A 56,984-nucleotide genomic window follows, 5' to 3' on the forward strand; every position below is an offset into this window, starting at 1 on the left:
CGAGCCAAATTAAAGCACTTCTTGTGATGAAATCATGTCCCTGATTGTACAAAAAACAGTTACGGGACACACCCTAGTATTAACAGCAAGGCTGCCAGCCTTGCTTTACTATAATTAGGTTGCAAGTTAGTTCGCAATTTCAAATGTCACATCGATATTGCCCGTATGCCTGAAAATCCCCACGCCTGAATGGATACGTCCAACCTTCTGAAGATTACTGATTTGTTCACCGTTTTGTTCATACATAATGACAAAGCTATGCCGTGGTGCCCAGTAGACGATATCGCCTACTTCATAGCTGCTGGTTTGCGTTTCGTTGGCCGGCAGGGCGTCAGGGAACCGGTAACACATTTCACGTCCATATAAATCCTCCATAGGCAGTGTCATCGGAAAACGAGAAACCAATGCCCGGGTGGTGGCATTGTCATAAAACGTTGCTGTCACCACCTGGTCACCTGCGGTGATCTTGACTCGGATACTTTCAGCCTCGGCCCCGACAGATGAGAATGACACAGCCGTCAGGGAAGCCAGAGCAAGCATGACTGGTTTGAACATAAAGCGCTCCGTTTTTATATTTTTAGGAATAACGGCACTGCAGCAGTGCCGTTCAAATAATGCGTTATTTATCCGTTTTCAGATTGGTGTTAAAGAATGACACTAGCTTGTCCCAGGGGATCAGTTCAGTACGGTCGTACAGGTCGATACGGTTGGCCCCTTTAATCTCCACAAGCTCTTTCGGCTCTGCCGCCATTTCGTAAGCGGTATCGGTATAGGTGCGGGATGGAGCCGCAGCACCCACGACAAAGAGTATTGGGCGTGGTGAGATGGACTCGATATCAATAAACGGATGGAAATTCATAAATCTAGCGTAGGTTGCTGGCGTGGTCCGGCGATCGTTGGATGCAACTTTACCGCGCTCCGTCTGATAAAAGTCATTCGACTCTTTACCTTCGATAAACACCGGGTCGTTTTGCCCTGGGCCGTAGACCGGCTGACCAGTTTCAAAGGTTTTGTAGCGCTGTTCGGCAGCGGTTGCCAGATCTTTGTTTCTCATTTCTACCGTTCGTTCATGGTCAAGTCCGGTACGGAAATATTCTCCCATATCGTACATGCTGACGGTGGCGAGTGCCTTGATGCGCGGGTCAACTTTTGTTGCTGCGATGGCAAAGCCGCCACTACCGCAGATACCAATCACACCTATTTTTTCACGATCCACAAAAGCGCGGGTTCCGAGGAAATCAACGGCTGCGCTGAAGTTTTCTGCATAAACATCAGGCAGTACGGCCCCACGCGGCGAGCCTGCACTTTCACCCCAGAAAGACTGGTCGAAAGAGAGAGCGACAAAACCCGCCTCCGCCATTTTCGTTGCATAGAGATTCGCGGCCTGCTGCCTTACTGCGGCAAAAGGATGACCTACAATCAGAGCATCATATTTTTTACCGGCTTCCATGTTCCTCGGGGTAAATAGCGTACCGGTCACCTCCATACCGTAAATATTTTTGAATTTAACGGTCTGTGAATTTACTTTATCACTTTGATAGAAGTTGTCTGCCCCGTGGGACATGTCCGCAGCGACCGCTACGGTTGTTCCCATGCCCAGAGTCACGCCCAATATTACCAGCGCGGCTAACGTTTTTAATTTTCCTTTGGCATGTAATTTCATTGTACCTCCTGAATTAATCAACAGTGTTAATACAAATGGAGTGAAACATCCGAAGATAAATTGATCTCCGAACAAGAGAGCCTTTTCAGGCCAGTTTTCGTTTAGCCGATGCAGAGCGTTGAAACAGCAGGTATGCAACAGCCGCTGTAGAGAGCACAGTCAGCGCACCGGTCAGGAATATGGCGTTCAACCCCAGATGTCCGCCTACCCAGCCAAGAGCGGGGCTGCCGATCGCCATCGCCACATCGAGGAATGCCGTGTAGATACCCATGACCATCCCCCGGTTCTGAGGGCTTGAGCTATTGATGGCTTCGATACCAAGTCCCGGATAGACCAGCGAGTAGCCAAAGCCAGCAAATGCAGCACCGACAGACGCAACCAGTGAAGTACTGGCAAGCCAAATCAGGAACATGCCGGTGGCCTGGACGAGGACAAAAATCAGTGCAATGCGCGCACCGCCAAAGCGGTCCGGCAGATGGCCTGCAACCGTTCTGGCAGTAATCAGCGCAACCCCAAAGGTTGTAAATGCCATCCAGACTGGCTGCCAGTGCATGGCACTGTAATAAAGCGAGCTGAAGGCCAGAATGGTGCAGTAGCCCGTGCTGGCAAGCGCAGCTCCCAATCCGGGTAACCAGACCGCCTGCATGACTGCTCCGAAGGAGGCGCGAGCGGCGTGCGGGTGAGGCTGCACAGCGGGCATTATTGAGAGATATAGCAGAACCAGCAGGGGTAGCAGCAACGTCAGCAGCGCGATCGACTCAAAGCCAAACGCGTCAAACAGCAGCGTGCCTACCGGTCCGCCGAGCGCCATCGCGGCAAACATCGCTGTACCCACCCAAGCAATGACCTTGCCAGAGTGTTCTTTGTCCACCAGGGCCAGCCCCCAAGCCACGGCACCCGTAATAATGAAACTTTCTGCACCGCCAAGGATCGCGCGCCCGGCAAGCAGGACGGCTACCGACAGTACCGGTATACTGACCAGCCAGAGCGACAACTGATATAACAGCCCTGATATGGCAGCGGCGATGAGTCCGACCACCACCCCTTTTTTGGCCCCGCACCTGTCGGAATAGCTCCCGGACCACACGCGGGAAATAAGCGATGCTGCAAACTGCGCTCCGGCGACCAGGCCTACAATAAACGTCCCAAATCCCAGATCATTTTTGACATGCAGCGGCAGCACAGGAAGTGCCACACCAATAATGATAAAGCCGATCAGTACTGCTGCCATTACTGGCATCAGCGTTGCGACGACGAAGATGCCGGACGCACCTTGAGAATGTTTAACAGGCATATAAATCAGCCCCTTACCTTTTAATAAATATAATATCGATTGCGGGTTTGTTTCTTTTGGGCACGATTAAGCCCGCAGGAAATTCAGTTCAGAATTTCCTGTGTTCAGATTTACTATTAGTGAATGCTGCCCTTCTTATTCGAAGGTAGTAATAACAGTTCCGATATAAAGGTGCGTTACGTTCTTTTAATAAACCTGCACGGTCGGTCGGAAAAGGATTTCATTAACGTCCACGTCGTCAGGCTGGCTAATTGCAAACGCCACTACCCGCGCAAACGCATCTGCCGAGATCGCATTTTCATAGGTCTTCGACATACCTTTGGCGGCATCCTCATCGGTAATAGTCCCGGTCAGCTCAGTATCTACCGCGCCGGGCGACACAATGGTCGTGCGAATATTCCAGGACTTCACTTCCTGGCGCAGCCCTTCTGAAATAGCCCGGACAGCCCATTTCGTGCCTGCGTAAACGGCACCACCAGGGCCAACCTTGTGTCCGGCCACTGACGATACGTTGATAAACTGACCGGACTTCTGTGCTTTCATATACGGAAGCGCAGCCGCAATACCATAGAGCACACCCTTAATGTTGACGTCGATCATACGGTCCCATTCATCCACCTTCAGTTTGTCGAGCATGGAGCTCGGCATTAAACCGGCGTTATTAATGATGACGTCAATGCGGCCGTATAACTCTACAGCCCGGTCAACGAGGGCCTGAACCTGGGAGCGGTCCGTCACGTCGGTGCGCAGTATGGCTCTGGCATCCAGCCCCAGCTCATCGGAAAGATTCTCCAGTCTATCCATACGGCGGGCACCCAGGACAACTTTCGCCCCCAGTTTTGACAGGTGTCGAGCCGTTTTAGCACCCAGTCCGCTGCTGGCTCCTGTAATAACGACGACTTTGTTTTCGATACCCTGAGACATATTTTCTTCCTGTAAAGAGTGGTTACTTCGACTCACGTTGCTCAAACACCGTTTTGAAAACCGGCGCGGCGGAGAAGGCGTTAGGCCAGCCGGAGTAGTAGGCAAGATGGTTCAGTACGCCCGAGGCCTGCTGCCGGGTCAGTCCGTTGTCCATTGCCCGGTTAAGGTGTGCCGGAATTTGCTGGACCTGGCCGTTGGCAATAAGTGCAGACAGGGTCACCAGACTTCTGTCCCGCGGCGCAAGTCCAGGGCGCAGCCACAGCCCCCGGAAAAGCACATCAGTGGTGTCACGGACAAGCCCCGGCACCGCGCTACCGATGCTCTGTTCCACACGAGCGGCACGGCCTGCTTCTGCTTTTTCGTCGATCGGCAGCAACGCTTCCTCTGCGTGAGTAAGCTGTCCAGCGTCAATTCCCTTTTGCAGGAATATCTCTTTCGTTACCGCTGCAGCCGCGATGGAGTTGCCCCAGCCGGCATAGAACGCCAGATGCGTGATAGCCTCAGAAAGCTCGGCAGGCGTGACTCCGTTTTTCAGCGCCAGCTCCAGTTGTTCCGGTAAAAGTACGGTCTGGTTGCGTGCAATAACCGCAGAAACGGTAACGAGACTGCGATCGCGTGGCGACAGATCGTTTCGTTTCCACAGGTCACCTGCCAGCCTGGTACTGGCGTAGCGCTCAAGAGCGGGAGAAACCGCCTGCATATCAGTGGCTGATAGTGGACCTCTTTGCGACCCCGTTTCTGCGATGGCCCCCCCCACCCCCAGAGAAAGCGCCAGCGTGAATACCGTTGATGTTTTCATCTTACCTCCCACGTTACTGATACTGCTTGTCAGAAACGGGCTCCTGCCAGTCCACATTCTTACCGTCCATCATGTAGGTCATGGCCAGGTGGCTCATGGGAGACGTTGCCGTAGCGCCATGCCAGTGGCGGACCGAGGCAGGGATCCAGACAACATCACCCGGTGCAATATCCTGACGCACCTTGCCTTCTTCCTGGACCCAGCCCTTGCCTGCCGTGACGATCAGCAGTTGCCCTGCAGGGTGAGTATGCCAAGCTGTACGCGCCCCCGGGGTGAAATCCACCAGACCCAGATTGGCGCGCGTGGACTCGTTAGGCGGCAATAACGGGCTGATAACCGCATAGCCTGAAAAGTTATCCGCCTTGCCAACTACAGCAGGGGTTTGGCCGTTACGGCGAATTTCAATACTTTCGGCAGAAACCTGGGCTGTCCCCAGTATGGATATGGCTGCTGCTGCAATAATCGCTTTCATTCTTAACCTCGATGGTTACTGTCGGCTAAACGGCGTGCCTGCTTACGTCAAATCCACAACAAAACGGTAGCGGACGTCTTTTGCTTTGATACGCGCAAAAGCGCGGTCTATCTGATCGGGTTTTATCAACTCAATATCGGCGACGATTTTGCGGTGTGCACAGAAGTCGATGAACTCCTGAGTTTCTGCCATGCCCCCCATCAGCGAAGCTGAAACCTGCCGACGCTGCAGCCACAGTCCGGAACCGCGAACGTCTTCTATAGGTTCGCGGGCACCAACGATGACGTAGGTACCATCCAGACGAAGCATATTGGTAATCGGATGAGTAGGGACATTCGTCGGTATCGTTGATATAAGGAAATCGAACTGGTTCGCATAAGGTTTCAGGGCATCAGGATCGGTCCAGACAATCGCCTCCCGGGCTCCCATTTTCTTTGCGTCCGCGATTTTTGCTGGCGTGGTGGTAAACACCGTAACATCAGCCCTGCGCGCGACGGCCAGCTTAACGGCCAGGTGACCCAGCCCGCCCATGCCAATCACCCCAACCCGCTGTCCGGCCTCAACAGACCAGTGCTGCAGAGGGGAAAAGGTGGTGATACCCGCACACATCAGTGGGGCTGCAGCAGCAAGGTTCATTCCTGGTGGAATGCGAACGGTGAAGCGCTCCGGGATCACCACGCGCTGCGAAAAACCCCCGTAGTTATAGCCACCCGAAATTTTGTCCGGCGAGTTAAAATTCAGTGTCCAGCCCTTCACACAATACTGCTCCAGATCGTTCATGCAGTTCTCGCATTCGCCGCAGGAATCAATCATGGCACCGGCGATATCACCCGGGCGGAATTTCGTCACGGCGCTTCCAATGGCGGCGACCCGGCCAATAATTTCATGTCCCGGTACACAGGGATAATTCGTGGCCGGATAAGGCGGTCCCCATTCCTGCCTGGCGATATGAATATCTGAATGACAGATAGCACAGTACATAATGTCGATAAGGACATCGTTCGGACGAAGGGCTCGACGGGGAATTTCCAGTGGGACAAAAGGGCCGCTCGGATTCTGGTTACCCCAGGCGCGGACACGCCAGGGACCGTTACCCGGCTGAGCAGCCGATTCCTGTGCCTGTACCTTTCCCGGCATTACCGCCAGCGTCGATGCTGCAGCAAGCCCGGCTCCGGCCATCAGAACCCTTCTGCGGGTCGGGGACGCTGGAGCGTCTGATTGAATATCATCTTCACATTTTCCGCACATCACTAACCTCCGTTATTTATCTGCCTTCTTGTTTTTTAGATTATTTGCGCACCCACAATCCGGTTTATGGCACCGGGAATGCTGACTCTTTTATTGTGTTTCTGTTGACAGAGCTGATTGATTAATGAACGAAACAGAGTATATCTGAGGACTTATTGAGTGATTAGAGGGTAATATGAGATTGAAATTATAAGGAGAGCTTCTTAATGTCTGATCAAAATCTGAATGATCTTGCGGCCTTTATGGTAGTTGCTAAGGAGCAAAACTTTACGCGCGCGGCAAAAAGACTGGGCGTTTCACAATCCGCACTAAGCCAGACAGTTCGCGGGCTGGAGGCTCAGCTTGGACTCAGGTTGCTCAACCGAACCACTCGACGGGTCGTACCCACAGAGGCCGGAGAGCGCTTAATGGCCTCCGTCGGGCCTCAGCTTGAAGATATTCAGCGTCAATTAATGGTGCTGAGTGAACTCCGCGATAAACCGGCGGGTACAATACGACTTACTGCAACGGAATATGCAGCAGAGTCAGTGCTCTGGCCAGCTGTGGCAAGGCTCGTCAAAAAGTACCCTGATATTAAGGTCGAAATTCTTACGGATTATGGCCTGACGGATATCGTAAAAGATCGTCTCGATGCCGGCGTTCGCCCCGGCGAAACCATTGCCAAAGACATGATTGCCGTTCGTATTGCCCCAGATATGCGAATGGCGGTGGCAGGTTCTCCTGAATACTTCAGTAACAGACCAGTTCCAGTTACTCCGCAGGAGCTTACCGAGCACAGTTGTATAAATCTACGCCTTTCCGGGCATGGAGGACTCTATGCGTGGGAATTTGAAAAAGACGGACGAGAGCTGCATGTGCGGGTTGACGGTCACCTGGTCTTCAACACGGGAAGCATGATATTAAGGGCTGCACTTGAAGGCCTGGGGCTGGCATATCTGCCAGAAGGCCAGCTTGAACCTTATATAGCAGCCGGAAAGCTTGTTCGCATTCTGGAAGAATGGTGTGAACCTTACTCTGGATATCATCTCTATTACCCAAGTCATCGTCAGCCAACCCCGGCATTTAGCTTATTGGTTGATGAGCTGCGTTATTCAACCCGTAAACAGTTTTAGAACGATATCTCACCGAATACGGATTAAATGTTTCAACTGACAAATAAACGTCCGTTTTACACGGACCAGACTTACGCGCAGACAAATGTCCGCTGTGAGCGGAACGCTGTTTGACACATTGCCAGATGCAGAGCTGTTTAAATCACTTCTGGGCATGGGGCCGTGCATGGGCCCACGTATGCTTGCTGCACCTGGAGATAACCGTGACCGTTTTAATAGTGCAGAAGAAATTCAAAACTTCGCCGGCATTGCGCCAGTAACCGAGCGAAGCGGTCAAAAACCCTGGGTACACTGGCGATGGCAATGCGCCAAGTTCGTCCGTCAGACATTCGTGGAATGGGCTGCGAAGACGGTTAACTCATCATATTGGTCTAGACTGTATTATCAGAGCCTCAGAAAGAAGGGTAAATCTCACCAGTCTGCGATCCGGGTGTAGTCCCCCCGGTTTCCAAGAGCCACGTGAGGGAAAGTTGGGTCAAGTTTCGGAAAACACCAACATATGTTGAACTCGCTTCACCGATTGATAAAACTACCGCATCAGGCCCTGGCGTAGTTCAGCGAATTACAGAGCTGGAATCATCGTCAAACAAAAAATCCCCCCTACTTCGTCTGCGGCAACGACGTAAAAAAGGAAGGAACATAATCCGCATTCTTTGCTGATCAAACCCATGCCTCAGACGAAGGTATCAGCTCATCGCTATAGAGAGCTGAGCCATGTCAACTACGCATTTAATAAGGCGGCTGTTCGTAAGTAGCTTGCTGGTTACTACCATCTTGATCAACGGTTGCGCCACAACTTCCGTTCCAGAAACCATATCTCACACCACCGCGGTCATCCCGCTCACTGAGCACGCTACGCCGGATTTCATTCCCGTTGTACGTTACGGACGCTATAGCCGCGTACCTTCTGCAGGAGTTGGGGTAGTTCGGGCAGGCGCAGGAAGGGATTGTGAACGACAGGTAACGCGGGGACAGCGACCACATCCAGATCAGATGCTGCGTTAGTTTCCAGTCCCTCCACCTTCACCAACGCAAAACGGAACAATTGATTGAGCCAGGTACGCACCTTCTCCGCAATGGTGAATGCTTTACGCTGTTCGATTTTGGAGACCACGTCCAACAGGTCGACGCGACGAATATCATAGATAGACATCCTGCCCAAACCTGGAAGCACATCCTTACCAAAGATACGCAGGATTTGTGAGAGCGTGCTGTTACGCCCTTCCTTGAGTTCCAATCGCCGATACTCGACCCATTGGAAAAATATAGCCTTGAACGTATGTTCATCAGCCAGACGCACAGCCTGGCGTCTTTGTTTCCGGTCAAGATTAGGATTGATGCCTTTGGCCAGCAGCGCACGCGCCTGATCACGGAGCGCTCGCGCTTCGCGTAAGCTGACCTCTGGATAGATGCCCAGAGACATGCGTTTTTGTTTACCTGCCCAACAGTAGCGAAAGTGCCAAGAGCGACCACCCTGGCTGGCTACTGCGAGAGAGAGGCCATCAATGTCGCCAAGTGTATAGGCTTTGCCTGTTGGCTTGGCGAACGGCCATATCTGATAGTGCCATAGTTCCAGCCTCTAACATGAAAAGTTAGGACTAGATTCTCGCCCCGTGGCTCGCTCCGACCCAGCAACAATGCGGAACCTCACACACCCGTATTTATGGACTAAAAAACCCCGGATGTAGCTGGATTTCAGTGGACTGCTCTGGAACGAAAAAAGGACCCCAAGGTCCTATTTTCAATTATCTACAGACTTCGCTAGAACGCTGTAGATCATAATTTGGAGCGGGAAACGAGACTCGAACTCGCGACCCCGACCTTGGCAAGGTCGTGCTCTACCAACTGAGCTATTCCCGCATCTTTCAGAACACTTTGTTTATTAAGTAATTTCAATAAACTGTGTTGCTGTCGATGCGGTGCATTCTACTTACCTGACGCACCGAGTCAATAAAATTATCACCTCACCTGAATCGTTTGCTGTTTTTTAAGGCGAGACGATCAATGTTCCAGCAAATCGCGCCAGGCCGCGCTCAAATACTGGAACATCGACCAGAAGGTTAACACGGCAGCCACATACAGCGCCGCCACGCCGGCAGCCTCTACCATCCGTTCTGGTCGCCACAACAAACCGACCAAAGACACCATTTGCGCGGTGGTTTTAATCTTGCCTATCCAAGATACCGCCACGCTGCTACGTTTACCCAGCTCAGCCATCCATTCGCGCAATGCAGAAATGATGATCTCACGCGCAATCATCGTTGCGGCAGGCAACGTAATCCACCAAGAGTGGTAATGCTCGGATACCAGCACCAGAGCAACAGCTACCATGACTTTATCGGCAACAGGATCCAGAAAAGCGCCGAAACGAGTGGTTTGTTTCCATCGCCGGGCAAGAAAGCCATCAAACCAGTCGGTTACCGCGGCAAAGACGAATATGCCGGCACATACCATCGGCGCCCAGCTAAACGGCAGATAAAATGCCAATACAAAAAATGGAATTAGCACAACACGAAACAGGGTAAGCCACGTTGGTATATTAAATCGCATAGCGTCTGGGTAACTGTCTGGCCCGAAAGATAATAGGGTTATGTTGCTACATTGCCTCTAGTGTTTCAATGCATGAAAGATTTTTTCTGCCAACGAATGCGAAATTCCCGGTACTTGGGCGATATCTTCGATACTGGCATTCATCAGCGGCTGTAGCCCTCCCATGTATTTCAACAACATCTGGCGCCGTTTCGGCCCCACCCCTTCAATAGTCTCCAGTGAACTGGTGCTTTTGACTTTGGCACGCTGTTTACGGTGACCACTGATAGCATGGTTATGGGAATCATCGCGAATATGTTGAATCACATGTAATGCGGGTGAATCAGCAGGCAAAGCGACACCCTCGCCCGTCGCTTCAAAAAACAACGTTTCCAGGCCGGCTTTGCGATCACTGCCTTTCGCAACGCCCAACAGCAAAGGCCGATTCTTATCCCAGGATACCTGCAACGACGCAAAAACCTCTTTGGCCTGCGCCAATTGGCCTTTACCGCCATCAATCACGATGACATCTGGAATCTTGCTTTCATCAATCGACTTGCCATAGCGGCGCCTAAGTACTTGGTTCATAGCCGCGTAGTCATCACCTGGCGTGATACCGGTAATGTTGTAGCGGCGGTACTCTGAACGCAGCGGCCCATCAGCATTAAAAACAACGCAGGAAGCAACCGTCTGCTCACCCATGGTATGACTGATATCGAAACATTCCATCCGGTTGATTTTTTCAATCTCAAGCACGGACGCCAGTGCCGTCAAACGTTGCTGAACCGTTGATTGTTGAGACAATTTCGTTGCCAATGCCGTATGAGCATTGGTGCGCGCGAGTTTAAGATAGCGTGCGCGGTCACCACGTGGGCGGGTTTGAATCTGAATCTTTCGGCCCGCCTGTTCGCTCAGGGATTCCGCCAGCAGTTGATACTCCGGTAGCGAAAAATCCAGCAGGATGTCCGATGGCAGGGTACGGGAAGCACTACCCTGCAAATAGAACTGACCGACAAATGTCTGCACCACTTCCGCCAGCTCCGTCCCGCCAGGCACTTTGGGAAAATAGCTACGGCTACCCAAAACCTGTCCTTGACGAATAAAGAGCACGTGTACACATGCCATCCCCGCATCGAATGCCACACCGATCACGTCAAGATCATCACCATCGCCAGAGACAAATTGTTTTTCGGTCACGCGACGAACAGCCTGAATCTGATCACGGATACGGGCGGCGTCTTCAAACTTCAGAGCATGGCTTGCCGCCTCCATTCGCTCGACCAATCGAGTCAACACTTGCTGATCCTTGCCTGATAGAAAAAGGCGCACATATTCGACCTGTTGCTGATAATCTTCCTCGCTCACCAAGCCGCTAACGCATGGCCCCAAACAACGGCCAATCTGATATTGCAGACATGGACGCGAACGATTGCGATAAACGCTATTTTCGCATTGTCGGATGGGGAATAACTTCTGCAGCAGCATCAACGTTTCACGAACGGCATTACCGTTCGGAAACGGGCCAAAGTATTCGCCTTTGGCATGTTTAGCGCCGCGATGAACCGATAACCGAGGATGCGTATCTCCACTAAGGAAAATCAGCGGGTAGGATTTGTCGTCACGCAGCAGCACGTTGTAACGCGGCTGATAACGTTTGATATAGTTGTGCTCAAGCAACAAGGCTTCGGTTTCAGTATGCGTGATTGTTACATCGATCTGCCGAATACTTTTCACCAAAGCCTCTGTTTTACGGCTGGCAACATGGGCACGAAAATAACTGGAAAGGCGTTTCTTCAGATCCTTAGCTTTACCGACGTAGATAACCGTGTCACTGGCATCGTACATACGGTAAACCCCAGGCTGACTGGTTACGGTCTTCAGAAAAGCCTGGGCATCAAAACGTTCAGTCACTACTAATCAATGTCTCCGCATTAAAGAGCCCATGTCGAATAGCCAGATGCGTTAACTCCACATCACCATTAATGTTCAGTTTACTGAACATTCTATACCGATAACTGTTGACCGTTTTGGGGCTAAGGTTGAGTTGATCAGAGATCTCCGTCACCTTCTGCCCTTTAGTGATCATGAGCATAATTTGTAGTTCGCGCTCAGAAAGACACTCCAATGGCGTTTCTGTTTGCGGCTCTAACTGACTCAGCGCCATTTGCTGGGCGATATCCGATGCAATATAACGCTTGCCGGCATGCACAGAACGAATGGCACAGATCACTTCTTCTGGCGTCGCCCCCTTGCTAAGGTACCCCGCCGCCCCAGCCTGCATCACTTTAGCAGGTAATGGGTTTTCAGTGTGAATAGTTAGCATTATAACTTTAATTTCAGGGGAAAATCGTACAATTTTGCGCGTTGCCTCCAGACCGCCGATTCCTGGCATATTCATATCCATCAGCACAACGTCCACACCGTTACTGTTATTACGGCACCATCTGACCGCATCTTCACCGCACTGCGCCTCACCAACAACTTTGAGGCCTTTGATATCGTCAAGAATGCGCCGTATCCCTGCTCGCACCAGCTCATGGTCATCAACAAGAAAAACGCTAATCAAAGAACAATTCTCCAAAAAGAGTAACACTTACAGACGAGTTTGTTGCAGGTGGTACTATCGTGGTTTAGAAAAAATGAATACATTTTTTAATTAAAAATGTATTTTTTTATTCTACCATGTGGTATTATTCTCTAAGTTCCTGAATGATACTGATTGCGTATCGAACTCGGAACTCACTTCCATCACAGTATTCACATTTCCAACCTGGTTTTTTTAGAGAAAGAGACGGCACAACCGTCTAAAATCATTAAAATATAAATATAATCAATAGATTATCAAGTTTTTTAAACGTAAGCAATCAGGTACGCATCAGCTTTTTTTTCATCATTGTAACGGTATCGTCACTTCGCTGCACCGCCTGTTTACTACAAATAATACACCTGCCCTAAAATATCCATATAAAAGTTGCAATGTTTCTAATCAAACGCATTTAAAAGCCAAAAAACACGTTAACAATATATGGGCAAAATGTGGCACAAACAGATACAAAAAATACAACTTAATGGTCAAACAGGATTATTTTCCTCACCAGACGTATTGTCACCTATGGTATAATCCGGGCCAATTTTTGTTATGTCGTTGGCGAGTGTACGATATCAAACCATTTCCAGGGACCACCACGTCAACGCCCGTTCGCAACAGGAGACTCCATGAATAACAATGACTTCCCTACGGCCTCGACGCCTGAAACGCTGGCACATGAAGTTAGCTGCCTGAAGGTACTGATGACATTGATGTTAAAATCTATCGGTCAAGCTGATGCAGGCAAGGTTATCATCAGTATGGAAAAACACGCAGCCCAACTGGAAGACCCAACTCAGGCAGAAATTTTCGATACAACGATTAAGCAGATCAAAACCGTCTATCGCCGCTAATCATACACCATCGGGCAGAACCATAATCCGTAATTGTCCGATGGGTATCCTCTCAATTCGAATAATAAACAAACAAAAAGAAGAAAGAATACGTAGAAGTTGACAGAGTCATTCATATTTCGTCAACAAAACAGGCTATATCCGATAATCGCTCTGATTGATTAAATATAATTTTAATATGAACTTTTCTGAATAAATAAAAAAACGGAAAGTAATTATCTGGATAATAAAACCGGACAGATGTTTTTTCAGAAACAAAATAAACATGAGGACAAATGAAGGTGTTGGTGGGTCGTATAGGGCTCGAACCTATGACCAATTGATTAAGAGTCAACTGCTCTACCAACTGAGCTAACGACCCAACGGGGACGGATTATTCTCTTCTTATCGCCGTCTGTCAAATGGTTCATCTTATTTTTTTACTCAGCCAAGGCTCAGAGAACACATTGTAACCTATCACTATTTTACGCCTCCACTCCGACGCCAGACTTCTATTGACCGATTTTTAGACGCAAATTCATCATCCTCTGAAGACTAACCTGACAAGCAGGAAATACGTTCTCAGCTCATCATCGGTTAAATACCGTGTTACTATTAATCTCGCTGATTTCTTATATATCATGGGTGATTCGCACTCCCCTCACAGACAGACATAATCCGGAAATAACATTACATGACAGAACAAACGCATCACGCCCCGGATACAGCCGGGCATAGCGACCTGCGGCGCAACCTGACCAACCGTCATATTCAGTTGATCGCCATCGGAGGCGCCATTGGCACCGGCCTGTTCATGGGGTCGGGAAAAACCATCAGTCTTGCTGGCCCATCGATTATCTTTGTTTATATGATCATCGGATTCATGCTGTTTTTTGTTATGCGTGCGATGGGCGAGTTGTTGCTTTCCGACCTCAATTACAAATCGTTCAGCGACTTTGCCGCCGACCTGCTGGGGCCATGGGCAGGCTTTTTTACTGGCTGGACATACTGGTTTTGTTGGGTAGTCACAGGGATTGCCGATGTTGTCGCCATCAGCGCCTACGCACAATTCTGGTTGCCAGACTTGTCGCAGTGGCTCAGTTCTTTATTGTGCGTTCTACTGCTTCTGACCTTAAATCTGGCCACCGTTAAACTATTTGGCGAAATGGAATTTTGGTTTGCCATGATCAAGATTATCGCCATTGTTGCACTCATTGTGATTGGTGCCGGGTTGGTCATCATGAATTTTACATCACCTTCCGGAGCCGCGGCATCCGTGACCAATCTATGGCAAGACGGCGGATTCTTTCCCAAAGGGCTCAGCGGCTTTTTTGCTGGTTTTCAAATTGCTGTATTTGCATTTGTCGGTATTGAACTGGTTGGCACCACCGCAGCTGAGACCAAAAATCCAACTGTCGTTTTGCCGCGAGCCATCAACGCTATTCCGATACGTATCATCATGTTTTACGTGTTTGCACTGATGATGATTATGTCGGTAACGCCATGGAGCCATATCGCAGCAGACCGCAGCCCATTTGTTGAGATGTTTGTCCTGGTGGGGTTGCCGGCTGCCGCCAGCGTCATTAATTTCGTCGTGTTGACATCGGCAGCATCTTCCGCCAACAGCGGCGTATTCTCTACCAGTCGTATGCTGTTTGGGCTCGCCAGACAAGGCGACGCACCAAAACGTTTTGGCCAGCTATCAAAACGCGCCGTGCCGTCAGCCGGGCTGTTCTTTTCCTGCCTGTGCCTACTCTCCGGTGTTGTATTGATCTACCTCATTCCTAACGTCATGACCGTTTTTACCCTGGTCACTACCGTGTCGGCCATCCTGTTCATGTTCGTATGGAGTATCATTCTGTGTTCTTATCTGGTGTACCGTAAACAGCGCCCACAGTTGCACCAAAGCTCGTCATACAAAATGCCATGCGGCATTATCATGAGCTGGGTCTGTCTGGCTTTTTTTGCTTTTGTACTGGTCTTGCTGACATTGCAGCCTGATACGCTGCAAGCATTGATTGTCACACCGGTGTGGTTTGTAATTCTGGCGATAGCCTACCAGGTAATTCGCCGTCGCAGAGCACTCGCTCAGGTCCAGGCGTAACGTCACAACGCAAAAGCAGATGTAACACCTGCTTTTGCGTCGCGTTAAGTTCAATACGGTCAGCTACACCTGACGATATAGCTGACCGTATCCGATTAGACACTGACTGTTTGTCGTACACCATTCACTGCGTGCTTAGCCTGCTCACATTGATTCAAAATAGTTTGCGCATGTGAATACAGAATCTTGCCCGCTTCAGTCGGCGTCACGCCACGACGACTACGGACCAGCAGTTGCTTCTCCATTTCGCTTTCAAGCGTAGCAACTTGCTGGCTCAGCGCTGGTTGCGCGATATGCAACATTTCAGCGGCCTGGGTCAGGCTGCCAATATCAACGATTTTCACAAAGTATTTGAGCCGTCTCAGATTCATGTGTACCTCCCGAATAGTTACAGTTAAGTAGTAGCAAGAAGCGCGCCAGATCATTTCATTATTATCAAAAAAAGTGCGTAACTCGTTTAACCTGCTTAAAAATAAGTAAAAGCAATGGCGGAGGCGATGACAGTAACAATACTAATCTTCTGACCATGACCCGTTACACACCTGAACAATGGCCCATTAGCACCAAAATAGTGCAACTCCTGCTATCTGAAAGTGCAACCTTGGCCATATGCAGCGGATGGACAGACGAGAAAAACACCGACTACCACAATAATTTCAATAATTTGATTATAAGTTCAGCAAACAGTTATCCTCAGCGTTATCATGCTTTGACAAGCACTCAGGCTACCGCTATCATCCACACCAATTAGCGATTCCTCTGTAGTTCAGTCGGTAGAACGGCGGACTGTTAATCCGTATGTCACTGGTTCGAGTCCAGTCAGAGGAGCCAAATTTATCAAGGGGTTGCGTATGCAGCCCTTTGCATTTCAGAATACGTTCAGAAAACCATTTCAGAATACCCCTTTTGCCATACTGCATAAAAATCAGGATTAACTCTCTCACAGAAAAGCATCACTCCGTCCATATGCTCTATTTTGGATTGATATCGATGAAAACAAAAAAAACCGCCTGAGCGGTTAGTCGAAATACTTATTCAGTTGCTTATTTAATGCTCTGTTAAACAGCTCTTTTGATACAGTCATGAGGGTACCCATACTGGCATCTTTGAAACTTGCTTTTAACGTAGCCCAAACCTCTCTATTTCTTAATGCATCGATAAAATCATGGCCTGCTGCGGTAAGACGCAAAGGCAAAACAGACCAAGAAACAAACCCATCAGCTGACTCGACTACGCCAAAACCTGCCCGTCCATCACTCTGACAAATTAGGCCTTTATCATCCAATAGGCGCATGTGAAAAAGAAATGCGGCAGTGCCGTATGAAAATCCTTTCTCCGCGAGTTCCTGGATGTTGGTTTGCGGTCCGTCAGCATTCTCAAATGCTTCTAATAAACCTTTGAGATAATCATGATCTATTCTCATTTCTACCCTCTTTTTTGGCTATATAGGGATAAGATAGCCTCATTACAGCCATTCAGCGAATACCTGCTGTAATGATGCCTTGATCTGATTGGACAAGACCCGTTGCTGAAACTCGCCCCAGTCTGGTTTTGCCATGTTTGCTACGCCGTTATAACCATTAAAAAAGCCACCGGTGAGGTGGCCTTTGTTATGGCAATAAAAACCGCCAACAACACCATGCGTGATTGGTGGGCTATTTTTTATTAAGCGCGGACTGTATGGCGTCAGCCAAAGAATTGATTCCGGCGGCGATCTCTCTCAAATCAACCCCTGTTCTAACTCCGGCGTATGCGGTTGGTGCGCTGGCAGAGGCTTTCGCAATCTCTAGCGCCGCCTGGACGGCCAATAACCTTTGGTTTAATTCAATCGCCTCTTCCGGGGTTTTAGCTGCGGAATCGAAGTAAGTCTCTAACATTGCAACCTCCTTTTAGTATGGGTTTTTAGGTTACGCTTGGGGTTGACCCGAATAAAGCATTTTCCAATCACTCACTTTGCCACTGCGCCTTGCGCCTGTAGCTCACGGATATATTCTTGCAGGTAAACCAGCTTCTCCTGATCTTCCTTTATTCCAGCTCGGATACCGAGAATGTTTCGTCCAGCAACCGGAGAGAGTCGGACGCCGGCTGCATTGCCCAGGCCGCCGGCGCTGCGTACTGCTCTCGCTGATTGCTCACATGTTGCGAGAGCGGCAGTGGCGAACTGCACCCGGCGGTGACCAGTACTAACATCAAACAGCAACTTCTCATTTTTGGTTTTTTCATCGTTCAATTCCTGCTGGTGCTTTTCATCCAGCGCTGCGATTTTGGTCTGAAAATCATGTTCGCGCTGTCGCGCTGCCTCGCTGTCTTGCGCAGCCTGGTCAGAAATGGCTTTCAGTGTTTCGGCGTGCTGGATGTTCAGCGTTGCAATGTCCGCGTCATAACTCGTTGATGTGAGCCACCAGCAAAGAGTGGCGCCAGCGATCGCACCAACCGCCAGCGCCAGTCCTGCTATTTTCCAGTCAAACATAATTCACGCTCCACTTCCCGCCGGTTCGTAAGTCCTTTCCACTCCCGGCCGCCGGCCTTATTCCAGCGCAGCAATTCGTCACAGGCTTCCGACGTATCGCCGGCATTGAGCCGGCGTAGCATTGTCGAGCGCGTCAGCGCACCGGTCCCGACGTTATACGCAAAACTTGCCAGCGCAGCCCGGCGAGTATCCGGCATAGCGACTGTAACCACCTCGTCAATCGTGGCAAGCACCGGCTCCAAGTCTGAGCGCAGCAGCGCCTGGCACTCGGATTCCGTGTACGTTTTTCGCGGGATGATATCCGGGCCGGTATGCCCGTAGCAGACCGTCAGCACGCCAACAACGTCACGGTACGGCGTATAGCGAACGCCCTCGAATTGCTGGACAAGCGCTACGGCAATCGCCATTGCGCCCCCAGTGGCCGCAGTAATGAGCCTATTTTTAATCTTGCTCATGCTGTCCACCCGCTGCGTGACCGAGTATCTCAACTGCCGATGGCGTGGCGGACCTGCCGTTCTGCGACGCAACCCAATCACCGATTATCCTGTTTCGCTCTATTTCAGCGGCCGCCAGCGCCGCGTTTTTACGTGCGTTCGACAGGTACGTGAGCACGGTAATAACCGCGGTAAACAGCGCGCCCGCGGCGAAGATAACGTCCTGAAATGACAGGGTAGATAAGAGCCCCGTCATCCAGCCCCAAAAGTACGACCAAAAACCACCATTGTTAGAATTCACTCATTTCTCCCTTAACCCAGCTTGTACCAGGTCCACCCGGGCGCAACGCTGTACGTCAACGCGATAGTGTCCATCGGGTGAAGTATTACGGTTCCTCCAGTCATTCCTTGCGCGGCACCATTTCTGCTGATCGCACTGACGTTACCCGCCCATACGATCACGACGACATCGCGCCCGGTTATGTTTGTCACTGTCGCCCCAGATGCAGGCACTGCTGGTGTGGTAATACCCAACTGGTCGCTCTGGAACTTAATTCCTGCACCGTTAGCCGGGTCTAATAAGCCGGAGGTTTGAGATACATTCGGGTTGATGATCAGGAATCGATTCGTTGCGCCAACTGGGGCCTGAGCCAGGTACTGAGTCCACAGGCTAAACTGGCACCCGATAAATGCGTGTCCGCCCGAATTGACGGATCCGTTGTACAGCGCAATGTTGATGTTTTCGAAATCGCAACCAATGAAATTATTTGCAAAGGACACGCCGTTAAGGAAGGACACGCCGTAGCTCGCATTACCAAAGCTACAGGCTATGTACGAAGTAAACCCGGCTTGTTCAACAACCAGCGCGCGTCCGACGTTAGTACCCGCGCCGTCTGCGTAACAGTTAGCTCGCACGTTGATCAGGGAGCACTGAACGCCGTACGCCAGACGCAGGGCCACAACATCGTTGCCACCGGTTCCGCTGTTAAGGAACGCCAAATCTTGTAGGCGCGCGACGTTCAGCGGATCCACGTAACTGGTATTGCCAACCTGACACAGCGTGCCCGTATGCGACGATCGGACGCTCATCCCTTCCCACACCAGATCAAACCAGTCAGCGGATGACTTGATAATTAGCTGCGTGACTCCAGTTGCGGCGTTTGGAAAACGCAGCTCAGTACGGCCCACACCGGCGCCGTAGATTTTGATGCCTGTGGCATCCATGTTTAACGTGACAGGGCTGGCGAAATTGTAAATGTGGGGAAGAAACTTGATCGGCCTGCCGCTGGTCAGCGAAGCAGTGAGCACGCGCTGAATGGCGTTGTCATACGTTGTTTCTCCAGACAGCAGATAATCATCAATGACAAGATCGGCGTGATTGTTAATTGTTGATATGCTGCTGTTAATTGCGCTGACGCTACTTTCAATCCCGTCAATATCCGTCTGGACTGTGCCGCCCACGCTGCCAATCATGCCCGCGCCGCCGGAGTTAGCCAGTTGGATTAGCACATCGGCAGCAGATCCTGACACCGGCACCATGACGGTAGGATTACCCTCACCATCAAATGCGGGAATTTTATTGGCGCGCAGCGCAGCAACAGGCAACGCCGGGATATTGGTGTCTGTAACACGGAACGTTTTGCTGGCACTGGCGAACTCCTGATCCAGTGTCCATTTTTTGGTGGCTGCGTCCTGATCGTTAACCGGGTCTGGCAGGTTGGCAATACGGTACCCGTTGGCGTTATAAGGGCCACCGAATAACGGCCGGGTCAGCGCAACGCCCAGCGTTACCAGCGCCTGCTTTATCGCCATCCAAATCCGGTCAAAGTCGAGGTTGACGGTATCAGCCAGCAAGTCCCCGTTATCCTGATAATCCGTCGTTCTGGTCGGTTCGATTACGCGCTCAAGCATGACCACAACGCCGGCCGCCGGGGGCGTCAGAAACGTGACATTCCCCCCATTGACGTTACCGATATCTGAAACAGAAAACCCTGTGGGGATAGCCGAGCCGTTCAGTGATACAGACAGATCGCCCGCATCAATCAGATAAAATTCATACGGGAAGACGGTCGTTGCACCGTTCGCGGTGTAAACGTTATAGGGGGTTTGTTCAGGAACTGCCATGCCTCAGCCTTAATAGTCGGTATCGACCATATGATCGCCATCAGATGGTTGCCAATTCTCCCGGCTGGTGGCGTTCGGTTTCCCGACCAATTTCCCGATGCGCACCGGGGTTTGACTGATAGCGCCAGCGCCGGAATCAATAAAGTCGTCCGGCTGGTCTGCAATGGCGGGGTTAAAGTCCCGCATCTGTTCGTACATTGGGCCGTCAAGTACATCGCTATGCGCCCACAGGAAACGTGAATCCAACGGAGCCTCAAACGCTTCAAGGATGCGTTTTTGCTTGTTGGTAATCGTGAATTCTTCTTGCACACCACACCCGGTACCTTTCAGCGCCTGACGCAACAACTTACCGGCGAAGCTGCCGGGACCGTTCACCTCAACCACCACGCGGGGGATCTGGTACCGGAGCACCAGCGCCTTGATTTGCATCACCTGCCCGCCGGTGATTTTGTCGTTGTCGTCAAACTCGGCCAGTTCGCCCGTCAGCTCCTGGCAGACCTGCCAGTAAAGATGCCCGCGCGCGTCGGTCAGCATGAGAGAAAACGCGCTGGCATCGGCCTTTACTTTCCCCGTTGCCACATCCCACCACGCCACCGCCCCAACAATCTGCAGGTTGCCCAGCCACATTGAACACCCGCCGTTCGCATAGCGGATTTCCGGATGTACGGCGTACTCACGGATGCGATCGGGGTCAAGGCGCACATCACCGACCGGCTTACTGTGCAGCTGGTACTGGCTATCCCACTCGTTAAGCGTCCGGGTTTCCCGCCGGCGTTTCAGCATCTCCTCACGCGTGAAACGCTCCGGCCATTCGCAGCCTGCGTAACAGTCAATCGTCACGTCCGGCGCTTCGGCGAACTCGATACCGTCGTCAGTCAGCCGGTAATCAACCCCCTCTTTCAGCAGGCGCGCGCCAATGTGAATGCCAGCGAACACAAATTCCGGGCGGAATTGCAGGTGATGCCGCTTTTGAGTTTTTTCGTCTTTCTTTTTTTCAATACGGTATTCATGACGAAACAGCTTAATGGTCAGGCAGTCAGCCCCCATCTTCTCCACTTCGTCGTACAGGCTGTCATGGGTATGTGGTGTGCCGATATAAAGCTTGCGCCCGCCGGGTACCAGGATGTGCGTTTGTTCCCCAAGTCGGTACCGGAGTTTTTCACGGGCATCCGGTGTCTGGATGTTTCGCGGCACCTCCACGTCATCGTTCTGGCACTCGTCGGCACGGGCGGATGTCACGTTGGACAGAATGCCCTTGGCGTACATGCTGGCGTTGCGAAAGTCGATAGCGCCGTTTACCCACCACTGCTCAACGGTACCCTGTCCGTCGGGCAGCATACCGCGCGTCAACGGATGATTACGCAGCACGTTCTGCGTATCGCGGCTGGTTTTATACGCCGTGCCGTCGGATTCGGACTGGTGCAGGACTCGATAGGTATGGTCCCGATAATACCGCCAGGCGTTATACACGGCGAGGATAGTGGACTTGCCGAAACCGCGAAAGCAGCGGAGCACCGCCAGATCGCCGCGATGCTCCAGCCAGTTAACGGCGCGATAGTGACAGTCGGGAACCTTCCACCCCACGCGCTCCGCCCATATGATGAAGAAGGCGACAAAGGAGATCATTTGTTCCCGTTCTGCATACGCTCAATGATTTTTGCCGCTTCCCGCTCAGCCGCCGCAATCTGCTTACCCAGCTCGAAATCCCCTTCATTGGGATCACTCTCTTTGGGCGTGCCGCCGCGGGTATGCAACCCGATCAGAGTGTGGACTTTCGTTAGCAGGGTCAACGTGGCCGCCGCGTTTTTCTTGAACCAGTAACGATCGCCGCGTTCGTCTTTCGTGTGCTCAGAAATGGACTTGCCGGCGCCAGGCCAGTGATCGGGATCAGCCTCAACCAGCACGGTATCAGTTAACTTATCGCTCAGTTCGGTAAGGCGGGTTTTGTAATCGTCGTGCATAAAAATAGCCCCTTGTTTATCCTGGGGCTATGATGCGATTGGTTAATGTTCGGTTTCCTGACTACTTATTACCACTGGGCAAATGATGAAAAAAATAATCCTTATTGCATTACCAATTCTTATCACGTCTGGATGCGTGACATTTAAGCAAATGGATGAAGGGCTAAGCAGCTTAGTAGGAAAAAACAAAGATGTCGCTTTTAATGTTTTGGGGTATCCATCAAAGGAACAGTCCTTTGACAAAACAAAGGTGTACACATGGAATAGGGCTACATCTGAAACCATTTTGCTATCATCACCCCAAACCACTTACGGTACCGTTGGGGCAACAACTTTCAACAGCACGACAACACAGTTAAGCGCTGTTCCGGTTCAATATGCATGTACAATTCAGTTAGCAACGGATGAGGCAGGAACCATCAAGCAGTATCAATACGATGGAAATATGGGTGGATGCGAACCATACATCCACCGATTAAACGCATATTTTAAACGCTAGCGATCGCCTGCTGCCTTGCCCAGGTTTGGCGCCCTGCGTGGTGCCACCTGGCCGGGTTCCCACCAACTGGTGGTATTAAACTCACGGCTAGCCCTGTCTCTGACCCGATCGTTATAGCCCGGGTTGGCCATCTCCTGCAACTGCTGCAGAATCAAGTGATTCGTGATCGCTTTTGTATACCACAGGTTTGCAAACGGTGTAATCATTCTCAGCGTTTTCAGTGCATCAGCGCCGAAAGTGGTTTCTTTGCCTTCCACCGCCTTCTGTGGGTTTGTGAATGCCAGTTTCATCAGTTGCTCAGCAAACGACAGCACCGGTCCGCCAAGCGTGGCGGCAATTGACGCCCCGTATTGCGTGTGGTCCTGAAATATAAAATCCCCGTAAATGCCGAATGACCCGCCTTTCAGTAAAGCCTGTAACCAGGTCGCCGGCTTTGTCATATCACGAGGATCGTTACCGTTCAGAAGCTCATTCATCTGAATGGCAAACATCCCAGCTATCGTGGTACCGGCAATATAGGAAGCCAGAAATTTAACGGCGGGAACAGTATCCAAATCGCGTGAACGATTTACCATCGCGCGAAAGCCAGCAACCGGCGTCGTTTTAAATAGCATGAACGACTTAACCAGTTCACCCGCATCATTTCTGGCATAGGTATCAATTCCGGTAGCCGTTGTAATAGCGGTGGTCATTTCACCGTGCGTAATACCCAGCAGTTTCTGTGCCGCCTCGGCACGCGCGTTGCGCACCATGCGCGCAATGGTCTGCTCAACCTCCGCATCAAAGGCTTGCTGTAAATTATTGCGCCTGGTGTCTGTCATATCACCCAGATTGACAAGCGCGTCCGCCGCGCCGCGCCTCACATCGCCGATCTTATCAGCTAACACGGTCTGGATAACATCATCCGGGACGGCGTAGATTGCATCCGGCGTCATTCCTTTATGCCCGGCCGGGGTCATGGGGCGCAGTTCGGCGGCGGCCATGATGGCCCAGTCCTCACTACTCCAACCCTTGTTTGCCAGTATCGCCTTATCACCAGCTTTCAGTTCATCCAACGTGCGATACTTACGCGTCAGTTCGCCGATATTTTTGTACATCAGCAAACCAAAAGAAGCCTTATTCGCCCTGTCCATTGCCACCAGCCCAGACCATTTCAACGTTTTTTCAGCAAACCAGCCGGTTATCCCGCGGCTTAAATCAAATCCCCCCATCTTGGATATGACGGCGGCGTGAGAATCCACCAGCAACCCCAGTTCAGCGTTAGCTCGTTTCGCGTCGCCGTTAAACAGATTTCGAATCGTGTTCGCAGACAGGTGCATACCATCACGGCTAAACCCCAGCGCCTGCGCATTGGCACGCATTACGGCCTGATCGGCTGCGGCAGTAAAAACGGATGTGCCCAACATGGCTGAAGTCATCAGGTTTCGCAGGCCGCCAACAGCAGAGGAAAATACACTGGAAGACGCGGCCCCATTAAGTCCCGCCATAGCGTTAAACATACGCGTGACGGTATCACGCTCCTGATTCATAACGTCAACGCCGCGCCCACCGGTCACCGATTTCTGATATACCTGATCCAGCAGCAGGCGGAAGTTATTGGCGGCATCCGGACCGAAAGCCTTCACCACACCAAGATCACGCGATGCAGACTGCAGATGTGACATCATGACCCCGACCACTGGCTGCTGAGTATATTTGTCCATGTAGCGAAAGTGAGTTTCAGCATCCCTGAACGCCATAACCCGATGCTGACTTCCCCGATTCTTGATGCCGCCAGTACCAGCGAAAGCCCCCGGCTCGATTTTATTGGCGCCGTCGGTGGCTTTGGTCAGGTAGATCGCTTCCAATGCTTCGCGGTACTGCGCATCACTCATCGGCGAGCCGTCCGGATTTACAAACTGGCTGCGATCCTGCGTGTTATACACATCATCAACCCAGGCTCTGCGCGCCCAATCAAGCGGCGGCTGGCGACCCGACATGGCAGCAATGGTGCGCTCACGCACCGGCAGTGTTTTCAGCCATTCATCACGACCCGCCCCCCGGATTAGTTCAGCGTCATCGACGTACGGCAGATGCCAGTCATCCCGCGTTCCGATGTCAAACCCGTTATCATTCATTTCCTGTCTGGCGCGCTCGGTGACACCCCGCCAGATATCGGCTATTTTTTGCGCCGCTGGGTTTCCGGTGTCCTCGCCGTACAGCTCTTTCAATATCTGTAATTGCCCTGACTTCACAGCTGCATGATCAAACGGAAGGTAATTTCGAAGACGCTGCTCACCCAGGGCTTGCGACTGGTAAAAAAATTTGCGTACCTCTTCGCCTGCCGATGTCATTTCCGCGGCTAGTTGACGCGACCAGTCCTGATACGCGCCCGTTGATAGCTCTTCTGCTGACACGACGTCAAAATCCTTTCCATCACGAACACGGCGCCCCGCAAAAATAAACTGCGACAGGTTTATCGGCGTTTGCTCTGCATCGGGAACATTGCGGGCCAGGGTGTCCCGCACGTTCTGAATCGCGATAGCATTTTGCGCCAGCCGCTGGCGCTTTTTGAACACTTCATGCACGACCTGCTGAGCGGCATATTCTGCCGCCTGTCGGTATGTCTCCGCGTCTGGAATACCCGTTTTTCCATCACGGTAATTTCTCCGGCTGATAACACGAACCGCATCCTTAATGCGATCCTCTATGTTCTTTATTTCGTCCGACTTCGGTACACGGCCCAGCGTGTTGGCAATAGCATCAATACAGACTTGTTTCATCCAGGGTTCCTCAGGAAGCAGGCGGCAGCCACGTTATAAGCGGTCGATTCTTTTTGAGCGGTTTCAATTTGGCGATCCATGTCGGCCAGCGCATCGGCCAGTGTCATTTCTTGTCCCGTATCGGGATGGAAAACCGTCATATCAGCGTTTTGTGACAGGTCACGCGCCTGCATTAAGTCAAAGCTATTTGACGAAAGGCGTACGCCCGTCTCCGGATCGACTGAAACAATGCCTTTCTCGGCAGCAACCGAGAAAGCACTATTGCCCCGAACCTCGACCACCGAGGGGGCGGACGCTAATTTGCTGCTACCGGCGGGTTCTGAACGGGCTACGATGCCGTTATCACGATACAGGGACTCTAGCGCCATGCGCATTTCTCGCGCCATTGGTGTTAGATCGGGGCGAATGATGCCATCCAGCCCCCGAGCTTGAAGATCTACATTTACAGGCTGCCCAGCCATCAGTTGGCGGGCGGCTTCATCCATAGCCGCCACATGGCTGTTGATGCTGTCATTGTTGGCGTGCAGCACCGGGGATGACTCGATATCATAGTGCAGCCCTTCATTCAGCGCGTGCGCGGCGTCAATGTCGCTCGGCTTAATATCGGCTTCACGGATAAGCCCCTGCATACTCTCAGGGATAATGCCTTGCTCAAGCCTGGATAAATCGGCCTTTGCGTTAAAAAACTCACCGCCCGGCTTATGTGGTTCGAGCGTGTCACGGGCGCTTTGTAACCGGTCTGAGGTATACGCTATTTGCTCGTCAACGGCGCGTAAGCGGGATTGCTTATCTGCCCGCCCCCGAGCAAGCGCCTTGCCACTCCCCTTAACCTCTTCGCTTAAAATGTCAGCGCGCTGCTGGCGCAAATCAGCAAGAATGCGTTCACCATTGGCAACCTCGGATTGCCAAACCTTGCGATCACCTACCTGTAGCAGCTGGGCTGCCTGCGCCTGCAATTCCGCAAGACGAGATTCATAGGTTATTACCGGATCGGCTGTGTTTGTCGCTGGTGTCGCCACCATCGGCGGAGAGGTATCAGCGCCATTTGGTTGGTTCTGCGTGGCAGTAGGATCAACTGCAGTATCGGCGCTTTCGTTTTTCGCTACCTCGGGTATACCTCGCGCGGAAAATAAGTGATGCGCACCACCAAACGCCGCCCCCAGAACACCATCAATCAGCATGGCCTGCCCGTCCCATGCCCGATACTGCTTGGCAAGGTCTGCGTGTCCGTTCTGATCGAGAATTTCACCTACTGCAAACCGGTTGGCTGCCCCAAAACTGGTGTTAATGCCAACCCCGGATGCAAGCCGGGTCAGCAGATTACCCCCCATTGCGGCCGGCAGCGCCATGCCGACCGCATTCGCCCCCCCCTGAACGAAGGCAATCGTGTTTGCCGTATCCGGACTAACGCCGCGGGCGATAAAGTCCTGCCGGGTTTGCTCATACGTCGAACCAAAAGCGGTGGCTCCACCAACAACCGGGCCGCCCAACGCAGCACCAGCGATCGCCGGCGTGAACTGTCCTAGTCCGTGAAGCACCTGGGCGGCAATTCCCTGGCTTCCCGCATCCGGTTTTACGTAGTCTCGCGCCACTCTTAACGCGGAGTCTGTCGAATCATAGGCATCCTGCAGCGCAGCGTCGGCAGTCGGGAACATGGCACGAAACAGCGTAGCCGTTGGTGCTAACTGTAAGCCGTAGTTTGGGTCACTGAGCACGCGCTGATCAAAAGACACTGCGGATTGAGCCAACCCTATCGCGCCTTCCGCTGCCCCCCGAAAGAACGCCGAGGCACCACCAGAGAATAGCGGCGTACCATAATCATCTTGAGTTGCCGGGTTGTGTCTGGCAGCATCATCAGCCCAGGCGGAGCCGTTCGGAGCCAGTGAAAAAACGTCAGCCATTTATTCGACCCTCACAACAATTTTCTGGTTATTGCGTGGGTCTACGGCCCACCGTCCAGACCCATTCACCAACCCGTATTGGTTCCCCCCCAAATTAACCGGCTTAAAGCTGGATTGAGCATAGGGGTTTAATCCCGCATTTTTAAAAGCCGTCTGCGCGGCGTCGGTATACCGGTCTTTAAAGGTGTCCTTATCCATCCCGAACGGCATAGCGACATCGCCGCCATTCAATCCTTTATACACGCCGCCGGTAGCCATCTGGATCGCCTTATCAACAACATCCTGATTTGTCGACTCGGTGCGAGTCATATCGCTGTTGCCAGAGTTATAGGCCACGCCAGCGTAGGCTGATTTAAATAGCCCGTAGGCTATCTGCCGAGCCTGCGGGTTGTACGCGAAAGCATTACCCGTACTCTGGTCGAAGGCTCTTTTTAGCTTTTCATCACTGGGCAAAGTAACCGGCTGGATGCCTGCATCTTTCATCGCTTTCGTGGGATTGAGCATCTGTTCGCCGATAAGTATCGTTTTCGCTGTTTCGTATTTGTCGATTTTCGGCACATACGATGCTATCTGGCTGTAAGGGGTAGCGGCTCCGCCTGTGGTGGCTTTAACATCAGGGGCGGATAGCACCAGCGCGGAATAAGCCGTGCCAGGGCTATCAGGCGATATCTGTTTCATAATGGCCCGATAATCCGAATCATTACCGACCATATCGCGCAACCGAGATAATGTGGCTATTTGATTTTCTGGTGGCTGCTTTTTCAGCTCGTCAGCTATAGCTGTAGCCTCTTGCGGTAGCAGAAGTAACCGAGGGACGTTGACACCGGTATTGCTCCGAACAGCATCAATGGTGGCTGACCGATCGGCAATGGCCACGCCAAAGCGCTGGCTGATATCCATGCCGTCCATCGCACCGGTGACAGCGGCGGCTGTTGGGTTCAGCGCGGTCATATCCAGCGGCGCCACGGCGTCACCGGTGCGGTTCTGGTTGAACAACAGCGGGGTTTGCATCAGTTGCTGGTTCGTTTTCTGCACAGCGCTATTCAGCCGTTGCGCCAGACGCCACTGTCTCATGTCGCCGCCGTTGGCATTCAGGTTGGCATACAGATTGTTGACGTAGTTTTGAGACTCGACAGGCCCAGCCGAAACCACCTTGCGTATCGTTTCCTGATCGGAAAGCAGATCTTTGACATCACCTTCAACGCTGGTGCCTTTCGTTGACGCGATCAGCTGCTCCTGCTGCTCTGCCGTGGTCGGTAGGTCGGAATAAACCTGCTGAGCAAACGAGTTATATGTTCGTGCTGCAAGCGCTTCACGCTTGGCCTCTGCCGCTGCGGCTTTCGCTTCCAGCCGCGACTGGTACCCCATCGCCTGATTCAGCAGCGCATTGCGCTTATCCGGGTCCAGCTTATCGACATAAAAACCGTTCTCCGCGGTTAACTGGTTGTTCAGGTCGGCCAGTGCCGTGCCGTCGTTGCGAGCCTGCATTAGCTTTTGTTGCGCCTGATTGAACCAGTTTTTATCAACCCATCCTTGACGCACTTTAGACCACTGCCCGCCATAGGCTAGCCGTCCCTGCTCTTCCAGTCCGGCGGACATGGCGTTAATTTTCTCGACATCAGCGTCGGGGTAGTTGGTCAACTTGCCCAGTTGATCCAGTTGGCTATCCACCTGGTCGCGGGCCTCGATTTTCAGCGCGGAATGGTAGTACCCCATCGCGGTAGACAACCCGGCCGACTCGTAACGCTTAATCCCGCGCGTGGCGGTTTCCTGTCCGGCGATATCAAGACCGGCAAACGCGGGCTTATCCAGTTGGCCGACCGCATCCTGATAGGTTTTTTCTATCTGGTCAGCGCGCAGCGCGCCGCTTTCAACGCCCTGGCGGATAGATTCATTGATGTCCTTTATCTTGATCTGGTAATCCAGCAATTCATCACCGGCGCGGGCGCGGATAATGGAATTGGTTTGCTGCTCCAGTTCCTTACCCAATCCGGAAAGGGCCTGCCCTACGGCGCCTGGGTTACCGAGACTGATATTGGTCGGCTTAGGGGTGGGAACCGCATTGCCAAAACTGCCCGTTGGTATGCGCATTATTTACCCGCCTTTGCTGCACCGGTTGTGCTGGATGGTGCGCTAGCCGTCTTCCAGCCGCTATACGCTTTCGAGCCGGCGGACAGCAGCGAACTCCCTGCGCTGATATACCCCGCCGTGGCCGCACTATTGCCGCTGATACGGTCGGCCTGCGCCTGCGCGTTATACCGCGCCGCGCTGTTAACGCCGTTCACGGTTGTAAGATAGGCGTCCTCTTCCGCATCCCCGACAATGTCGGAGGTGATGCGCAGCGCCGTTCCTGCGCCGGTATCGACGCCCGACGCCGCGTAGGCGGCATTGGCGCGGGCCGCCTGCGCTTCCCCTGCCTTGCGGATCCTCGCCGCCTCTACCCTGGCGGCAGATGCCGCGGCTTGTGCATCCGCTTCCGCCTGCGCCGCCTGGTAGTCAGACGCTTTTTTCTGCTGCTGCCCGCTATAAACTGCGCCGCCGGCCGCCAGCACCGATGCACCGACCATCGCAATCTCAACACCTGTGCACATATCAGACTCCCATTGAATACAACTGGCCCGCGCGGGCAAACCCCAGTTTTTGATACAGCGCGCCGGTGCGGTCTTCATTAACACCGGTTGTTATGCCCATCCTGATTTCTGTCGCCCCGGTGTCTTTTGCCCACTGGATGAAAGCCTTCACAAGCCGGCAACCGGCGCTGCCGCCGCGGTGTTCTTTACTGATGAAAACCCCGTACTCGAACGCCAGCCGATCGTGTGAAAACCACTGTTCAGCGATGCCTCCCCCCATCCAGCCGACAATCACCCCGCCGTGCTCGGCCACCAGCACCACACCAAACGGCACATCAATCAGTTGTTCGGCCAGCGCCGTGCATTTCTCTTCATCGAACGAAAAAACCCGGTACCTGGATTCGTGATGCATCTGCAGCCCCAGCGCAACTAACGCCGGGATATCGTCTTTTGTTGCAGGTCTAATCATGGTTAACCCCCGTTACTGGTGAATGTGGTCATAACTGCCAGCAGGTGGAACGGTAGCGGCTGTGTCTGCTGAATAAGAAGAGTATCCTCGCCTTTATCCCAACCGAGTTTTCCCCAGTAGTGATCGCCGGTGAACAGCGGCGCAGGCTGATTGAGAACATGGGGGCCGAACTGCCGGAATGGGATTACATAGCCGTTGCAGGTGGCGCCCGTTGTGTTGAGAAATCGCAGGGTGACTTCGCTGGTGCGTTTGCGGGCATTCTGAACCGTGCCTTCGCTGGTTGATGCCTCCGGCGTCAGCGTCTCTATCGTGGTGTCGTAGTGCAGCCCGATTTCCACCGCCTTAGCGGTGCGGTTCAGCGTGATTGCCCCATCACTGACAATCTGTGTCGGCATGACGCTACCATCAGCGACCACATCAACGGTTTTCCCTTCCAGATGCGTCAGCCCACCCCAGGTCTTTGTGCCCCCGCTACTGGCACCAACTACAGCGGAATCTGTGTTTAAGCTGTTGCTCAGCACTTCCACATAGCGAACGGTAGCGCCGTTTATGGTGCGGCGAGCCAACACGTAAACCCCATCATCGGAATCAGACGGAACAGCGGCGACGGATTCAAAATGCCCGTCAGTGATTTGACGCGACCAGGCGACTACATCCTGCGCCCTGTCGAGCACCATCGACACCATCACACCATCAGCACGGACCAGCCATGCTACCGAGTCGGGCTGTTGCTGGTAGGCCATTTCCACAATGCCGGATTCCGTGATGTGCTCAGACAGTACAGAGAGGTCATTGGCCGAGTAGGCAACATAGCTGTCGGGGTCATACGCCACCGCAAACAGCTTGCGGCCGGCGCGCTGGATAAACAGGATTTCGGTGCCCACCCGAACCGGGCGGATGTTGTTGCAGCCGTAGGGGCTGGGATTTTTTACGGATATATTGGTCGGCGTGATAGCCGAGTCGGTACCGCCGGTTAACGTGAATTCGCCGCCATACGTCAGCGCGATCAACGTGTTCATTTGCGCCAGGTGAACAATCGGGTTCAGTTGGTCGGATGAAACGGTGAACGACATGGCGTCATCGTCATCGCTGCCCAGTTCAAACGACAGGTAAGACCCGGTTTCGCTAAACCAGACCGTTTGCGGATACGACGGCGAACCGGCCAGCACCAGCCGCTGCTGATAAAATGTCACCGCACCTGGGTAGCCAAGTTCCGCCGACCAGACGCTATCTTCGCGTGTCCACGCGCCCGGCGAGGCGGATTGTGTCGCGGACAGGTCAGCACGAATAACACCGGTGGCCACCTGCGCATTGGTTACCGATTGGATTAGCACCAGGCCGCTATTGATACGCACATACGAACCGACATCAGCAGCCACCCAGCCACTGCCGGTAAAGGACGTGGCGCTTTCAGTATCGTATAGCGTGAGCGTTATCGACGCGCCGACATACTCTTTCACTGACGGCTTACACCACTTTTCCGGTGTATCGCGGATTTCGTCAAACGGCATGACAACAAACGGTGCCGCCGCCAGTGTCCAGTTTGTTTGCCCTTGCCGCTGCAGGCGCTGGGGCGGTACGCTCTGGTGAACCAGAAACATGGTGTCGGCACTTTGCACGAAGTTAACCGCCGACAACATGCTTTCGGTGAACGGGCTGGTGATCTCATACGGCGTGCCGTCGCTATTAACAACCTGCGCCCCGTTCTGGAAAAAGCGCATGTAACCATCGCCCAGCTCCAGCATGTACGCCTGCGACCGGTTGAACACAAACGGGATCAGGCGGGCCTTTTTGTCGGCGTGCTTTGCGGCGGCCACATAGCGAGTACCGGGGCGGCGAGCAACACCGCCGTGGACAACACACACCGCGTTCTCTACACGCTTCGCGCCGTTGGCGTAGCGCGCGATATCGACGCGCCCCATCAACCGCGGGGAAACCTCTCCGGCGGTAAAGTTGGTTTTAATCAGATTGGCGCGCATATTTAAAACCTCGATTCCAGTGTCGGGTAACCGCCCAGCTCTTCCGGCGGGTCTTCCTGCCCGTCAACCGCCTTGGCCTGGCGTAGCGCGTACGCCGCCTCTTGCGTCAGGCTGTCGCGCAGACTGGCCGAACCGGTTACCGCGTAGGCAATTTTGGCGGCCATCATCATTTCGGCCAGCGCCACCAACGCCGGATCCCAGGTCGATTCATCCTTGTTGAGAAAGATGTAGCGCAGTTGGATAACGTCGATGTCCGCCAGTATTTTCCGGCCCTCAATCCGATACCGGATATTGTCATCCTCATCCCCCACAGACAGGATGCGCAGGAGGTCACCCGGCAGTGGGAAGAGGTATGCGAATCCGAAAACCGGCGCGCTGGCGGACGGGGACAACACCACGCGTTTAATCGCGCAATTCCAGGGATGCTTTCTCAACAGGTCATCCCGAACAGAGGGGTAAATGTTCGAGCACAGGCGCGCGTGTTCAGACCCTTCGTTCAGGCTGTTGATGGGGTGGGCGCCGAGCGCCAGCAGTGCGTTTGAACAGATAGAGACACTGGAAGCCATAGCGGTATACCTTCAAGCAAAAAAGCCGGGGGTTACCCCCGGCAATACCAGCACGGCATTAAGCGACGAAATCGATCGCAACGACTTTCTTCTCGTTGGCGCGGCCTGCACCGTAAGACGCATCCACGGAAATCTGGATGGTGTTGTTTTTATCCCGACGCGGGCCGATGTCGACGTTGTATTCAGCGCCGGTGCCGAAATGCACACCGGATTTAGCCCAGGCGACAGCGGTTTTAGTTGTTACGCCTGCATTAGTCGCTGAATCCAGCGCCTCGTAGGCCAGCCACTTGAACCCCAGCCAGTTGGTATCCACCGCCCCCTGCTGCAACATCTTGACCGCCATGAAATCGGCACTGGTCAACGTGGTATCGCTGAGGATCTGCGTCAGCATGTCGGAGTTGTAGACGATATACAGCTCTTCGCCGTTCTGCTCGTCACACTCGTTTTTGCGAAACAGCGCCTTGGTGGCAATCAGTTTGGCCTTGGTCAATGCCGTACCGCCGGCGACGATTTTCTGAGAAGCCGGCAGCGCGACGTTGGTGTACGCCCCGTTGTTTTCGGTTTTGCGCGGTACGGCATCCAGCAACGCGCGGTAGATTACCGTGTCCTTGCGACGGTTGGCGGCGGACATTGTCAGCTGGAGATACGGCCCTTGCGGGTCGGCAATCAGCTTGCGTAGGTCGCGCTTTTCGACAGGCACGAAAACGCCGTAATCGGCCATCAGCGCGTTACGGGTACCCGCTTCCGGCACATCCCAAACAGTGTCACCAAAGCGCGTAGTGATCGCGTTCATTTCGATGGTGCCCATGTCGTTAATGGTGAACGACGCACCGGTGATACTCCCGCGATCGTGTACCGCTGCCTGCAGGCGGGAATCTTTCTGCTGTGACGCAATTTCGAACGAATCGTGAAACTGCTGCACAAAGGCGGCGGTGATCATGTTTTTGTTGGCATCGAAAGCCATGATGTTCACTCCAATTCTGTTTTCGCCTTGCGGGGTGTCGGTTTCCCGGCCCGATATACACCGGCTGCTTGGCGCTTACAGACGGCGGGGGATCAGGTATCCGGCTACCATGCCGGGCTGGTGGAATGATTTTGCTGGGGATGTGCGTTCGGTTTCCCGACCAAATGATGAGAAGATGATTGATTGGCTACCAGAGGGCAAAACCAGAATTAGTGCCTATTCCATTTTTGGATCAATCAAGTAGGCAATGATGCGGCTTAAACGGCAATTAGGCCTAATTCTCTATCTCTGAAAATCCATTTTTTCAAATTGCAAACTCACCAAATTTGAGTAAGATTACCCATAAGGTGATTCAACCTTTTGTTGAATCACCTTATGGAGTAAATCCCGATATGAAGCTGTGCTACATCATGAGGCCATCATGCCACAACAATTACTGAATCCAGCAAAAGTTACTGAGGTTTTCGCTCACCTGAACGAAACCCCAGATAACCGCGCCTTGTATTTGGTACTTGCGAGCGGCAACGAGGTCACTGCTGATGTAAGAGCCATTTCGCTGGCGCCGGGGTATCGAATCGTGCGGGTAGATAACCGCAAAAAGGGTGAGATTCCTCAGGACCACTTCGAACTGGCTCTGGTCAATGACCTGACAGAAGAGGTTGTCTACTACAACCGAGTTATCATTCAGCCTGATAGCTTCCTGAACTGCCGCCCGGTGACTCAGATTCTGGTGTGGAGAACCCAGAAGCCTAAACACCGTGCAGTGCTTCACGACTTCGCTGGTATCATTTTCATGAATTATCTGCTGGAGCGATACGACATCATTGTTTCAGACAGAAACCAGACGCATGAAGGCATGTCGTTCTGGCAAGCAAGGATGTACGATGCACTTGCTCTCGGCTTGCACCTGTACGCATACGACATGATTACGTGCGAACTCCGTGAAATGAAAAACGAGTCAGATCTTGAAAAAGGTGAAACGTGGCTATGGGGTGACAAGGATCACTTCCAGAACAGATTAGCTATTATTTCTAAGCATGAGCTACCTATCTAAAAATAAGCCCACAGTGTGGGCTTTTTGTTGTGACATGTCACGGCGCTATCTGTTCTGGCAATCCCTCTGACCTGAAAAGCAGTTTGCACACATTCGCTCTTCAGTGCATTGCTCGCTCCGCTTCTGTTTCAGCAAGTACCCCTCCAGCAACCAAATCTTGTTGATCGCATTCTCACGCGCAATCTTGCGGCCGATCTCAGCATCGAAATTCTCCGGGCTGGCGCATGCGCTTTCGCCCGTAACGGTGAACCCGTTGCGAAGTACCAGGACGCAGAAGGTCAGGCACCGCAACCCATCATCATCGGAATGCACCACGCCGCCAGCGGCTGTCACTCCGCTCGCTGCCGTGAAATAATGCTCGCTGACGATCACGCTGTTGATGTGTTCAGGCGTTATACGCGGAGCTGTTTTGCCCTTAGCCTGAATTTCCCGCTCGATATCTTTACCGCTCATGATTTTCACCTTTCTGGTTACGCCACCGGCGAGTTGCCGTAAGCTTTCTGGTAGAACGCCGCTACGCGAGCGGACACTTTTTCATGGTCGGCGTGCTTCGGATTCATGTACGCTTCCGATTTCATCAGGTCACGGATGGTCTGTTGCTCTTCGAGGTTCACTTCGCCACCCGCGGGGCCGTCTTCCTGCATTTCAGCACCGACCTTCGCCAACATGCGGATGACCAACGGGTTATTGCCTATCTCATCAATACGTCCCTTGTCGCCGTCCTCGGCCAGCGAGTTGAAGGCACGGAACGCCAGACCAATGTTCTTGTTGAATTCTGCATCCGTTTTCCACACCTCACGCAGTGCAGTGCTGGCGGCTTCTTGATCCAACTGCGTGGCGCCACCCACCAGCGCCGGGGCGTGTTGCGCGTACTCACCCAGGACAAAACTCAACTGGTCGTTGGTCAGCCCCTTCGCGTGCGCGGACTTCAAAAAGCCCTGCATCTTCGGGTCAGCCTTGAACTCGTCCCAGTTGAAGCCTTCGGCCTCTACCTTCGGGGCATATTCATCAGCCGTTTTAGGCGGCGCGTCCCCGCTGCCGAAGCGTTTTTCAAGGTGCGAATATGCATCCGCCAGTTTGCGGGCAGAGCCTTCAAGATTGAGTGCGCCATCGTCGCCCACAACGCGGTATTTCTCCGGTAACCAATCCGTCGCGCCTTGCTGCTGGCCGGCGCCGCCGGTACCGAGCAAAGAACCTGCGCTAGCACCTTCACCACCCGGATTGTCACCGCTACCATTGCCCCCATCACCGCCCCCTGCGCCTTCGCCAGCCTGATTCATGAACGGGAATTTAAGCTTCCACATCGTCGTTTACTCCATCTGCTTCGTTTAACCTGCGTAAAATGAAATCGAGCACGTCACGCTGCCCGGCGTTGAAACACGTCTGGCGGTCGCCTTCCGGGCCGCCTTTCACGTATACCGCACCGCCAAAGCGCCGCGTCAACTCTTCAAGAACCTGCTGCCCCCCGGGCGTTTCCTCGAAAATCCGCCTGTAATCTTCCGGGCGTACCGGTTTGCTTATCACTGTGCGCCTCCTGCCATTCGCTGGACGATTGCCGCGCCTGCCTCTTTACCCGCTGATGTGGCCGCCTCCTGTCCTGCCTGCGCCAGCATCTGCTGTTGCATGGCCTGCTGCTGCGCCTGCTGGCGCTGCTGGCGCAATCTGGATACATCGGTATCGCTGCGGATGACCTTGGCCGGGACGCCCAGCGCCTCGGACACCACTCGCACCGCCGAATCGGTATCCACCAAATCCGTTACCTCGGGGCTGATCTGCGCCAGTTGTGCCAGGTTGGCGCCAAGGCGCTCAATTGCCGTGACGTCCTCCAGCTTCTGCGCGCGCGCCAGCGGGGAGATATACCGGATGTTGAAATTGGCCGCGTTCATGCCTTCGGGCGCAGCCGGAAAGATGCCGGCGCGGAAGGCGATACCAAAGCAGCGCTGTACCAGAATCTGCAGGTATTCAGCCTGGAATCGGCCGTATACCGGCCCCAGCAACTGGCGGATCAGTGCGACCCGTACATGTACCTCGGTCGCGGTCATCGCCGGGCCGTCCTGCGGCTGCAACTGGTCGGCCATCAGAATCTTGCGGATTTGCGCCCGTAGTTTTTCTTCGGACGTAAACGCGACATTGAAATCGGCACCGGTTAACAGCGGCTTCATGCTGTTCACACTGTTCGCCACGATAATCCGCCGCGGGCCTACCTTGACCGTTCGAGGGTTTAATACGCCGTCGTCTTCTGCAATCCACATGCCGGAGATAGCCAGGTCCTGCGCGGCCTTCTCCATGCGCTTGATCTCGTTCAGTTCCTTGCAATCGGGCAATGCGTCATACACCGGGCCGATGCCGTAGGACCCGCCGGGGATCTTCATCCAGCGCGGAACGGCAACAGGGAATTCGTGATACCCGGACTCGCGGGCCACGGTCTTTCCTTGCACCTCGATGTGATATGACGCAAAGCGCATGTTCTTTGCTAGCCGGGCCGTAACGACATAGGTATCGCGGGGGAAAATGGCGTGAATGAAATCAAATTTCGCATCCGGCTTGGTCTTCGCTTCGTTGCGAATTTTTTCGCTCACGCCATCCTTGCCGAACTCCCTGATCGCCTGCTCGGCCGTCAGTTGGTAACAGCGATAAACCGTATCGACAATGCCATCTCGGCGTGACGATGAAACGTAGGTCTGGGCCAGCGGCCACTGCTGGAACGTGTAGCCGCCCTGCTCCTTGTCCTCGTCGATGTACAGCGCAAACCAACCGGCGCAAACCACATCAAGGCACGATTCATAGGCTTCCGCGTCAAAATTGGCCGCGTGAATGTTTTCCCACACCAGCGTCGCGCAGACGGATAACCAGGCTTTCTGGTCGTCCGTCAGGCTCTCGCTGTTCAGGTCCATCCATTGCGCGTTAGCCGGCGTCATGCCGGACATCAGCGCAGACGCCAGAATGCGGGCGCTATCCGTCGCGGTCCCGTCCAGCAAGCGGGCCACTCTGGATTTAGCGCTCTGCGCGTCCAGCACTTCCGATGACAGCCCGGCGCCACGCAGTGGATAGGTATGGTCGTAGCACTCGCGCCACACCGATTCACTCGGCTGGCGCAGCGCCTTCAATGAATCCACACGCTTGATTATCTTGCTGGCCGTCTCGTTCACATCACGCCCCTAAGTTGGTTTTGCCGCTGGCGCCACTGGACAGCAACGACGTACCTGTATCCGCTGCGCCCGTTGCTCCTGTGGCGAGCAATGACGACCCCTGCTTGCGTTTACGCCGTGCGGCAGAGTCAGCATTAGCCGACTTTGCGGCAGCGTCGGCCGCTGCTGCTGCTTCGGCTTCCGGGTTGGATTGCACAACGTTGGGTGATCCACCTCCACACATACAAGCCTCCTGTTAACCGGGTACGTGCCAGCCGTGTTCAGTCAGCACCGGGGCTTTATGCGGCGTGCGCTGTCCGTCTTCGGTGATAACTGGCTTGGTGGCAGCAGGTTGCGTGGTGGCCTGTTTTACCAGGCCGATGAATTGCAAATTGCTGGTCAGAGGCTGATCAGCCATGTCGGTGAAGCCCAGCGTTTCAAACTGGGTGATGATTTCGAGCGCGCTGGCAGGAAGATGTGAAAGTGCTTCATTACGGGCCGTAATCACTGACGTGGTATCCGCGCCGGCGGCACTCCCGTTGACGCTTTCCAGCGCTACACCAGAATCGTCGGCCCCTTCCAGGGCGGTAATGACGGCGTCGCCTGCTGGCGGCACCGGCGTGCCAGTCGCGTCGCTAAGCGAGCTGGTTTCTGTGGTGGTATCCGCGCCGGCGGCACTCCCCGGCACTTCGACTTTTCTCGGTCGGCCCATCTTGGTTACTCCCGTTGATGATGAGCCGTTATTGTGGGTGGGTTGCTCGTTCGGATTCCTGAACAAATAAATCCGTTTAATCAGGTAAGCCGCAATACTGACGAAGCAAATCCGCCTCGCTGATGTGAACCTCAACAGGAAAACTTAACGCCCCTGAGTGGGCCATGTACATTGACCGATGACGCCCGTTAACAAAAGTGACCACCCCATCAGTGATAGGCTTAGCCAACCCCCAGAATCGCCGCCTTTGCCGTAAACTGAATGATACGCGTGGCATCTCCGGTATCCCAGAGGACGGATTTAGGAAAATTCGAATCCCCTCTTCCTTTCCCCCCTGCCACTTAGGCACGGGGGGCAAGATATAACCAGGCATGTCTCTGCTGTAGCACTCTAAAAATCTTATTGCATCGACTATAACCACAGTATAATTGACGTTATCAGGAAGACTCCGCTTGAGCTTGATTTCATTGTATCCAGGATGATCATCCCTAAGTTTAACTATCCAACTTTCTCGCATTACTTGCCTCATTCTTCGCTATGCCTATTAACCAAAATATCAAACGGTTCTCCCTCGAAAAATAAATTGCTGGCGGTAGACGATCATCGGCAGGCGCTCGCGTCCACGGCTCGTTATTCGGCACCAGAACGCAACCAGACTTTCACCATCGCCGTGCTTGGGTTCCGCTCCACTTTTCCAGCCGTGAACCGTCGATTTCGAAACACCGACTTCCCCGGCCAGTTCGTGCAACGACACACCGGCGCGAGTGATATCAGTAATCACCCGAAACCAGTCAACGCGAAAGGTAGCGACCAAAGGCAATCAGCACCCCCAAACGCGCGCGTGCGCGAGGGTAACGGGCGGGTGGTCCACAATTTCCGCCCGCCAAGAAAGAGCGAGACAGTTTTTCATTCTTTCCTGCCGCCGGGCGCTACAGCATTTTTCAGAATAATATTTGCCTTTCGTGCGCCGGATAAAATCTCTATTTCCACTTTTCACTGAATCCCCCGCAGCAAAAAGTTACAACGAAATGCCGGCGTTATTGCTGGCAACCTTGATGAAGCGACGAAGGATTTCTCGTGTTATCCATTGTTTTTCGGATAGCTGATAAATCCAACTAACAACCTGTTCAGGAGTTTTGCAAGATGCGAGAGCTATCTCATACTCACCATCAAGATGATCTCCTGGTATCTGGATAATTATGTGTGTGTTATCAACACTGACTATTTCCGATAATTCTTGTTCGCTTCGGATATATTCATCAACATCTAATTTTTTAAGTATCATTTTCTTTTCCTTCGGATTGATATTCAGGTGTTGCGGGGGATTTGATTTATACCATTACTTTCACGCTCTGGTTACATTGCTTGACTCCCACTCCAGATCGATTTCACTCTGTGGTTTCCCGACCAGATAGTTAAACGCCGCCTTGCTTCCTTCAAGAAATTGATGTGAACGCTTATCGAATGTGGCCCCTACGTCACCTATCCATCCCTCGCCTTCCCGCTGTTTAAGCAACCGTATAAGCGCGGGGGGCGTATTAAGGGCCAGCTTCTCTTTGTCGCTTAACGACTCAAACCCCGACTTATCCGCTTTCCGCTGCGCCATCTCTCGCGGAATATTGCGCCAAACAGACATAACGTTATCTGGCATATCAGTGAGCGCCCCAGTACCCTTCACATCCATCTTGCCTGTTGGTGTGCTCTCGTCAGTTTTGCGAGCGTGGGTTACCAGAATAACGTGACAGTTATTCTCATTTTTGAAATCAAACAGGGTGTCGATGAAATGTTTCTGGCCTGAGTAATCCTCTTCATCCAGCCCACATTTAGCCAGGTTATCGATAACAAAAAGCTCAATACCGTAGCGGCGGCGGGCGTAAGCAAAAATCTCAAGGAGCCGATTGGCTTTTGCTGTCCCGGTCAATTTGAACACCCACAGCCGATCAGAAAACCACTCGTTCGTTTGAATTATTTCCACTCTTGGTGGTGAAGCGGTGCAAATTGTCTGTCGAGTCAGACGAGCCAGCATTTTCCCGGGCTTCAATTCCAGAGAAGCAATGCACGTTTTTACCCCCTGGCTCATGGCATCAACGGCGATATGGCCGACCAGTTCGGTTTTACCGTGCCCGTTAACCCCGTTAACCAACGTCAATTCCGATGAACGGAATTTAAAATTATGGTTTAGCGAATCCCACGGGCTGGTGAACAACCCAACATCACGATGCTCGAAGGCGTCGATGGTTTCCTGCAGCAGATCGCCAGCGGAGCAAAGCTCGTCCGGATCGAAATATTTCGCTCTCTCCAGAACGCCAATGACCTCATCCGAAGTCATCCCAGACTGCAAACATTCATTGATATCTTTGTGCGGCAGTTCCACCAGACGGCAACGATGCTCACCCAGGCGACGAGCAATCTCTTTAGCCGCCTCCAGCCCTACATCGTCGTTATCCAGACTGAGCCAGATTTCATCAAACCGGTCGAGATTGTGATATTCGTATTCGATCCACTGCTGTTTAGCACCCTTGCCGCCGCCGAACGGGACAGAAAGCGCCGGAAGCCCGTATTGGTAATAGGTCATGCAATCTATCTCCCCTTCACAGAGAACAACGATACGCATGTTGTGGGGCATAACCTGCCAACCAAACAGGCACGGCTCACAGTCAGCTTCTGCCATGATTACCTTTTTTCCATTTGGCCGTTCGGTACTGATCCGCTTGATTTGTAGCAATTCGTCATTACGCAGGTATGGGAACGCAATGGCGGGTAATTCCCGTTTTTCGTCGGCGAACCATACCACCGCATCACTGATTCGAAATTTATCTGCCGTCTCCCTCGTAATGCCCCGCGACGCCAGATAGCCGTAACACTGAGATGCTTTCTTGACCCCCTGTTTTTTCGGGCGAGAAAAGGTTTTTTTCTTCGCCTCAAAATGGCGATCATCATCTTTTAATCCGAGAAATTCTTTTGCCTCGCGCATAGCATCATGAAGTTGGCAGTTACGCACCAATACCCACAAATCCAGCAGATCACCGCCGTCGCCACTGGCAAAGTCCGCCCATTTCCGATCGCCAGCAAGATTTACTTTCAGGCTTTGGCCAGCTTCACCGCCAACACTACCCACGCACCATTCGTTACCCGATTTTTTGCCATTCGGAAGCAGGTATTTCACGACCCGGTCAACGCTATCCCATAATTTTTCTGACAGTTCAGCAGGCGTCATCAGCGAACACTCCCAGCCATAGCGCTACGCATAGCATCGTAATCGATAAACACCTCTGCCGATTCTGGATCGTTGTACACGAACGGTTTAATCCCACCTGCTGGCGCGTCACCCTGCCCTTGTGTGGATGGTTTTTCGTCGTTCCAACGCTCGCCGTTCAAGTACGACGTCGGTAGCAACCTGTCGAACCCAAATACAAACGCCTGCAGCCTCAAACGAATATCGCTCGCCAGCATCTGTGCGAACTCTTCCGGTGTGCCATGGGTAGTTTTTTTCCACTCGCGATATTTCGTGCGGAATGCAGCCTTAGCCTTGGTTTTGGCGTCCTTGCGAAGTCCAGCCCCCCAGAAAATTTCTTCAAAAGCCGTTTCAACTGTATCGGGATTACCACCAGCACCAGCAAATTCTGAATCCTGATTGCCGTCAACGGATGCCGATCCGTTTTTTTTCTGTGCAGGCGGTCTATCGGGTTCGGATTCAGCTGTCCGATTCGAATCGGACAAAGTGTTTAATTCCTTCCTTTCCTTTTCCCTTCCTTCCTTTCCTTCCCCTTGGTTCGCGTCATCTACGCGATATTCACGCGTGAGTTTCGCGTCAGAACCCGCGCCAATTGCGGGATTGATGATTTCACCGTCAGAAAGGCTCGGAAGTTCAGTTTTTGACTCCTTATTGTTAATGACCTGATGGTTTTTGAACGAAGGAATCACGCCATATTCATCCGTGCCGCACCTGTATTTCACGAGAAAACCACGCGTATTTAACGCGTGAAGTACGCGTGACATATCGACATCATCATAAGGAAGCACTGCAGCCTTAAGGCGTAACGGGCGCCATTTGAACCGGCCTTCACGATCGCACTGAGTCCACAGTCCAATGAAAGCCAACCGAACCGGTAATCCAGTCTCCCGTTCCAGTTCAAATAGTTCGTCATGCAAGAAGAACTCAGGCTTAATAGTTCGGATGCGCGCCATATGCCGTTACTCCCCAGCGATTGAGTTAAAATTGACTCGAATATCATTAGGTATTCCATCCAGTTCACCAGGGTAAATATCTGGACGGAGTTGGTGAGGGGTGACACGCCAACCAATAGCGCGAGCAAGCTGGATGACTCGGCCATCAGGAACCTTTCCGTTAAGCCACAAACTAACCGTCTGCTGTCTGCAGTTTAGGATTCTGGCTATCTCACTTTGACTGGCGATGGACATTACGAGCCGCTTGATATCAACAGACATAATCAAATCCATTGTAGATACAATAAATCTACAATAATCTATTGTATTTATGTTTTCAATGGATGGGATACAATAAAAGTCATGAAAAATTCGCAGCTAAGTACTTTCTCCTCTCGCCTTAATAGCGCACTCAGAGATCTTGGGATCAGTCAGTCCGAGCTGGCTCGACGTATGGGTATCACACCTCAAGCTGTTCAGCGCTGGTGTAACGGCATAAGTTCTCCAAGACAGGGCATGATGGAGAAGCTTTCATCAGTAACAGGAAAACCAGAGCACTGGTTTCTTATGCCACTTGAAAATGGTAGTGAAAGCCCTGCGCACCAAGAAAGCAGAGCAACCTCTTCGGTAACGGATGACCAAAAAACCGTTGCACTTACAGATGAAGAAAGACAGTTAATTCATATATATAGGGATTTGCCAGGCTCAGAAAGAAAACGGATGTTAGAACTTTTTCAATTGCGGCTAAATGAAATCAATGACTTTATCGAAAGACATCTAAAAAAATAAAACAATAACAATCAATAATTTAAAATCCAGATCTCAAGATCTGGATTTTTTTGTAACTTTATTATTGAAATATACAATTTATGATTGTAGATTTACATCATCTGTTACACAGCAAGGTAAGAAAGGATGATCAATGAACACCGTTAAGGAATGAGGAATACCCCCAAGTGAAACAGCTTGGCTTGCTTCTGCCTATTGCTGCATCCTTGCTGAATGAAAAATAGGCAATCAAGAATTCGGGAGTTTAATCGCCGTCGTGAAGGATATCAATTTAGGAACTCAAAAATCACTTGCGTTAATGATTGGATAAGAGGCGTGACACATGCCACCTAAAGTGAAGCACTTAAAAGAGTGGAGTCAATTTATGGCGCAACTTATAGGATTAACAATATGAATCCAGAAAAGAAAAAACACGATAATATTGGTGAAAAAGTAATTATCGACAACATCGGTATAAACAAAGCATTTCAGGTAATTGATCGGCCAGTATTTATTGTCTCACGTCACGGTCGGTCACGCCGATTTCTTAGCCGAAGCGCTGCGATAAATAACCTGGCTCACTTCATGGTAACAGGTGTATTTGACAAGGCCCATATTCCGACACACGAACCTATTCAACGGGTATACGTTGAAGGGGTTTTAGCTGAACGCCGCGGACCTCTTACCGAGCGATACTGGTTAGCCCACTCACGCTGCGAACGCCGGATTCGCCGCTTGCTATCTCGTAAAATACTGCAACAAAAGGCCGAAGAACGCTGGCTGAAAAAATTTGACGCCTGGGGTGAGCAACACGGAAAGCTATTAGCTCAGAAAAAAGAATCAGAAAAAGAATATTATGCATTAATGAAAACCAGACCGTATTAATTAACACAGCCAAATAATCAAATTTAATTACGGCGCCAGCGCCGGGGGTTCCCTTTACCCTAAAAATGGAGAGCGTTATGGACAATAGTATTCCATCGAGCCAGATAAAAAAAGAACGTGAGCGCGTAGCCCGGTTATATATCAGTTTTTGCAAGATTCACTATGGTAGCAACGTGGCAATTATTAAGCTCGAAAGTGGTGGTAAGACCACCGTTGAAGTTTCAGAAGAAAATATTAAAGCCTGCATGGTGAAATATATCGAAACCGCTGGCATTTCTGAATTTGGAATTGACGGCGCTTGTAACAGGGTAAAAACGCTGTACGCAAACATGCAAAACAAAGACAGCAGCAAATTATCGCCGCTGGGTATTGAGGTGATGAGCGAAATGGTTTTGGCCGCAGTCACCGATGCCATCGAAAATAACGGTACCAACGTGATGGAGGTGAATTCCTATGCACATGCAGCTTCTTGATGCGAAGTGCCGAGTAGAGTCGGCAAAAGCCGTTCTCGGTGTATGGCTTGAAACTCTGGGTAGGCAAAGTCAAGAGGAAGCAAACATGGTTGGCGCAATTATGTTTTTGCTTGACGGAGTTCCGGAAGCAATAGACGCGGCCGAGAACGAACAGATCACCACTAACCGCAAAAACTGAGGCTCGAGTATGAACATTCATCATGGCAATGTGAATAATCACTTCGCAGACATAACCAAAGAAGAACTAAATACCATCATCAGCAATGCATCTATTAGCGCCAAGCTAAGCGTATCACCCAACTTTACCGGGCGCGTGCTGGTGTATGTGGAGAATGGCAGAGTCACCAGCGATGCCCCTCTACTTGATGATGAGCATGTGGGTAGGATGGGGGTTTTTCTGGAACTGGCACGGCGGGCTGGATATACCGTTCTAGCACCAGCACAAGAGAGCGATGTTAATCATGCAGCATAATCGCTCAAGATTATTTCTGATGAGGTCTTGCATCGCCGGCAGATCGCCGACGCTAATACGCGCACACAAGGCAACAGCACGGGGATCGACACGATGAAAGCGCCAAACATTGCTGGCACTGGCACACCGGATGAGCGGCATCAGTTGGCGCTCGACTGGGTTTGCCATGCATTCCTGCTTCATCAGGTTGCCATGCACCGGCGAACTATATACCGACACGCTTACGGTGATATCGAACTCAGTCTGTCAGGACCCCAAGGGCTTGTTGACTCGCACCTAGAGGAGGCTGGTTATTCAGTGGAAAGGCGTTTCAACTGGTACATGCGTATGCTCAACAACAATGAAGAAATGCGGGATTCTGATGGGTTTCAAGCCTCTCTCGGCCGTGACCCTGCGCTGACTCGTGAGGGTATCCAATGGTTGGGTTGCCTGCTGGATCAATTCGGTGACATGGTGCAGGAGCTTGGCCCGGCAGCCTTCCGTAAGCTGGTGGGAGGTATTATTGATGATGAGTGATCGCCAGAGGATGGTCATTACAGTCATTCGCGCACCGGAATGGGTATGCACGCAAGCAGTGATGACATTAAGCCGGTACCGGAAACACCGGGTTTTCGCCTGCCGCATCCATAGAACGGGGCACCTCAGCCTGCGCGTTAACCGGCGCTGGCGGCTCCTGTCCCGCGACAATGGACGCAACTGGCAGCTGATGAGTCACGAAGCCTATAACGGGAAGAAGGATCGGAAGTGATGCCCAACAAAAAAGAGCTGGCGATGCTGGAAAAGGTGTTTGCCTGCGAGATCCGCGGCGCCAGCTTCCAGTCAAAATCAAAGCTGGCTGCAAAACTGGTAAGTGACGGTCTGCTGGAGCACCGAATGGAGAGCCAGCAATCATGGTTCGGGCTGATGACCTGGGAGCACTACGTGTTAACGCGTGCCGGTCGGATGGTTTGTAGCGAGAGCTGTAAAAAAGACGCGGGAGGTAGCAGTGTCTAATCCAGAAACCGACATCATTCCGGATGCCGATATCGAAAGGCTGACCGGGTATAAAATTCCGTCCAGGCAGTGCGAGGCATTGCGCGACGCCGGTATATTTTTTATAACCCGACGAGACGGGCGCCCCAGTACAACCTGGGCACATTTCAATAATCCGCTTAAGCATCGGGCAACGCCGCCCGCAACAAGCGAACCTGACTGGGGGGCGATGGAATAATGGCTCGTCCACGTAAAAATCCAGCAGATAACGATCTGCCACCCCGCGTGTCGCGCGGGCGATCCGCTTTCGAGTTTAAGCCGGCCGGCGGCGGCACTATTCGGTTGTGTGCTTTTGATGCGCCAATGTCAGAGATATGGGCAGCATACGAGCGCCTGCTAAAAGACAGCAAAGAACAACATGATTTTGCCTCACTGGTTGATCGGTTCTTTACATCAGCGGACTTCAACGCCCTGGGCAAGCGCACAAGGTCAGATTACCGCGGCTACGCCCGGAAAGTAGTGAAGCCGTTCGGGCGCATGTCGCCTTCCGATATCCAGCCCCAGCACATCCGGAAATACATGGACAAGCGCGGCCTGAAAAGCACCGTCCAGGCTAACCGTGAAAAAGCGTTTATGTCGAGGGTTTTCCGGTGGGCATACGAGCGGGGCATTGTGAAGATTAATCCCTGCCACGGAGTGCGTCAGTACACTGAAACACCCCGCGATCGCTACATTACCGACAAGGAATACAAAGCGATTTATGCGTCGGCTGATTTGCTGGTCAGGGTGGCGATGGAGATTTCTTATCTCTGCTGCGCGCGTCAGGGCGATGTGCTGGCCCTGCGCCGCGATCAGCTTTTGGATGAAGGGATTTATATCCGTCAGGGAAAGACTGGCGTAAAGCAGATTAAAGCCTGGTCACCACGCCTACGGGCGGCGGTGGCGATGTCGCACGAGCTTGGCACAGGGCCGGGAGTAGTCAGCACATTTATCCTTCACCAGTCGAGCGGCGGCAGATATACAGCAGCCGGGTTCGCCAACCACTGGCGGAAAGCAAAAGAAGAAGCCGTGAAAAATTATCCCGATCTGAATTTCGATTTCACATTCCACGATTTAAAAGCCAAAGGCATTAGCGATCTGGAAGGGACGCTTCAGGAGAAACAGCAGATTTCGGGACACAAGAACATCAGGCAAACGGCCACATATGACCGTAAAATCAAAGTCGTGCCCGCTGTCGATGGTCAGAATAAAGTGAATAAAAACCCAGGTTAGGATGAATAAAACATTCGGAATATTCAGCCATAAAATCAGCTAACCCTATGATTTTTAAATTGTAGATTTATACAGCCATATTCTGAAAACATCATTTATATCATTGAATTTATTAAAATATCTATCAGACTGTTAATCCGTATGTCACTGGTTCGAGTCCAGTCAGAGGAGCCAAATTCAAAAAAGCAGATATCGAAAGGCATCTGCTTTTTGCTTTTTATTCCGTGTGATAGCGTGCCGATGCCTTTTCAGTTTTCGCTGCGCATCGGGAGAATTGGGTGGTCAGATTTGGGGTCAAGTTGGTTCGATGACGGAGTGACCCCCACATGTCTCTTAACGACTCAAAAATCCGCAACGTAAAACCATCCGCAAAACCCTTCAAAGTTTCCGATTCTCACGGTCTGTACCTGTTAGTCATCGACCTGCTGAAAGGGATTGAGAAAAAAGGTTTGCTCGAAGTAGCGTCACGAACCCGACAGCATATGTGCAACATCATGCGTCATGCCGTACATCAAGAGCTGATTGAAAACAATCCGGCGGCGAATCTTGACGGTATCATCACTTCTCCCGTTAAACGCCACTACCCTGCCCTTCAGTTGGAGCAACTACCGGAACTCTTGACTCGGATTGAGGGCTACAAGCAAGCACGAGAATTAACCCGCCTGGCCGTATCACTCACCTTGCACCTGTTCATCCGTTCCAGCGGAACTGCGTTTCGCCCGTTGGTCTGAGATCGATTTCAGAAACAAAATCTGGACCATTCCTGCCACCCGCGAGTCTATCCCCGGTGTCCGCTATTCAGGGCGTGGTGCGAAAACACGGTCAACAAGGCCTTACGTCTGATGGGTTATGACACAAAAGATGAAATCTGCAGCCACGGATTTCGGGCAATGGTCTGTAGTGCCCTGATGGAATCCGGCCGGTGGTCAATGCGGTTGAGCGCCAGATGAGCAATCAGGAGCGCAACAGCGTTAGAGCCGCTTACATCCATAAAGCGGAATACCTTGATGCCCGTAAAGCGATGATGCAGTGATGGTTGGATTATCTCGACTCATGCAAGATAAAATATACGCCTCCTTATGCCTGGCGTAATCGACAAGACCGACAACAACTATCGCTTGCAGGGATTGAATAACAAGATAAAGGTTCGTGTGATGAGGCAGACTTAAGATTTATGAGGTCTGCTTTGTTAAAAAAATAACACATTGATTTATAATAACAATGGATATGATTGAAATAAGTAAATTGACCAGTGCAGTACTCGCACAGTGGTGGGGATATCGCGATAGATATCGATGTAGTGCAAATCGGTTCTCTTTAGCAACAAGCCTTCAATATTGCTGACAACCCCATCGTCCCACTGCTATATGCTCTATCGGCCTTGTGCAGTAAAAACATTCCACGCCATCAGCCATAGTTTTAATCCTTCACTCCAGATACGTCTGTCTTGTGCATCTTTAACGTAAAAGGGTTGTTTTTTCATTGCCGGTTCATATAATGAGTGAGCACTCACGCTTTTAATGACGGTTCACTATACACGGATTGTCAGCGTCTCTGATTTTCTTCTTCTCATCGGAGACATAGAGCGATAAAAAATCATAATCAACTGGGATATATATGAAAAAGATCAGACTGGGTAATACGGGCCTCCAGGTAAGCCGTTTGGCTCTGGGCTGCATGAGCTTCGGTAAACCAGCCCTTCAGGGCACATGGACATTGGAGGAGTCAGAATCTGAGCCACTGATTAAACAGGCGCTCGATTTGGGTATCAACTTCTGGGACACCGCCAATGTGTATGGATTGGGTTCTTCAGAAGAAATTATTGGCCGCGCCATTAAAAAATATACGCGTCGTGATGACATTGTACTGGCGACAAAATTGTACTTCCCGATGCACCAGGGGCCGGGAGGCGGAGGGCTGTCCCGTAAAGCAATTATGGAACAGGTTGATGCCTCTCTGAAGCGTCTGGACACAGATTACATCGACTTGTATCAAATCCACCGTTTCGACCCCTTGACGTCCGTCGAAGAGACCATGGAAGCACTCCATGATATCGTTAAGGCTGGAAAAGTCCGTTACCTTGGGGCTAGCTCAATGTGGGCATGGCAGTTCTCTAAGATGCAGTATGTGGCCGAACGTCATCACTGGACGAAATTTGTCTCCATGCAGCACCAGTACAACCTGGTTCAGCGTGAAGAAGAACGGGAAATGTTTGGCCTGCTCAGCGATCAGGGCATCGCCTCCCTGCCCTGGAGTCCTCTGGCCGCAGGTCTGGTTGCTCGTCCATGGGGAGCCAGCAGTTCCACACGCGCTCAGGAAAACCCGGCAACCGATCAGCAGGGCCGACCACTGTATCTAGCCAGCGATAAAGCGACTGTCGACGCGGTTGAATCCATTGCAGCAGAGCACCACGTGTCGATGGCAACCATTGCCATGGCGTGGTTGCTGAGTAAACCGGGCGTCACCTCCCCCATAATTGGGGCCACCCAATCAAAACATCTTGAAGACGCTGTTGCGGCACTTGATGTCCAACTTTCAGCGGATGAAATCATCAAGCTTGAACAGGCCTACAGCCCGCGCTTACCCACCTATTTTTAATCCTTAACGATGCAGACTCACTGGGGGTCTGCCATCTCCTTAAACGAAACAACCATACACGATACGGATCGATATCCGGTATCAATGCAATCGTCTTTTGACAGGCCATTACGTCATGAAAAAAACCACATCCGGACCGGCAGAGAGCAGGAATTCTCCCCCCGCTCGCCGGTTCTCACAGAAGCTAACCAAGAAAAAAGTAGCCATCCTGACAGGAGCGATAGCCGTGGCGTTGTTTTGCAATTTTGGGGTGGAAAAAAACCCTGCATACCCTGATTCAGCACAATTCCATGAGGGTGCCTTTAAGAATGTCAATCCAAGACAGAAAGTGGGCACCCTTGAAGATATCAAAGTTCTGTGGAATTTTACCTTTAATAAACCACCTCATACCGAGCCGGAAAACCCACTTCCGGTCATGCAGCTCACGACAGAACGCGTGCTCAATAGCCCGGATAACACGGTGTTCCGCCTGGGTCACTCATCTTTACTGCTGAAAATGAAGAATAAATACTGGTTAACTGACCCAGTATTCAGCAAAAGAGCGTCTCCTGTGCAGTGGCTCGGACCTAAACGGTTCCAGGGTACACCGATAACCCTGGAGCAGTTGCCTGAAATCGAAGGCGTACTCATCTCACACGACCATTATGATCACCTTGATTACGACGCTATTATGAAGCTCAAGGATAAAACCCGTTTTTTCCTAACGCCTCTCGGGGTGGGTGACTTACTTCGTTCCTGGGGCGTCCCGGCAGAGAAAATCATTCAGCTCGACTGGTGGCAGTCTCATGAGATTGATGGCATTACGTTTGTCTCTACACCGGCACAGCATTTCTCCGGCCGCGGATTGTTCGACGGTAATAAACGGTTATGGACGTCCTGGGCCATGGTGTCTGATAATTTCAGGCTCTTTTTCGGCGGTGACTCAGGGTATTTCGACGGGTTCAAGAAAATCGGCGATGCGTACGGGCCGTTTGATATGGCCTTTCTGGAGGCCGGTGCTTACGACCCGGGCTGGAGAGATATCCATATGCTCCCTGAAGATACCGTCCAGGCTTTTGAGGACCTGAAAGGGAAATGGCTGTTCCCCATTCACAACGCCACCTTTGACCTGGCCTTCCATTCCTGGGATGCGCCGTTTATTAACATTGTGTCGTTATCCCGGGAAAAAGGCATTTCATTGTCCACACCCGAAATTGGCGAAGGCGTTGAGTTCCTTAAACCAGCTACGGAGAAACAGTGGTGGAATATGGAACCTTCCGCGAAATAATCTGCAGGTAATCATAAGAAAGAGGCCGCTGGCCTCTTTCTTATTTACTGATACTAAAAACACTTGCCCTGAAAAGAGGGATTTTATCGGTTAGCCACGTAGGCCGTATCCGCCTGCTCACCTTTTTTCCATCCACCACCCAGTGCAGTGAAAAGACTGACGATAGCCTGTTGTCTTTGCGTCATCGTGCTAATCAGCGCCAGCTCATTATCAAACGTGTTTCGTTCTGACTGTAAATAGCGAAGATAGTCATCAACACCGGCGGAATATCTCGCCCGGGCGATCGCCAGCGCCTTGTTATCACTTGCCACCAGAGCCTTGCGTGCGGCCTCTTCCCGGTTCAGCGTATCTTTTGCTGCCAGCGCATCGGCCACTTCCCTGAATGCAGTCTGAATGGTCTGTTCATAGGCGGCAATGGCGGCATCTTTTCGCAGACTGGCCAGCTCGAGATTTGCCCGGTTACGCCCCCCACTGAACAGCGGCAAACTGACCTGCGGCATGAACGACCACATGCCCTGCCCGGCACCGAACAGGCCTGACAACTCGGCACTGGAGGTACCCGCTACCCCAGTCAGAGAAATCCGGGGAAAGAATGCCGCTCTGGCAGCGCCAATATCCGCATTTCTGGCCATCAGGCGATGCTCCGCTGCGATGACATCCGGCCTGCCGGTTATCAGATCTGACGGTACGCCAGGGGCGATACTCTGCACTATAACGGGTTTGTCCGTTGCCTGAGTACTCAGATAACGATCGATATTCCGTGCCCCCGACAGGAGAACCAGGGCATTCGTGGACTGCCTGACCTCACGTTCGGCACCGGCCAGAACCGCCTTTGCCTGTTCGGCAAGACCCAGTGCATCCTGATAATCCTGTTCCGAAGCAGTCCCGGCATTAAGCCTGGCGCTAATTAATGTCAGGCTTTGCTGCCGGTTTTTTAACGTTTCTTCAGAGAGACGTTGCCTGTTTAGTGCCCCATCTCTGACCAGGTATGCCTGGATAATTTCTGACACCAGGCTGATTTCTGCATTACGGCTACCGTATTCCGTTGCCAGATATTCTTCAAAGGCAGACGACGACAGGTCATGCACCCGCCCGAACAAATCCAGCTCAAAGCTTGTCATGCCTACGCCAGCCTGGAACGATCCTGCAATACCAGACTGCCCTGATGTGTTCAGGTCAGCCGGGGTCCGTTGACGTGTTTCCGATGCCTGAAGCTGCAGATCCGGTAACCGGCTGGATCTCTGAATCTGATACTGAGCACGTGTTGCCTCCACATTCAGCAAGGTCTGCCGTAAATTACGATTTTCCTTTAACGAGAGGGCAATCAGTTCCCGCAAGTGCCCATCCTGTACCAGTTCATGCCAGTTCAGAGATGTAGCCGATACCCGTGTTTCCCCGGTTGATTGTTGCCAGTCTTTTGCAACAGGCGCGTCTGGACGTTCATAGGCTGGAGCCAGAGAACACCCTGCCAGCAGGGCAGCCATGAGAGAGACAGACAGCGTTTTAAGCACAAAATAACGTTTCATCAGAGGTTATCCTCGTGGTCAGGCTGGAAGACAACGGTCTGATTTTTCTCCTTGCGCGCATTGCGTGCAAAGTGCCCCAGAACCCAGACAAAAAATACCGGTACAAAAACCACGCCCAGCAGCGTTGCGAAGACCATTCCCCCGATGACACCCACACCGATGGCATGTTGGCTGGCAGCGCCGGCTCCCGTCGCCAGTGCGAGTGGCACAACCCCGAGGATAAAGGCCATTGAGGTCATAATGATGGGACGGAAGCGGAGTCTGACGGCTTCCATGGCGGCATCACGGATACTGGCCCCTTTCTCATGAAGGCTTTTAGCAAATTCAACGATAAGAATGGCGTTTTTGGCCGACAGACCAATAATGGTGATCAACCCGACTTTAAAGTAAACATCATTGGGCATACCCAAAATAGTCACGGCCAGAACCGCTCCTAGTGCGCCAATAGGAACAATCAGCATAACCGCCACCGGAATGGCCCAGCTCTCGTAAAGGGCAACAAGGAGTAGGAACACCACCGTGAAGGACAACGCAATCAGTAACGGGGCCTGGGCACCGGCAAGTTTTTCCTGAAGTGACAGCCCAGTCCATTCATACCCGACCCCCTCAGGAAGGGTGGATATAATGCGCTCCATTTCTGCCATGGCTTCACCGCTACTGTGGCCCGTCGCTGCATCACCGGAAATGCGGATCGCGGGATAGCCGTTATAGCGAGCAAGCTGGACGGGTCCATTTTCCCATTTCATCGAGACGAAAGAACCAAGGGGAACCTGTTCTCCATTGCGGTTTGGCACAGACAGGTTGAGCAGCGTATCGGGCGTCATTCTGTACTGCATATCTGCCTGAACCACCACGCGCTGCTGTCTTCCTGCGTTAGAAAAATCGGCAACCGACGCCGAACCAAACGCACTGGATATGGCCGAGTTGATAGAACTGAAACTGATGCCCAACGCTTCCGCCTTTTCGCGATCAATCTGAAGATTTAATGCCGGTGCATCTTCAAGCCCCTCCATCATGGCATACGCGATAACAGAAGACTGACTGGCCGCTGCCAGCAGTTTGTCTCTGGCTGCAAGCAGTGCGGCATGTCCCATTCCGCCACGATCCTGCAGGCGCAGCGAGAACCCACCCGCATTGCCCAGCCCTTCAATCGGTGGCGGTTCAATCGCCATTGCCTGCCCATCGCTTAACTGTGAGAACCGGGCATTGAAGGCTGCAACGTCATTAGAAGCACTTGTTGCACGCGTGGACCAGTCATTCAACGTCACGAACCCCATCGCCGCATTCTGCCCGTTGCCAAAGAAGCTGTACCCCAGAAGGACGGCTGTCGTGGCTGTCGTATCGCGGCCAAGAAGATACTGATTCAGTTCGTCAGTGGTTTTCTCAGTTCGGGCATACGTGGCTCCGGCAGGGAGTTGCAAATTCACCAGGTAAAAGCCCTGGTCTTCCACAGGGACAAAGGCCTCTGGCAAGCGTATGTAGCTGAATCCGAGTGCCGCGACGATGGCGACATAGATGAGCATAAATCGTCCACTGCGATGGACAAGATGGGCATTAATCCCGCTGAAGCGGTCCGTCAGGACCGCGAATTTACGGTTGAACCAACCAAAGAATCCCGTTTTTTCCTCGTTATGCCCCTGCGGTATCGTCTTGAGGATCGTGGCGCAAAGCGCAGGCGTCAGAGTCAGGGCAAGGAAACCGGAGAAAAGAATAGAAACGACCAGTGTCAGGGAGAACTGTTGATAAATCACCCCCACAGAGCCACTCATAAATGCCAGAGGTAAAAAGACAGAGGCCAGGGCGACGGTAATACCCATAATCGCGCCGGAGACCTGTTGCATGGCTTTTATCGTGGCGAGTCGGGGCGAAAGTCCCTCTTCAGCCATGATGCGCTCCACGTTTTCAACCACCACGATAGCATCATCAACCAGGATACCTATCGCCAGCACCATACCGAACATGGTCATCATGTTTACGGAAAATCCGAGTGCATACATCAGCGTCAGCGTACCCGCCAGACAGACCGGGACGACAATGGTTGGGATCAGCGTGTAGCGGATATTCTGCAGGAAAAGAAACATCACAACAAAAACGAGAACAATGGCTTCACCGAGCGTGTGAATCACCTTTTCGATGGCAACACCGACAAATGTCGAGGTGTCATAGGGTACGGCAAATTCCACGCCGTCAGGAAATCCGGTGGATAATTCCGCCAACCTTTCTTTAACCGCTTTCGCGGTCTGGAGTGCGTTTGCCCCCGGCGCAAGCTGAACAGCGGCACCCACCGCCGCTTTTCCGTTGATCACGGTGGAGAAATTATAATCCTGCTTGCCTATTTCTATACGCGCGACATCTCCGAGAGTCACTGTTGAACCGTTTTCATTTGAGCGGAGGATAATCCGGCCAAACGCTTCCGGTGTTTCCAGAATCCCTTTGATGACGATAGACGCCGTCAGCTCCTGATCGGTTGTACCCGGTTTGCTACCAAAACTGCCTGCCGGTACCTGCACGTTCTGAGCCGCAATCGCATTATTCACATCGGTAACCGAGAGACCATAACCTACCAGTTTTTGTGGATCGATCCAGATGCGCATTGCGGCTTCTGCACCGAAAAACTGCACTCGTCCAACACCCGGAATACGGCTGATTTCATTGTTAACACTCCTCACCGCATAGTCATCCAGATTCACCCTACCCTGACCCGCGCCATCCTTATAGCCCAGCGTATACATCAACAGAAATCCAGAGTTAGCCTGTTCGACATGTATTCCCTGCTGTACCACAGACGCGGGCAGGCGTGACTGCGCATTCTGAAGCCGGTTCTGGACATCAACCTGCGCCAGATCCGGGTTGGTGCCTGGTTCAAATGTCACTGTGATTTCAGCGGTACCGGCGGAGCTGGCAGTGGAATCAAAGTATAGAAGCCCTTTTGCACCATTTAATTCCTCTTCTATGATGCTGGTCACGGAGTCCACCACCATCGTCGCGGATGCGCCGGGATAAGTGGCCGTGATCATAATTTGTGGTGGTGCGACCACCGGAAACTGGGAGACGGGTAAGAAGCGGATGGCCAGCAATCCCGCAAGGGTGATGAAAATGGCGATCACCCAGGCGAAATTGGGGCGGTCGATAAAAAACGTAGGCATACTTGTTCGTCCTGTAAAGATAAGGCTCTGGGAGCGACGGTCAGTTCCGGGCGGTATTCAGCGGCTCTTTGTGCTCAATCCGAGCAGTGCTGGCCTCGTTTGCCTCACGGACTTTCAGACCAACGCTGACAGTTCCCCCTGTTACCACACGATCACCTTCTTTGAGTCCGCGGGTGATCTGCCAGCGCGAATCCTGCATCACCCCTGTCGTAACCTCCCGTTTCTCAATGGTGCTATCCGCACCGATCACAAAGACCTGGGCTGTCCCCTCACTGTTACG

56 protein-coding genes, 3 tRNA genes and 4 pseudogenes (1 of these 63 running past the window's edge) are annotated in these 56,984 nt (G+C 52.2%); 20 read left to right on the plus strand and 43 right to left on the minus strand.

The genetic code is table 11. From position 1 onward, the window contains the following. Positions 1–126 precede the first annotated feature (126 nt). The 7 genes from FDP13_RS03485 to FDP13_RS03515 all read right to left on the minus strand — a co-directional run bounded on the left by FDP13_RS03485 (position 127) and on the right by FDP13_RS03515 (position 6,331). Entirely contained in the window at positions 127–555 is a 429-nt protein-coding gene (locus FDP13_RS03485; protein WP_143838616.1) for a cyclophilin-like fold protein, read from the minus strand. A 64-nt stretch (positions 556–619) separates the two neighbouring features. After that, on the minus strand, positions 620–1,663 hold the full coding sequence (locus FDP13_RS03490; RefSeq protein ID WP_143838618.1) for an alpha/beta hydrolase: 1,044 nt from the start codon (positions 1,661–1,663) through the stop codon (positions 620–622). A gap of 85 nt (positions 1,664–1,748) precedes the next feature. Beyond that, the gene (locus FDP13_RS03495; protein WP_143838620.1) at positions 1,749–2,957 is read right to left on the minus strand and encodes an MFS transporter; all 1,209 of its coding nucleotides are present in this window, start codon (positions 2,955–2,957) and stop codon (positions 1,749–1,751) included. A 186-nt stretch (positions 2,958–3,143) separates the two neighbouring features. Next, the gene (locus FDP13_RS03500; protein WP_143838622.1) at positions 3,144–3,881 is read right to left on the minus strand and encodes an SDR family oxidoreductase; all 738 of its coding nucleotides are present in this window, start codon (positions 3,879–3,881) and stop codon (positions 3,144–3,146) included. A 22-nt stretch (positions 3,882–3,903) separates the two neighbouring features. Further along, positions 3,904–4,680, minus strand: coding sequence for a carboxymuconolactone decarboxylase family protein (locus FDP13_RS03505; RefSeq protein WP_143838624.1), 777 nt, complete (start codon positions 4,678–4,680; stop codon positions 3,904–3,906). A 13-nt stretch (positions 4,681–4,693) separates the two neighbouring features. Beyond that, positions 4,694–5,152: a cupin domain-containing protein gene (locus FDP13_RS03510; RefSeq protein ID WP_143838626.1), complete on the minus strand. Its 459-nt coding sequence runs from the start codon at positions 5,150–5,152 to the stop codon at positions 4,694–4,696. Between the two features lie 42 nt (positions 5,153–5,194). After that, the gene (locus FDP13_RS03515; protein WP_199886294.1) at positions 5,195–6,331 is read right to left on the minus strand and encodes an NAD(P)-dependent alcohol dehydrogenase; all 1,137 of its coding nucleotides are present in this window, start codon (positions 6,329–6,331) and stop codon (positions 5,195–5,197) included. A 275-nt stretch (positions 6,332–6,606) separates the two neighbouring features. Between FDP13_RS03515 and FDP13_RS03520 the strand changes: the two genes are divergently transcribed. Beyond that, positions 6,607–7,512, plus strand: a complete 906-nt coding sequence (locus FDP13_RS03520) for a LysR family transcriptional regulator (protein WP_143838630.1) — start codon at positions 6,607–6,609, stop codon at positions 7,510–7,512. Between the two features lie 106 nt (positions 7,513–7,618). Then, positions 7,619–7,942 (plus strand): annotated as a pseudogene (locus FDP13_RS03525) (IS110 family transposase); the annotation flags it as partial. A gap of 453 nt (positions 7,943–8,395) precedes the next feature. Here the strand turns inward: FDP13_RS03525 and FDP13_RS03535 are convergent. The 5 genes and pseudogenes from FDP13_RS03535 to uvrY all read right to left on the minus strand — a co-directional run. Then, positions 8,396–9,080, minus strand: a pseudogene (locus FDP13_RS03535) (tyrosine-type recombinase/integrase); the annotation flags it as partial. A 216-nt stretch (positions 9,081–9,296) separates the two neighbouring features. Continuing rightward, positions 9,297–9,372, minus strand: a tRNA-Gly gene (locus FDP13_RS03540). 141 nt (positions 9,373–9,513) lie between these two features. After that, a complete protein-coding gene (pgsA, locus tag FDP13_RS03545; RefSeq protein ID WP_012769248.1) occupies positions 9,514–10,062 on the minus strand; it encodes a CDP-diacylglycerol--glycerol-3-phosphate 3-phosphatidyltransferase in 549 nt (182 codons plus the stop codon). A gap of 57 nt (positions 10,063–10,119) precedes the next feature. Continuing rightward, on the minus strand, positions 10,120–11,952 hold the full coding sequence (gene uvrC / locus FDP13_RS03550) for an excinuclease ABC subunit UvrC (protein WP_012769247.1): 1,833 nt from the start codon (positions 11,950–11,952) through the stop codon (positions 10,120–10,122). After that, on the minus strand, positions 11,945–12,607 hold the full coding sequence (gene uvrY, locus FDP13_RS03555) for a UvrY/SirA/GacA family response regulator transcription factor (RefSeq protein ID WP_012769246.1): 663 nt from the start codon (positions 12,605–12,607) through the stop codon (positions 11,945–11,947). The genes uvrC and uvrY overlap by 8 nt, the downstream gene beginning before the upstream one ends. A gap of 650 nt (positions 12,608–13,257) precedes the next feature. On the opposite strand from uvrY, the gene FDP13_RS03560 reads away from it, so the two are divergent. Further along, positions 13,258–13,482, plus strand: a complete 225-nt coding sequence (locus FDP13_RS03560; protein WP_012769245.1) for a DUF2594 family protein — start codon at positions 13,258–13,260, stop codon at positions 13,480–13,482. Positions 13,483–13,767: 285 nt separating this feature from the next. Here FDP13_RS03560 and FDP13_RS03565 read toward each other — a convergent pair. Then, positions 13,768–13,843: transfer RNA gene (locus tag FDP13_RS03565), tRNA-Lys, on the minus strand. Between the two features lie 312 nt (positions 13,844–14,155). On the opposite strand from FDP13_RS03565, the gene cycA reads away from it, so the two are divergent. Then, positions 14,156–15,565 (plus strand): D-serine/D-alanine/glycine transporter, encoded by a 1,410-nt coding sequence (gene cycA / locus FDP13_RS03570; protein ID WP_012769244.1) that lies wholly within the window; start codon positions 14,156–14,158, stop codon positions 15,563–15,565. Between the two features lie 104 nt (positions 15,566–15,669). On the opposite strand, the pseudogene FDP13_RS03575 reads toward cycA, so the two are convergent. Beyond that, positions 15,670–15,936 (minus strand): annotated as a pseudogene (locus tag FDP13_RS03575) (LysR family transcriptional regulator); the annotation flags it as partial. A 384-nt stretch (positions 15,937–16,320) separates the two neighbouring features. On the opposite strand from FDP13_RS03575, the gene FDP13_RS03580 reads away from it, so the two are divergent. Beyond that, positions 16,321–16,396 (plus strand) — tRNA-Asn (locus FDP13_RS03580). Between the two features lie 187 nt (positions 16,397–16,583). Here FDP13_RS03580 and FDP13_RS03585 read toward each other — a convergent pair. The 8 genes from FDP13_RS03585 to FDP13_RS03620 all read right to left on the minus strand — a co-directional run bounded on the left by FDP13_RS03585 (position 16,584) and on the right by FDP13_RS03620 (position 22,554). After that, positions 16,584–16,988 (minus strand): DUF2513 domain-containing protein, encoded by a 405-nt coding sequence (locus FDP13_RS03585; RefSeq protein ID WP_143838632.1) that lies wholly within the window; start codon positions 16,986–16,988, stop codon positions 16,584–16,586. A 232-nt stretch (positions 16,989–17,220) separates the two neighbouring features. Then, a complete protein-coding gene (locus FDP13_RS03590; protein ID WP_143838634.1) occupies positions 17,221–17,442 on the minus strand; it encodes a hypothetical protein in 222 nt (73 codons plus the stop codon). A gap of 71 nt (positions 17,443–17,513) precedes the next feature. Further along, positions 17,514–18,035 (minus strand): lysis protein, encoded by a 522-nt coding sequence (locus FDP13_RS03595; protein WP_143838636.1) that lies wholly within the window; start codon positions 18,033–18,035, stop codon positions 17,514–17,516. Beyond that, entirely contained in the window at positions 18,017–18,490 is a 474-nt protein-coding gene (locus FDP13_RS03600) for a lysozyme (protein WP_143838637.1), read from the minus strand. The genes FDP13_RS03595 and FDP13_RS03600 overlap by 19 nt, the downstream gene beginning before the upstream one ends. Beyond that, positions 18,477–18,770: a hypothetical protein gene (locus FDP13_RS03605; protein WP_143838639.1), complete on the minus strand. Its 294-nt coding sequence runs from the start codon at positions 18,768–18,770 to the stop codon at positions 18,477–18,479. Before FDP13_RS03605 ends, FDP13_RS03600 begins: the two co-directional genes overlap by 14 nt. 11 nt (positions 18,771–18,781) lie before the next feature. Continuing rightward, a complete protein-coding gene (locus tag FDP13_RS03610; protein WP_143838641.1) occupies positions 18,782–20,593 on the minus strand; it encodes a phage tail fiber protein in 1,812 nt (603 codons plus the stop codon). A gap of 9 nt (positions 20,594–20,602) precedes the next feature. Next, complete coding sequence (terL, locus tag FDP13_RS03615; RefSeq protein ID WP_143838643.1) at positions 20,603–22,219, minus strand: phage terminase large subunit; 1,617 nt, start codon at positions 22,217–22,219, stop codon at positions 20,603–20,605. Further along, a complete protein-coding gene (locus FDP13_RS03620; RefSeq protein WP_143838645.1) occupies positions 22,216–22,554 on the minus strand; it encodes a hypothetical protein in 339 nt (112 codons plus the stop codon). Before FDP13_RS03620 ends, terL begins: the two co-directional genes overlap by 4 nt. Before the next feature lie 85 nt (positions 22,555–22,639). On the opposite strand from FDP13_RS03620, the gene FDP13_RS03625 reads away from it, so the two are divergent. Then, entirely contained in the window at positions 22,640–23,053 is a 414-nt protein-coding gene (locus FDP13_RS03625; protein WP_234424367.1) for a hypothetical protein, read from the plus strand. On the opposite strand, the gene FDP13_RS03630 is transcribed toward FDP13_RS03625, so the two are convergent. The 8 genes from FDP13_RS03630 to FDP13_RS03665 are packed head-to-tail and all read right to left on the minus strand — an operon-like array spanning position 23,050 to position 34,264. Then, positions 23,050–25,815, minus strand: a complete 2,766-nt coding sequence (locus tag FDP13_RS03630; RefSeq protein WP_143838647.1) for a hypothetical protein — start codon at positions 25,813–25,815, stop codon at positions 23,050–23,052. The two genes, FDP13_RS03625 and FDP13_RS03630, sit on opposite strands and share 4 nt — an antisense overlap. Beyond that, a complete protein-coding gene (locus FDP13_RS03635; RefSeq protein ID WP_143838649.1) occupies positions 25,812–27,716 on the minus strand; it encodes a hypothetical protein in 1,905 nt (634 codons plus the stop codon). The genes FDP13_RS03630 and FDP13_RS03635 overlap by 4 nt, the downstream gene beginning before the upstream one ends. Continuing rightward, positions 27,717–29,807, minus strand: a complete 2,091-nt coding sequence (locus FDP13_RS03640) for a hypothetical protein (protein ID WP_143838651.1) — start codon at positions 29,805–29,807, stop codon at positions 27,717–27,719. Then, entirely contained in the window at positions 29,807–30,307 is a 501-nt protein-coding gene (locus tag FDP13_RS03645) for a hypothetical protein (protein WP_143838653.1), read from the minus strand. The genes FDP13_RS03640 and FDP13_RS03645 overlap by 1 nt, the downstream gene beginning before the upstream one ends. 1 nt (position 30,308) lies before the next feature. Next, entirely contained in the window at positions 30,309–30,755 is a 447-nt protein-coding gene (locus FDP13_RS03650) for a GNAT family N-acetyltransferase (RefSeq protein ID WP_143838655.1), read from the minus strand. 2 nt (positions 30,756–30,757) lie between these two features. Then, positions 30,758–32,734: a hypothetical protein gene (locus tag FDP13_RS03655; RefSeq protein ID WP_143838657.1), complete on the minus strand. Its 1,977-nt coding sequence runs from the start codon at positions 32,732–32,734 to the stop codon at positions 30,758–30,760. A gap of 2 nt (positions 32,735–32,736) precedes the next feature. Continuing rightward, the gene (locus FDP13_RS03660; protein ID WP_143838659.1) at positions 32,737–33,300 is read right to left on the minus strand and encodes a hypothetical protein; all 564 of its coding nucleotides are present in this window, start codon (positions 33,298–33,300) and stop codon (positions 32,737–32,739) included. A 58-nt stretch (positions 33,301–33,358) separates the two neighbouring features. Continuing rightward, a complete protein-coding gene (locus FDP13_RS03665) occupies positions 33,359–34,264 on the minus strand; it encodes a phage capsid protein (protein ID WP_143838661.1) in 906 nt (301 codons plus the stop codon). A 421-nt stretch (positions 34,265–34,685) separates the two neighbouring features. On the opposite strand from FDP13_RS03665, the gene FDP13_RS03670 reads away from it, so the two are divergent. Next, positions 34,686–35,318 (plus strand): hypothetical protein, encoded by a 633-nt coding sequence (locus tag FDP13_RS03670; protein ID WP_143838663.1) that lies wholly within the window; start codon positions 34,686–34,688, stop codon positions 35,316–35,318. A gap of 45 nt (positions 35,319–35,363) precedes the next feature. Here the strand turns inward: FDP13_RS03670 and FDP13_RS03675 are convergent, their stop codons facing one another. Genes FDP13_RS03675 through FDP13_RS03700 form a run of 6 tightly spaced genes read right to left on the minus strand, consistent with a single transcriptional unit; the run spans position 35,364 to position 39,158 of the window. Beyond that, positions 35,364–35,771 (minus strand): Gp49 family protein, encoded by a 408-nt coding sequence (locus FDP13_RS03675; RefSeq protein ID WP_143838665.1) that lies wholly within the window; start codon positions 35,769–35,771, stop codon positions 35,364–35,366. Between the two features lie 17 nt (positions 35,772–35,788). Next, complete coding sequence (locus FDP13_RS03680; RefSeq protein ID WP_143838667.1) at positions 35,789–36,622, minus strand: hypothetical protein; 834 nt, start codon at positions 36,620–36,622, stop codon at positions 35,789–35,791. Beyond that, positions 36,609–36,839: a hypothetical protein gene (locus tag FDP13_RS03685; RefSeq protein ID WP_143838855.1), complete on the minus strand. Its 231-nt coding sequence runs from the start codon at positions 36,837–36,839 to the stop codon at positions 36,609–36,611. The genes FDP13_RS03680 and FDP13_RS03685 overlap by 14 nt, the downstream gene beginning before the upstream one ends. After that, entirely contained in the window at positions 36,839–38,467 is a 1,629-nt protein-coding gene (locus FDP13_RS03690; RefSeq protein ID WP_143838669.1) for a portal protein, read from the minus strand. Before FDP13_RS03690 ends, FDP13_RS03685 begins: the two co-directional genes overlap by 1 nt. 1 nt (position 38,468) lies before the next feature. After that, positions 38,469–38,690, minus strand: coding sequence for a hypothetical protein (locus FDP13_RS03695; protein WP_143838671.1), 222 nt, complete (start codon positions 38,688–38,690; stop codon positions 38,469–38,471). A 12-nt stretch (positions 38,691–38,702) separates the two neighbouring features. After that, the gene (locus tag FDP13_RS03700) at positions 38,703–39,158 is read right to left on the minus strand and encodes a hypothetical protein (RefSeq protein WP_143838673.1); all 456 of its coding nucleotides are present in this window, start codon (positions 39,156–39,158) and stop codon (positions 38,703–38,705) included. Between the two features lie 478 nt (positions 39,159–39,636). Here FDP13_RS03700 and FDP13_RS21600 point away from each other — a divergent pair, with 478 nt between their 5' ends. Next, positions 39,637–40,158 (plus strand): hypothetical protein, encoded by a 522-nt coding sequence (locus FDP13_RS21600; protein WP_199886295.1) that lies wholly within the window; start codon positions 39,637–39,639, stop codon positions 40,156–40,158. Between the two features lie 18 nt (positions 40,159–40,176). Here the strand turns inward: FDP13_RS21600 and FDP13_RS03710 are convergent, their stop codons facing one another. Genes FDP13_RS03710 through FDP13_RS03725 form a run of 4 tightly spaced genes read right to left on the minus strand, consistent with a single transcriptional unit; the run spans position 40,177 to position 43,619 of the window. After that, positions 40,177–40,443 (minus strand): hypothetical protein, encoded by a 267-nt coding sequence (locus FDP13_RS03710; protein ID WP_143838677.1) that lies wholly within the window; start codon positions 40,441–40,443, stop codon positions 40,177–40,179. A 60-nt stretch (positions 40,444–40,503) separates the two neighbouring features. Further along, positions 40,504–42,375: a toprim domain-containing protein gene (locus FDP13_RS03715; RefSeq protein ID WP_143838679.1), complete on the minus strand. Its 1,872-nt coding sequence runs from the start codon at positions 42,373–42,375 to the stop codon at positions 40,504–40,506. Continuing rightward, positions 42,375–43,346: a hypothetical protein gene (locus tag FDP13_RS03720; protein WP_143838681.1), complete on the minus strand. Its 972-nt coding sequence runs from the start codon at positions 43,344–43,346 to the stop codon at positions 42,375–42,377. Before FDP13_RS03720 ends, FDP13_RS03715 begins: the two co-directional genes overlap by 1 nt. Before the next feature lie 6 nt (positions 43,347–43,352). Continuing rightward, entirely contained in the window at positions 43,353–43,619 is a 267-nt protein-coding gene (locus FDP13_RS03725; RefSeq protein ID WP_370512545.1) for a transcriptional regulator, read from the minus strand. A 69-nt stretch (positions 43,620–43,688) separates the two neighbouring features. Between FDP13_RS03725 and FDP13_RS03730 the strand changes: the two genes are divergently transcribed. The 12 genes and pseudogenes from FDP13_RS03730 to FDP13_RS03790 all read left to right on the plus strand — a co-directional run bounded on the left by FDP13_RS03730 (position 43,689) and on the right by FDP13_RS03790 (position 52,032). Next, complete coding sequence (locus tag FDP13_RS03730; protein ID WP_143838684.1) at positions 43,689–44,114, plus strand: helix-turn-helix transcriptional regulator; 426 nt, start codon at positions 43,689–43,691, stop codon at positions 44,112–44,114. A 390-nt stretch (positions 44,115–44,504) separates the two neighbouring features. Next, positions 44,505–44,978 (plus strand): hypothetical protein, encoded by a 474-nt coding sequence (locus FDP13_RS03735; protein WP_143838686.1) that lies wholly within the window; start codon positions 44,505–44,507, stop codon positions 44,976–44,978. A gap of 77 nt (positions 44,979–45,055) precedes the next feature. Next, on the plus strand, positions 45,056–45,451 hold the full coding sequence (locus tag FDP13_RS03740) for a hypothetical protein (protein ID WP_143838687.1): 396 nt from the start codon (positions 45,056–45,058) through the stop codon (positions 45,449–45,451). Then, positions 45,432–45,629 (plus strand): hypothetical protein, encoded by a 198-nt coding sequence (locus FDP13_RS03745; protein WP_143838689.1) that lies wholly within the window; start codon positions 45,432–45,434, stop codon positions 45,627–45,629. Before FDP13_RS03740 ends, FDP13_RS03745 begins: the two co-directional genes overlap by 20 nt. 9 nt (positions 45,630–45,638) lie before the next feature. Continuing rightward, positions 45,639–45,923, plus strand: a complete 285-nt coding sequence (locus FDP13_RS03750; protein ID WP_370512546.1) for a hypothetical protein — start codon at positions 45,639–45,641, stop codon at positions 45,921–45,923. A gap of 93 nt (positions 45,924–46,016) precedes the next feature. Further along, on the plus strand, positions 46,017–46,439 hold the full coding sequence (locus FDP13_RS03755) for a hypothetical protein (RefSeq protein WP_143838691.1): 423 nt from the start codon (positions 46,017–46,019) through the stop codon (positions 46,437–46,439). A 231-nt stretch (positions 46,440–46,670) separates the two neighbouring features. After that, positions 46,671–46,916 carry a hypothetical protein gene (locus FDP13_RS03765; protein WP_143838694.1) on the plus strand — a complete coding sequence of 82 codons (246 nt, stop codon included), beginning with the start codon at positions 46,671–46,673 and terminating at the stop codon, positions 46,914–46,916. After that, entirely contained in the window at positions 46,909–47,133 is a 225-nt protein-coding gene (locus tag FDP13_RS03770; protein ID WP_071783841.1) for a DUF4224 domain-containing protein, read from the plus strand. The genes FDP13_RS03765 and FDP13_RS03770 overlap by 8 nt, the downstream gene beginning before the upstream one ends. Beyond that, entirely contained in the window at positions 47,133–48,167 is a 1,035-nt protein-coding gene (locus FDP13_RS03775) for a tyrosine-type recombinase/integrase (protein WP_143838696.1), read from the plus strand. The genes FDP13_RS03770 and FDP13_RS03775 overlap by 1 nt, the downstream gene beginning before the upstream one ends. 326 nt (positions 48,168–48,493) lie before the next feature. Then, positions 48,494–49,302, plus strand: a pseudogene (locus FDP13_RS03780) (hypothetical protein). A 482-nt stretch (positions 49,303–49,784) separates the two neighbouring features. Then, entirely contained in the window at positions 49,785–50,765 is a 981-nt protein-coding gene (locus tag FDP13_RS03785; RefSeq protein ID WP_012769199.1) for an aldo/keto reductase, read from the plus strand. Positions 50,766–50,880: 115 nt separating this feature from the next. Then, positions 50,881–52,032 (plus strand): MBL fold metallo-hydrolase, encoded by a 1,152-nt coding sequence (locus FDP13_RS03790; RefSeq protein ID WP_143838698.1) that lies wholly within the window; start codon positions 50,881–50,883, stop codon positions 52,030–52,032. A gap of 83 nt (positions 52,033–52,115) precedes the next feature. Here FDP13_RS03790 and FDP13_RS03795 read toward each other — a convergent pair whose 3' ends face one another. The 3 genes in view from FDP13_RS03795 to FDP13_RS03805 are tightly spaced (at most 40 nt apart) and all read right to left on the minus strand, a layout consistent with a single transcriptional unit that may run on beyond the window. Then, complete coding sequence (locus FDP13_RS03795; RefSeq protein WP_143838700.1) at positions 52,116–53,558, minus strand: efflux transporter outer membrane subunit; 1,443 nt, start codon at positions 53,556–53,558, stop codon at positions 52,116–52,118. Further along, on the minus strand, positions 53,558–56,704 hold the full coding sequence (locus FDP13_RS03800) for a multidrug efflux RND transporter permease subunit (protein ID WP_143838701.1): 3,147 nt from the start codon (positions 56,702–56,704) through the stop codon (positions 53,558–53,560). Before FDP13_RS03800 ends, FDP13_RS03795 begins: the two co-directional genes overlap by 1 nt. 40 nt (positions 56,705–56,744) lie before the next feature. Continuing rightward, a protein-coding gene (locus FDP13_RS03805) for an efflux RND transporter periplasmic adaptor subunit (protein ID WP_143838703.1) crosses the window boundary here: on the minus strand, positions 56,745–56,984 show its final stretch. It continues 864 nt past the right edge of the window; only the last 240 of its 1,104 coding nucleotides appear in the window; the start codon falls outside the window, past its right edge — the gene reads right to left on this strand; its stop codon occupies positions 56,745–56,747.

Origin of the sequence: Dickeya sp. ws52, assembly GCF_007210685.1 — a bacterium.
Lineage (GTDB): Bacteria > Pseudomonadota > Gammaproteobacteria > Enterobacterales > Enterobacteriaceae > Dickeya > Dickeya chrysanthemi.

What these genes read in the sequence shown, in the direction of transcription:
- terL (WP_143838643.1), bottom strand. Translation starts at nt 22,219, where the DNA reads ATGATCTCCTTTGTCGCCTTCTTCATCATATGGGCGGAGCGCGTGGGG.
- FDP13_RS03665 (WP_143838661.1), bottom strand. Translation starts at nt 34,264, where the DNA reads ATGGCTTTCGATGCCAACAAAAACATGATCACCGCCGCCTTTGTGCAG.
- FDP13_RS03730 (WP_143838684.1), top strand. Translation starts at nt 43,689, where the DNA reads ATGAAAAATTCGCAGCTAAGTACTTTCTCCTCTCGCCTTAATAGCGCA.
- FDP13_RS03520 (WP_143838630.1), top strand. Translation starts at nt 6,607, where the DNA reads ATGTCTGATCAAAATCTGAATGATCTTGCGGCCTTTATGGTAGTTGCT.
- FDP13_RS03640 (WP_143838651.1), bottom strand. Translation starts at nt 29,807, where the DNA reads ATGCGCATACCAACGGGCAGTTTTGGCAATGCGGTTCCCACCCCTAAG.
- FDP13_RS03795 (WP_143838700.1), bottom strand. Translation starts at nt 53,558, where the DNA reads ATGAAACGTTATTTTGTGCTTAAAACGCTGTCTGTCTCTCTCATGGCT.
- pgsA (WP_012769248.1), bottom strand. Translation starts at nt 10,062, where the DNA reads ATGCGATTTAATATACCAACGTGGCTTACCCTGTTTCGTGTTGTGCTA.
- FDP13_RS03630 (WP_143838647.1), bottom strand. Translation starts at nt 25,815, where the DNA reads ATGAAACAAGTCTGTATTGATGCTATTGCCAACACGCTGGGCCGTGTA.
- FDP13_RS03800 (WP_143838701.1), bottom strand. Translation starts at nt 56,704, where the DNA reads ATGCCTACGTTTTTTATCGACCGCCCCAATTTCGCCTGGGTGATCGCC.
- FDP13_RS03725 (WP_370512545.1), bottom strand. Translation starts at nt 43,619, where the DNA reads ATGGATTTGATTATGTCTGTTGATATCAAGCGGCTCGTAATGTCCATC.
- FDP13_RS03590 (WP_143838634.1), bottom strand. Translation starts at nt 17,442, where the DNA reads ATGTTAGAGACTTACTTCGATTCCGCAGCTAAAACCCCGGAAGAGGCG.
- FDP13_RS03510 (WP_143838626.1), bottom strand. Translation starts at nt 5,152, where the DNA reads ATGAAAGCGATTATTGCAGCAGCAGCCATATCCATACTGGGGACAGCC.
- FDP13_RS03660 (WP_143838659.1), bottom strand. Translation starts at nt 33,300, where the DNA reads ATGGCTTCCAGTGTCTCTATCTGTTCAAACGCACTGCTGGCGCTCGGC.
- FDP13_RS03515 (WP_199886294.1), bottom strand. Translation starts at nt 6,331, where the DNA reads ATGGCCGGAGCCGGGCTTGCTGCAGCATCGACGCTGGCGGTAATGCCG.
- FDP13_RS03635 (WP_143838649.1), bottom strand. Translation starts at nt 27,716, where the DNA reads ATGGCTGACGTTTTTTCACTGGCTCCGAACGGCTCCGCCTGGGCTGAT.
- FDP13_RS03495 (WP_143838620.1), bottom strand. Translation starts at nt 2,957, where the DNA reads ATGCCTGTTAAACATTCTCAAGGTGCGTCCGGCATCTTCGTCGTCGCA.
- FDP13_RS03490 (WP_143838618.1), bottom strand. Translation starts at nt 1,663, where the DNA reads ATGAAATTACATGCCAAAGGAAAATTAAAAACGTTAGCCGCGCTGGTA.
- FDP13_RS03505 (WP_143838624.1), bottom strand. Translation starts at nt 4,680, where the DNA reads ATGAAAACATCAACGGTATTCACGCTGGCGCTTTCTCTGGGGGTGGGG.
- FDP13_RS03625 (WP_234424367.1), top strand. Translation starts at nt 22,640, where the DNA reads ATGAAAAAAATAATCCTTATTGCATTACCAATTCTTATCACGTCTGGA.
- FDP13_RS03500 (WP_143838622.1), bottom strand. Translation starts at nt 3,881, where the DNA reads ATGTCTCAGGGTATCGAAAACAAAGTCGTCGTTATTACAGGAGCCAGC.
- FDP13_RS03600 (WP_143838637.1), bottom strand. Translation starts at nt 18,490, where the DNA reads ATGAGCAAGATTAAAAATAGGCTCATTACTGCGGCCACTGGGGGCGCA.
- FDP13_RS03785 (WP_012769199.1), top strand. Translation starts at nt 49,785, where the DNA reads ATGAAAAAGATCAGACTGGGTAATACGGGCCTCCAGGTAAGCCGTTTG.
- FDP13_RS03735 (WP_143838686.1), top strand. Translation starts at nt 44,505, where the DNA reads ATGAATCCAGAAAAGAAAAAACACGATAATATTGGTGAAAAAGTAATT.
- FDP13_RS03560 (WP_012769245.1), top strand. Translation starts at nt 13,258, where the DNA reads ATGAATAACAATGACTTCCCTACGGCCTCGACGCCTGAAACGCTGGCA.
- FDP13_RS03710 (WP_143838677.1), bottom strand. Translation starts at nt 40,443, where the DNA reads ATGATACTTAAAAAATTAGATGTTGATGAATATATCCGAAGCGAACAA.
- FDP13_RS21600 (WP_199886295.1), top strand. Translation starts at nt 39,637, where the DNA reads ATGATCATCCCTAAGTTTAACTATCCAACTTTCTCGCATTACTTGCCT.
- FDP13_RS03670 (WP_143838663.1), top strand. Translation starts at nt 34,686, where the DNA reads ATGCCACAACAATTACTGAATCCAGCAAAAGTTACTGAGGTTTTCGCT.
- FDP13_RS03755 (WP_143838691.1), top strand. Translation starts at nt 46,017, where the DNA reads ATGAAAGCGCCAAACATTGCTGGCACTGGCACACCGGATGAGCGGCAT.
- cycA (WP_012769244.1), top strand. Translation starts at nt 14,156, where the DNA reads ATGACAGAACAAACGCATCACGCCCCGGATACAGCCGGGCATAGCGAC.
- FDP13_RS03585 (WP_143838632.1), bottom strand. Translation starts at nt 16,988, where the DNA reads ATGAGAATAGATCATGATTATCTCAAAGGTTTATTAGAAGCATTTGAG.
- FDP13_RS03680 (WP_143838667.1), bottom strand. Translation starts at nt 36,622, where the DNA reads ATGTGGAAGCTTAAATTCCCGTTCATGAATCAGGCTGGCGAAGGCGCA.
- FDP13_RS03655 (WP_143838657.1), bottom strand. Translation starts at nt 32,734, where the DNA reads ATGCGCGCCAATCTGATTAAAACCAACTTTACCGCCGGAGAGGTTTCC.
- FDP13_RS03715 (WP_143838679.1), bottom strand. Translation starts at nt 42,375, where the DNA reads ATGACGCCTGCTGAACTGTCAGAAAAATTATGGGATAGCGTTGACCGG.
- FDP13_RS03695 (WP_143838671.1), bottom strand. Translation starts at nt 38,690, where the DNA reads ATGTGTGGAGGTGGATCACCCAACGTTGTGCAATCCAACCCGGAAGCC.
- FDP13_RS03620 (WP_143838645.1), bottom strand. Translation starts at nt 22,554, where the DNA reads ATGCACGACGATTACAAAACCCGCCTTACCGAACTGAGCGATAAGTTA.
- FDP13_RS03645 (WP_143838653.1), bottom strand. Translation starts at nt 30,307, where the DNA reads ATGTGCACAGGTGTTGAGATTGCGATGGTCGGTGCATCGGTGCTGGCG.
- FDP13_RS03595 (WP_143838636.1), bottom strand. Translation starts at nt 18,035, where the DNA reads ATGTTTGACTGGAAAATAGCAGGACTGGCGCTGGCGGTTGGTGCGATC.
- FDP13_RS03700 (WP_143838673.1), bottom strand. Translation starts at nt 39,158, where the DNA reads ATGGGCCGACCGAGAAAAGTCGAAGTGCCGGGGAGTGCCGCCGGCGCG.
- FDP13_RS03740 (WP_143838687.1), top strand. Translation starts at nt 45,056, where the DNA reads ATGGACAATAGTATTCCATCGAGCCAGATAAAAAAAGAACGTGAGCGC.
- FDP13_RS03745 (WP_143838689.1), top strand. Translation starts at nt 45,432, where the DNA reads ATGCACATGCAGCTTCTTGATGCGAAGTGCCGAGTAGAGTCGGCAAAA.
- FDP13_RS03650 (WP_143838655.1), bottom strand. Translation starts at nt 30,755, where the DNA reads ATGATTAGACCTGCAACAAAAGACGATATCCCGGCGTTAGTTGCGCTG.
- FDP13_RS03790 (WP_143838698.1), top strand. Translation starts at nt 50,881, where the DNA reads ATGAAAAAAACCACATCCGGACCGGCAGAGAGCAGGAATTCTCCCCCC.
- FDP13_RS03720 (WP_143838681.1), bottom strand. Translation starts at nt 43,346, where the DNA reads ATGGCGCGCATCCGAACTATTAAGCCTGAGTTCTTCTTGCATGACGAA.
- FDP13_RS03485 (WP_143838616.1), bottom strand. Translation starts at nt 555, where the DNA reads ATGTTCAAACCAGTCATGCTTGCTCTGGCTTCCCTGACGGCTGTGTCA.
- FDP13_RS03775 (WP_143838696.1), top strand. Translation starts at nt 47,133, where the DNA reads ATGGCTCGTCCACGTAAAAATCCAGCAGATAACGATCTGCCACCCCGC.
- FDP13_RS03610 (WP_143838641.1), bottom strand. Translation starts at nt 20,593, where the DNA reads ATGGCAGTTCCTGAACAAACCCCCTATAACGTTTACACCGCGAACGGT.
- FDP13_RS03750 (WP_370512546.1), top strand. Translation starts at nt 45,639, where the DNA reads ATGAACATTCATCATGGCAATGTGAATAATCACTTCGCAGACATAACC.
- FDP13_RS03675 (WP_143838665.1), bottom strand. Translation starts at nt 35,771, where the DNA reads ATGAGCGGTAAAGATATCGAGCGGGAAATTCAGGCTAAGGGCAAAACA.
- FDP13_RS03765 (WP_143838694.1), top strand. Translation starts at nt 46,671, where the DNA reads ATGCCCAACAAAAAAGAGCTGGCGATGCTGGAAAAGGTGTTTGCCTGC.